Below are 57,671 nucleotides of genomic sequence, written 5' to 3' on the forward strand. Positions count from 1 at the left end.
TCTTTTTATGACAACACATTCTCACACTCAGGCAGTACTACTAAAGCAACTTGGCATAGTGCCATTGGCGGCTAGGCTTAAGTTTTTTGCGCCTTTATCTTCTGCCGATAACGCTCTACAAAGTGCTTCTACTACAAGCGCTGACTCTGTCGTTTGCAGCACCAGTGAGGGTAAGACTGAACTTGCGGAAAATCCACGATATCAGGCTATCCTTGCAACGCAATTAGCTGAAGATATTAATGCGCTTTTAACGCAGACTAGGTTGAGTGATTGGCAAATTGATAGTTTAGCCAAGGATTGTCAGCTCTGTGAGCAAGTACTGATAACGCCACCACTTCCTCAGTTGCAGCAAGTCGCCCTAAAACGCCAGCTTTGGCAATTATTATCTGAGCAATTGCATGATTAGCTTTCGTCCGCTAGTGCCCGCTGAAATAACGTCACTTGCTGCCATTGAGCAGGCTGCTAACCCTTATCCTTGGACTGAGGGGGTGTTTCGTTCCTGTTTTGGTAGCCAATATTTTAACTACGCTTTATTGTTGGATGATGTGCTGCAAGGCTTTTATTTCGGGCAGTTTTTAGGTGTTGAAAGCCAGCTCTTTAATATCTGTGTTGCGCCTCAAGCACAAGGTAAAGGTTTTGGTAAGATGTTACTGACGCACTTTGTCGAGCAAAGCCAATTGCGTAATGCCTTAGATGCTTGGTTGGAAGTGCGTGTAACGAATCAAAAGGCTATTCAGCTTTATGAGAAACTGGGTTTTATTGAAACTGGCAGACGTGCTAATTACTACACAAGTCCTCAAGGTCGGGAAGATGCTATTCTGATGTGCCTGCCATTAGCGCTATAAGTGTGAACTAATCACAGATCAGTAACAAAGGCGCTGTGACCCTGCGCTAGCTGCTGTTATAATAACCCCATTTATGATCGCGCCGGTACTCTTTACGTACGCGCCCAAATAATCTCGGAACCTATGACAACTCAAGCTTTTAATGCGGAAGTAAATAGCCGCCGTACCTTTGCTATTATCTCGCACCCCGATGCAGGTAAAACGACCATCACTGAAAAAGTGTTATTATTCGGACAGTTAATCCAAAAGGCCGGTACGGTAAAGGGTAAAAAGTCTGGCCAGTATGCTACCTCTGACTGGATGGAGATGGAGAAAGAGCGGGGCATCTCGGTAACCACCTCTGTGATGCAGTTCCCCTATAATGATTGCCTGGTTAATTTATTAGATACCCCAGGCCACGAAGACTTCTCAGAAGATACTTACCGAACCCTTACCGCGGTTGATTCGTGCTTAATGGTCATTGACGGCGCGAAAGGCGTAGAAGATCGTACCATTAAGCTGATGGAAGTGACGCGGCTGCGTGATACACCTATTATTACCTTTATGAATAAGATGGACCGGGACATCCGTGATCCGGTTGATTTATTAGATGAAGTGGAAAGTGTTTTAAAGATCGCGTGTGCGCCGATAACCTGGCCAATCGCTTCAGGTAAAGAGTTTAAGGGCGTTTATCATATTCTGCGTGATGAAGTGATTTTGTATAAATCCGGTATGGGGCACACCATTCAGGACGTTGATATTATTAAAGGGCTTAACAATCCTGAGCTTGATCAGCGTATTGGTTATTATGCCCAGCAACTACGCGATGAAATGGAATTGGTGCAAGGTGCCAGCCATGAATTTGATCGCGAGCTGTTTTTAAAAGGGGAATTAACCCCAGTATTTTTTGGTACTGCTTTAGGCAACTTTGGTGTGGACCATATGCTTAACGGTTTAACCGACTGGGCACCGGCCCCGCAAGCGCGGGCTACCGATACCCGTACCGTTGAACCAAGCGAAGCGAGTTTCAGTGGCTTTGTTTTTAAAATTCAGGCCAATATGGATCCTAAGCATCGTGACCGCGTTGCCTTTTTACGTATTGTTTCAGGCAAATATGAAAAGGGCATGAAAGTTCGTCATGTGCGTATTGGCAAAGATGTGCTTATTCCACAGGCGCTAACCTTTTTAGCCGGTGATCGTGAGCACTTAGAAGAAGCCTATGCTGGTGATATTATTGGTTTACATAACCATGGCACCATCAAAATTGGTGATACCTTTACTACCGGCGAGAATATGCAATTTACCGGTATTCCTAACTTCGCCCCAGAGCTATTCCGCCGTATTCGGTTACGCGATCCGTTAAAGCAAAAGCAATTACTAAAAGGCTTAGTGCAATTATCAGAAGAAGGTGCTGTACAGGTATTCCGGCCCTTAGATAATAACGATCTCATTGTCGGTGCGGTTGGGGTGCTACAGTTTGATGTAGTAGTGCACCGCTTAAAATCCGAATATAACGTGGATGCGCTGTACGAGAGCGTTAACGTTAGCACCGCTCGTTGGGTATATTCTGATGATGCTAAGGCCTTACAGGAATTCCAAAACAAAGCCAGTAACAACCTGGCGCTTGACGGCGGTGATAACCTTACCTATATAGCGCCCACCATGGTTAACCTTAACCTAGCAATGGAACGTTACCCGAAAATCAAATTCTTTAAAACCCGTGAGCACTAACAGGTTAGGTCAATGAATATTAAACAACTTTTAACAGAGAAAACCCTAGCTGCTTTTGCGCAGTTGGGCTTACCGGAAGGCACTAACCCAGCGGTAACGCAAAGCACTCGCGTAGAGTTTGGCGATTACCAAATTAACGGTGCCATGGGCGCAGCCAAGCAATTAAAAACCAATCCCCGCCAGTTAGCGCAGCAGTTGGTTGAACTGTTAGATCTTAACGAGCTGGCCGACAAGGTCGAAATTGCTGGCCCGGGTTTTATTAATGTCACCTTAAAAGCCGACTGGCTAGCCAAACAGCTTAGTGTTGCCGCCACCGATGCTCGCTTAGGCGTAAGTCAGAATCCGGCACCGCAAACCGTTGTTGTGGACTATTCAGCGCCTAATCTAGCGAAAGAAATGCACGTTGGTCATTTACGCTCAACCATTATTGGTGATGCCGTGGTGCGCAGCTTGGAATTCTGGGGCGATAAAGTGATTCGGCAGAATCATATGGGCGACTGGGGGACCCAGTTTGGTATGCTGATTGCCCATTTAGAAGATAAGCTGGCCGAGGGCGTAGACTTAGAAAGCGTTGCGCTGGCTGACTTGGAAGATTTTTATCGCGCTGCGAAAAAACGCTTTGATGATGAAGCAGGCTTTGCTGATAAATCGCGGGACTATGTGGTCAAGCTACAAAGCGGCGATGCACATTGTCAAAAACTCTGGCAGCTGTTTATTGATACCTCGGTAAAACACAGTAATGAGGTTTATCAAAAGCTTAACGTGACGCTGACCGATAACGATATCAAGCCAGAAAGTGCCTATAACAGCATGTTACAGCCGATAGTGGATCAATTGCTTGCGCAAGAGATCGCGGTAGAAGATCAAGGCGCTTTAGTGGTGTTTTTGCAGGAACTAGCCGATAAAGAAGGTAATCCTTCGCCTTTTATTATCCAGAAAACCGGCGGTGGCTTTTTGTATGCCACTACCGATTTAGCGGCTTGTAAATACCGCAGTATTGAATTGAATGCTGATCGCATTGTCATTTTTACCGATGCGCGGCAGGCACTGCACTTTAAACAAATAGAAATTACCGCCCGTAAAGCGGGTTTATTAGCGGATAACACCCGCTATGATCATTGCCCCTTTGGCACCATGATGGGCGAAGATGGTAAGCCGTTTAAAACCCGTACTGGTGGCACGGTTAAGCTGGCCGAATTACTGGAAGAAGCGGTAGTGCGCGCTGAAGCGGTGGTAAAAGAAAAAGCGACTGATTTATCGGATACGGAAATTGCCGAAATTGCCCGTAAGGTCGGTATTGGCGCTGTGAAGTTTGCCGATTTATCAAAAAACCGTACCAGCGATTATATCTTTAGCTGGGATGCCATGCTAAGTTTTGAAGGCGCAACCGCCCCTTATTTACAGTATGCTTATACCCGGGTACGCAGTATTTTACGTAAAGCTGAAGTGGCTGACGACTTTAACGCGGCTATTGTTATTAGTGCCGAGCAGGAAAAGCAATTAGCGGTAAAACTACTGCGCTTTGAAGAAACTCTGCAACAGGTGATTAGAGATGCGCAGCCAAACTTGCTCTGTAATTATTTATACGAGCTGGCCAGTTTATTTATGACCTTTTACGAAGCCTGTCCAATCTTAAAAGAAGGGGTTGAACCAGCCGAGCGTAACAGCCGTTTAATGCTAAGTATTTTAAGCGCTAAGCTCTTAGCACAAGGCCTGGATTTACTGGGTATTGAAGTAATGGAACGGATGTAACATGAAAATAGACGCAATTCGCCGCAGTTATACCAAAGATAAACTGGATTTGGATAAACTTAATGCTGATCCGATAGCGCAGTTTGAGCTATGGCTAAAAGATGCCATAGCCGCTGAGCTACCCGATCCCACGGCGATGTGCGTTGCTACCGTCGATAGCAGCGGCCAGCCGTCACAGCGCCTGGTATTGCTAAAAGACGTAACTAGTGAAGGCTTCACTTTTTACACGAACCTTGGTAGCCGTAAAGCGTCTGAGCTGTCGGAAAATCCAAAAGTCAGTTTGCATTTCCCCTGGCATCCGTTGGAGCGGCAAGTGATTGTTTATGGCACGGCTGAGCGGGTATCCAATACGCAGGTGATGAAGTACTTTTTATCACGCCCCAAAGAGAGCCAATTAGCTGCCTGGGCCTCTGAGCAAAGCCGGCCCATCTCAACCCGGCAAGCACTGATGCAAAAATTTGCCGAGATTAAGCACAAGTTTGAACATGGCGAAGTACCACTGCCTTCATTTTGGGGCGGTTTTTTAATACGCCCGCAGCAAATTGAATTCTGGCAAGGTGGGGAACATCGCTTACATGATCGCTTTATGTATAAAAAAAGCGAAAGTGGCTGGCAGATTGAACGCCTCTGCCCCTAAGTCTTGCCTTTAAGTAAGAATGAACACGCCGATAAACACTAGTACTTCACGGCAGGCTGTTAGCAATGACAACCTGTGTCTTTTTGATACGCACTGTCACCTTAACTTAGCGCCACTTGCGACAGAACCTTTCGTTTACTTTCAGCAGGCAGTAGACGTGGGCGTTAATGCCTTGCTGATCCCTGCAGTAGAACAGGCCAATTGGCAACGTTTACTAGTGTGGCGGCAACAGCAAGCTAATTGGCATATTGCACTAGGGGTACATCCTTGGTGGGCGGACGCTGAGCCTTTGACTGTGCTAACTGAACTCGAACGTCTGCTACAAACGCAGACAGAGCAGATTGCTGCCGTAGGTGAAATTGGGCTGGATTTTGCACTTGCAGAAGAGACCTTCGCTAAACAACAACAATTTTTTAGTGCTCAGCTCGCATTAGCCAAGCAATATCGCAAACCGGTGATTTTGCATCATCGTAAAAGCCAGCCAGCCTTGCTGGCCGAGCTAAAACGGCAGCAGTTTACTGAAGGCGGCATTTTGCATGCTTTCTCTGGCAGTCAGCAACAGGCAATGGCTTTTATTGATTTGGGTTTCAAGCTTGGGATTGGCGGTACTATCACGTACCCGAGATCTGAGAAAACCCGCAACGCAGTAACTAAGCTGCCGTTAAGTGCACTGGTATTAGAGACCGATGCACCAGCTATGCCGCTTAATGGCTTTCAGGGACAGGCAAACACCCCGGCGCAGTTGCTGGCGGTATTTAATGCTTTGTCTGAGTTAAGAGTCGAGCCAGCTGCACAGCTCGCAGCGGCTCTATGGCAGAATAGCCATACCGTACTGCGGTTATAGGGCGCAGTCGCTTACATGTTCCCCACCAAAATTCATATCTGGTCGTATCTTTATGCGTAGCCCGCAGCGTAATAAAAATTAGCTGAGTTACAAGCAATATCAGGCTGGAGGTGGTAACCGTCTATAGCGCTGATTAAGCCGGTAAAAGCTGCGCTTTAATAGCATAGTGACTGCGCCAGCTAACAACAAAAGCCCCAACATTTGCTGCATAAGTTGTTGCCAGTAACTATAGCCAGGAAATAAGCTTTGGTCATGCAATAAGCTTATTTTCATATAGCCTAGTAGCTGCTCGTTTACCCGAATCTCCTGCACCATCGGGATCAGTGGCAGTTGTTGATCTGGTCGATACAACAAGCGCGCCGCGGTATTCGCTTCTGACCAGCTAAGGCGCACACCATTGGCATCATACACTACCACATCATGTAAGAATGGGTTCTCGGCGATATGCTGGGTTAACTGGCTTAAGCCTTCAAGTTGGTCATTTTCCAGTAAGTAACCTGCAGTGTGTGACAAGGCTGTAAGGGTTTCACGCATCAGCAGTTGGTTCTGCTGCTGTAACACCCTTTGTCCTTCTGCTCTGGCATCAACCCAACTATGCAGGATAAACCAGATCCCCAATACCGCTATTGCCAGCTGTAATAAGGTAATAAAACTTGAATATCGATGACCAGATACGCTATGGTGCTGCATATTTTAAACCATAAAATGAATACTGGCAGGCAAGTGCTGCAAAGGGTATAGCATGCCATGCTCATTCAGTTAAGTATAGGGTAGACCATCTTGATCGCTAATCCACAATCGCCGCGGGCAATAGAGTCTTTTACTATAACGCCATTATCTCTGCTAAAACAACAGAGTGGTGAGTTGCTTCTTAACTGGCAACAACAGCAAGCAGTAGACTTGAGTGCCAGTAAGCAATGGCAGGCCACTGCGCCAAGTCTGGTTTGCTTTGGTGGTGACTTTAGTTGGCACAAGCTAGAGCAAATACTAAAACAATTGGCAGTTAAGGATGGTGAGGTGTTGTTACGGTTGTGGCAGCCTTTAGCCGAATTGCCGGCAGCTATTGCTATTCAAACTGCGGGATTATCTGCACCGGCACAGCCTATATTAACAGCGCTTGCTGCGGAACTGGATTGTCAGCTTGTGTATTTAGCTCAGCCTCCCACCTTGGTTACTCCCGGTTTATTGGTTATGGATATGGACTCTACCGCTATTCAGATTGAATGTATTGATGAAATAGCCAAGCTAGCGGGGGTTGGTGAACAAGTCGCGGCGGTTACCGCCCGGGCAATGAATGGCGAATTAGATTTTGCACAGAGCTTACGCCAGCGAGTTGCCGCTCTGGCTGGTGCACCGGAATCTGTGCTTGCTGAAGTATTAGCAACCTTACCCTTAATGCCAGGCTTGGAAGCGCTTGTCGCTTATTTACAACAGCATGGCTGGCGTATTGCGATTGCCTCTGGTGGTTTTACTTATTTTACTGCCGCGTTGCAGCAGCAACTGAAGTTAGATGCTACTTTTGCCAATCAGTTGGAGATTGTTGATGGCAAGCTAACCGGGCAGGTATTAGGTGACATTGTGGACGCTAATCGTAAAGCTCAAGTGGTCGAGGAGTTGGCGGAACGTTATCAAATAGCAAGATCGCAAACTGTAGCGATTGGTGATGGTGCGAATGACTTGCCCATGTTGGCCCGAGCTACCTTAGGGGTAGCTTTTCATGCCAAGCCTAAAGTACAGGCAGCTGCAAAAGCCGCTATTACCCAAGGTAGTTTGTTGCAATTACTGTATTTGGTATCACCTACGTGAAACATCAGCAACATTCGTTGTTTGTTGATTTACAGGCTTATCAGCTGCATGTAAGGCAACTTACGCCCTTGCAGCCTGCAATTGCCCCTGTACTGTATTTGCATGGTGCTGTAGAGAACGGCCGAATTTTTTACAGTTACACTGGCAAAGGCTTGGCGGGTTACTTAGCCGATCAAGGCTTTGTTGGCTATGCAGCAGATTTTGCCGGGCGCGGCATGTCACAGCCATCACTTGATACTGGCCTACAGCAAAGCCAACAGCAGCTGATTTGTCAGGATATTCCAGCCTTAATTGAGTATGTTTATGCGCAGCATCAACAGCCAATTATTATCGTTTGTCATTCTTGGGGAGGTGTGGTGGCAGCTGCTAGCCTGGCGCGTTTTCCTCATTTATTGGACAAGGTGAAAGCGAAAATTTGTTTCGGTACCAAGAGAGTGATTAAGGGGCGCTCGTTGGAGCGTCTGCTAAAAATTAATTTAATCTGGAACAAATTGGCCCCTTGGTTAGGGCAGCGTTTGGGGTATGTGCCGGCAAAGCGCTGGCGCTTTGGTGCCGACAATGAACCTTTACAGTTTTTGCGTGACACCATTGCCTGGATTAACGGTGCCCCCTTTGTGGATTGTTGTGATAATTTTGATTACCAACAGGCCTGTTTAGCGGCATCTTGGCCTGCTATTTGGCATTTTGCAGCAAAGAAGGATAGGGTGCTAGGGCATCCTGATGATGTGTTAGCCTTTATCAACGAAGCGAGCCAGCAACAAGCCCGTTTTAGTCTACTGGGTAAGCAATATGGTTACTCGCAAGATTATGATCATATATCAATGCTCACCCACCCAGCCGCTAACAAAGAGCACTTTAGCGATTTAGTTCAGTGGCTTAAAAATTTGTATCAACGCAACCTTTGATAATTTACATGCTTAGCAAGTTATTGCTCGCGGGATAGTACGTTTAAACGCGCCTGCTGCTGCTGTTCACTGGCTTGAACATCGAAACGGGCAACTACTTCGGCAGAGGTCTCGACGCCATCAGCAACACCTTCAACATGCCATAGTTCTTCTTCAAGAGATTTAGCTTTGTGAATGGCGTAGACGCTGATGTAACCTATTTCTTTTGCGATATATTCCGAATCTAATTTACCTGTACGTGAAACGAAAAGCCGGAAACTGAATAACGTGTGATGGGCTATCGCATCCTGTATGAAGGTTTTTAGTTCCTCTGCGGAATTAAATTCAAAATCATAATGACTACTGAATGTTAAATTAGCTTGCTCATCTGTTGACACTTTAATGTAAAGTTCATTGCCCTTAGCTGCATCTTGACGTTTCATTTGTTTCAGCTGATTGGCGACTTCTTGGCTGAGCAGATGATTCTTGCTAACTAACGTGAGATCTAAGGTATTTTGTCGTGTTTGGGCTAGCTGTAGCAATTTGTGTAGCGCATTAATTTGCGTACCCCGACCAAGCACAGTGATATCGTGTCTTAGCCCATACCGGTGAATAAAAACAGCAAAGTTATTTAATGCTTTCAGATACATGTTACGTAAAGCGTCAGATAAGCCAGGGTATTTTGGCGTTTCTTCTGCAATAGTTAGTTTGTTTCTGTTGCTTTGAATGAGTTGTAGAAAAAATTGCTTACCGACATGGGCTTCAGCTTTAGCTATTTTTAAATTCATAATGGTACGATTCTTACTTACTGCCATCACTTCATAAGGTAGGTTGCTTAGCTGATGTTTCGCTGTTATTTTTTGTAAGTCAGGTAATTCTAACAGCAATATATCGCCCTTTTTGAAATCGACAGGCGTTACACATTCTAGTTGTAAACCGCCTGACGAAAAATCTCTGCTAAAAGCTTGCCAGGCTTCTTGTTCTGCCTTCTGGCGAACCAGCACGGTGGTTTTGTATAAATAGCGAGATTCAGAACGCAAATTGACGTAGTGGATTGGTATAGCTTCGCAAGCATTAGGTTGTTCTGTTTTACTTAAACCGAATTGGTTTAAGGCAGGTAATTTGCTTGAGTCATATTGATGTTTACTGTAATAACTACGATGTTCAGGTGCACTTATTTCTGTTAACGCTACGATATAGTGCATGTCTTGCAGCATACTTTGGATAAGCGGAGATATTTGCTGCTCTGAGGTTGCCCCAGGTATAACAAAATCATTTTTGCTTTGTTTAACATTAGTCTTCAGTAAATTTAAATGGAAGATTTTCCAGCTAGGCTTACCAGCACCGAAACCAAAGAACATTTCGCGCAAAGCGGATGACGTAGCTAATTCAAACGCCGTTGCTGCATAAAAATAAAGCTTACCTTTGGCGGCATGTGTAAAGCTATAGAGTATACAAGAACGTTCCGCATTTTTTATGTTTAGCAGGTACTTTAACCGAGGTACAGACAACACATGGCTGATTACCGAGCGTTGTTGTTCATCTAAAAAATAATGCCAAACATTTTTATTGTAGTCGCTGGTTAGACAAAAACGGCAGTTTACTGCACCATCTGAGACGCTTAAGAACACGGGTAAGGTATTAATTCGTGGTAAGTAATACTGTTCATAACCTTTAGTTATTACGGCGTCGGTAGTGTTGTCTAAATTTACTTTATAGCGGCGTTTATTGCCGTTGATATAGCTTTGGAGAAATTGATTAAACTGAGGTTCCTGTTCTGGTGCAAGCCGTTTTAAGCGTAAATATGCATGTTTATCTTGTTCATCAATTTCCAATACCTGGTAATTTAAACCATTGGGTAAATTTAAGGCGAACTCTTTTTCTAACCCTTTTAGTGAGAGGTTAACATTGTCACCTGCGTCTATACCATGCAAAGCGCTGACTTTAAGCTTACAACCAGAGACAGATAAATCGCTGGTCATAGCAGTAAAGCGTTGTTCGCCGTGGCGAACTTCAACTTCGATACCAAAATTCATTCGCTCTTCACATCTTTTGATGTATAACCCAAATTGTACAAGTTTGTTGGGTTTGGGAGCTTCCTCTTGGGGGATCGTCTTTTCTGCAATGGCGGCATTGTCCGGGATCAGTGGACCTTTACGCAAATTATCCAGTGTATTCTTTACCCGCTCTTCTGTTTCCTTGCGATGCCTGACCCGATAATTATTATCGGCGTTCATCACTTCCTCATAGACTCCCAGTGTGTATTCACCGTAGTCGCGGATGCCATCCTCAAAAATTTGCTGAGCGTTTTCGTCGAGATAATGTGTTTTTTCCATGTATCGATAGGGTTTAACATCACCATCAACATGGCCTCGTAAATCAATAAAATAGCTACAGGGCTGAGCTAAGCGCTTCAATTCCATCTTCAGCAGAAATTGCTTTGATTTAGGCAAACTTACCGTCAGACTAGCAAAAGTCTGTTCAAACTCAGGTGAGTTTAATAGGCCTTTCATACGCGATATGATGCCTGAGTAAGCTTTAAGATCGGTTGAAGTCATCGTCTACTGATTCAATTGCCAAAAAAATGGCAGCGTCCGGTTATAATTAGATTAAGCTACGTTGTTCTTTTTTGAAAAGCAATATCTGTGCCTTTCATGCAAAGCAGGAATATTTATGGTTAAAGCAAAAACGGCCTATGTGTGTAACGAATGTGGAGCCGACTTTATACGCTGGCAAGGGCAATGCACTGAATGTGGTGCCTGGAACAGTGTAACGGAAGTGCGACTAGGGGCAGTGAAAAGTAAAAATGCCCGCTTTGAAGGCTATGCGGGCGCTGCGGTAGCCAAAGTAATGCGGCTAAATGAGGTTGATTTACAAGAGGTTCCGCGTTTTAGCTCTGGCTTTACCGAATTTGATCGGGTACTGGGTGGTGGTATTGTGCCCGGCTCGGCCATTTTGATTGGTGGTCATCCCGGAGCCGGTAAGAGTACCTTGTTACTGCAAGTTATGTGTGGTTTAGCCCAGCAAGGCGGCGCATTGTATGTCACGGGTGAGGAATCTTTACAGCAGGTGGCCATGCGGGCACAGCGCTTGGGCTTGCCTATGAGCGAGCTGAAGATGCTGGCAGAGACCAATGTGGAAACTATTTGCCAGTTGGCGCAGCAAGAAAAACCACGCATTATGGTTATTGATTCGATTCAGGTGATGCACTTAGCTGATATCCAGTCGGCCCCTGGCAGCGTCTCGCAGGTAAGAGAAAGCGCCGCTTTTTTAACCCGCTTCGCCAAGCAATATCATATTGCGATCATTATGGTAGGTCACGTTACTAAAGATGGTTCGCTGGCGGGGCCTAAAGTACTGGAGCATTGTATCGATTGTTCCGTAATGCTGGATGGTGATGCCGATAGTCGCTACCGTACTATGCGCGGGCATAAAAATCGCTTTGGTCCGGTAAATGAGCTAGGAGTATTTGCGATGACCGGTCAGGGGATGAAAGAGGTGAAAAACCCCTCAGCAATTTTTTTAACCCGTGGTAAAGAAGATCAATCGGGTAGTATTGTAATGGTGTTGTGGGAAGGTACCCGGCCATTGTTGGTTGAAATTCAAGGTCTAGTCGATTATTCACCATTAAATAATCCGCGGCGGGTGACTCTGGGCATGGAGCAAAACCGTATTTCAATGCTATTGGCTGTAATGCACCGGCATGCCGGCATTCAAATGGCTGATCAGGATGTCTTTGTGAATGTCGTGGGGGGCGTAAAGGTCAATGAAACCAGTGCTGATTTAGCCACGCTACTCGCCTTGGTATCGAGTTTTCGGGATAAGCCCTTGCCAAATGATCTAGTGGTATTTGGTGAAGTAGGCTTAGCAGGTGAGATTAGGCCTGTACCCAGTGGGCAAGAGCGTTTACGTGAGGCGGCTAAACATGGTTTTCGCCGGGCAATAGTGCCGCTTGGCAATAAACCCAAAGACTCCATTGATGGCATGGAAGTAATAGGTGTTGCTAAATTGGCTGATGCGTTAGAGGCTATTTAGATCTATCCCCCTCCGCGTTACGGAAGGGGGTTATCGTCGTATTAGCGAAAGCGACTGTTTTGCGGGAAGTTTAATTGTAGTACCTGTAACGTATCGCTTTTTAGTTTATCCAGGCCAAGTTTGTCATAACTCTCGACCATAATTTCCAAGGCTTGCTCTATAAGAGGCGAATCGCGATAAAACTCAACAACATATTTGCCACGATTAGCTGCTGCTAAAAAAGCACCGCGGCGTAAGTAATAATCAGCCACCAGCAATTCATGCCGTGCCAGTGTATCTTTTATCATTACCATGCGTTGCTTAGCATCAGCTGCGTACTTACTCTCTGGGTAGCTATTTAACAGTATTTTAAAATCATCAAATGCTTGTCGCGTGCTGCTCAGATCGCGGTCAGCGCGGTCAATACCAAAAAACTCCTGAAAAGCATTTTCATCCGCTTTTAGGTTAGTTAAACCGCGCATATAGTATACGTAGTCCAGATCGGGTTGATTCGGATTTAATCGAATAAAACGATCAATACTGGCCAAGGCCTGCGGCAAATCGCCAGCCTGATGATAAGCGTAAATTAAATCTAACTGAACCTGTCTTGCTAAAGGACCAAATGGAAAACGACTTTCCACGGCCTTTAGTAATTCGATGGCTCTGTTGTATAAGCCAGCATCTAGCACATCTTTGGCTTGTTGATATTGGCCTTGTGCTGTTTGTGTAGGGTTCACTTGCTCTGGTTTTGGCTTGCCAGCGCAGGCACTCAGAGTGATTGACATCAAAATAATCAGGATAAATTTCAATTTCATGTAAAAATCCGTTACTACTTAAGCTAAATGGCTGTCTAGTCCAGCGTAAAATCGTTAAAATACGTTCTATTGCGATTCTACCCCAGATAACGAGGGGTTGCACACAGGATAACTGCTTCCGTCATGACAAAACAGATAAAACTTTCACAAATCGTTCCTGATCATCTTTATGGTAAGCGCTTAGATCAGGTTTTAGCTGAAATGTTCCCTGATTATTCGCGTTCGCGGATAAAAGATTGGATTTTGGCCGACGCCGTCTTGGTAAATAAACAGCTTTGTAATACGCCGCGGCATAAAATGCTTGGTGGTGAACAAATAGATATTACTGCGGATTTGCCAGAAGACGAGCGTTTTGAAGCTGAGCCTATTGATCTGGACATTATATTTGAAGATGAACATATTCTGGTGATCAACAAACCAGCAGGTTTAGTAGTGCACCCCGGCGCAGGTAACAGTGATGGGACCTTGCTAAATGCTCTGTTGCACCATTGCCCTGGTATTGCTGAAGTGCCGCGCGCGGGTATAGTGCATCGATTGGATAAAGATACCACTGGTTTGATGGTGATAGCCAAAACCATACCGGCGCAGACCCATTTAGTTGAGGCGATGCAAGCCCGCGAAATCACTCGTGAATATGAAGCCGTTTGTTATGGTGCAATGACAGGTGGTGGCTCTGTGAATCGACCACTGGGCCGCCATCCTACGAAAAGAACGCATATGGCGGTGATTGAAAATGGTAAGCCTGCGGTAACCCATTATCGGGTAATGGAAAAATATCGCGCCCATACCAGATTACGCTTGCGGCTCGAAACTGGTAGAACCCACCAAATCCGCGTACATATGACTTTTATCAGTCATCCGCTGATTGGCGATCCGGTTTATGGCGGCAGGCCAAGACCACCACGTCAGGCTGATGAGAATTTATTAGTTATGATGCGGAATTTTAAACGTCAGGCACTACACGCTATTATGCTGAAGCTGGCTCACCCTATTACCGGACAGCTACTGGAGTGGCATGCGCCTTTACCCGATGATATGGTGGCTTTGAACGCGGCGCTAAGGGCTGATACTCAAAAGCATGGTATGGATTTTGTGTAACTTGATGTAAAAAGTTGAAGGTTTGCCAATGAGCATAGTGTCACTAGCTGATAATCTGTTGCTACCCAACTGGCCTGCGCCGGAAAACGTGCGTGCAGTTAGTTCCAAACGGTGTGGGGGGTACTCAACAGGTTCATTTCAAGGTCTAAACCTTGGGGATCATGTGGGTGACGTCCCTTCACTGGTGGCTCAAAACCGACAACATTTCAAAACACAGGCCTGCATGCCGACAGAACCTCTTTGGTTACAGCAGGTACATGGTATTGTGGTAGCCAGACCTGATTTAGCAAAGGTGGCTGCAGCAACGGCAGTGGTTGCCGATGCGGCCTACAGTTGCGCCAGAGAAAAAGTTTGCGTGGTAATGACTGCAGACTGTTTACCTTTATTGGTTTGTGATAAAGCCGGACGCGAAGTTGCGGCAATTCACGCTGGTTGGCGTGGTTTAGCTGCTGGCGTCATTGAGCAAACAATAATGCATTTTAAGGCTAAGCCTGCAGATATCATGGTGTGGCTCGGCCCAGCTATTGGCCCGCAATCTTTTGAAGTTGGTGCAGAAGTGCGTGCTGCTTTTGTTAGTAGACATCCTGCTACAGCTGCCGCTTTTAAAGTACAAGCCAATGGAAAATATCTGGCAGATATTTATCTGCTTGCTCGGCTGCGTTTGGCTGTTCAGGGAATTACCGCAATTTACGGCGGTAATTATTGTACTTATCAACAAGCTGAACACTTTTTTTCTTACCGGCGTGATGGTCAAACCGGCCGGATGGCCAGCGCTATTTGGTTAGATTAGTATCTTTAAGATGACCCAAGTCAATTTTTTGACGTTCTCTGCTTGAAAAATCCACAATAGTGCCCAATCTTACAGAGCATCAACGCTTAATGATGCTTGTAGGAGCCCTATCATGCGATTAGACAAATTTACCAGTAAGTTCCAGGAAGCCATAGCCGATGCACAATCATTGGCTTTGGGTAGGGATCAACAATTTATTGAACCTGTGCATATTATGTTTGCCTTGCTTAATCAGGAAGGCGGCACCGTGCGTGAGCTATTAAACAAGTTGGCAATTAACTTTAATGAGTTGCGTTCAAAGGTCAGCCAGGTGATTGAGCGCTTGCCACGGGTAGAAGGCGAGGGCGCCAACCTGCAACTTGCTGCCAGCACTGCTCATCTATTACAGCAATGCGATAAGTTGGCGCAAAAGCGTAAAGATCAGTTTATTTCCAGTGAGTTATTTGTTCTGGCTGCAGCGGATGATAAATCAGAGCTGGGTCGCATTTTGCAGTTGTTGGGAGTGACTGCTGACAAGGTCAACACGGCGATAGAGCAGTTGCGTGGTGGTCAAAAAGTAGACGATGCCAATGCAGAAGATACCCGGCAGGCACTGACGAAATATACTATTGATTTAACTGCACGAGCTGAAGCGGGTAAGTTAGATCCGGTGATTGGCCGGGATGAAGAGATTCGACGTTGTATTCAGGTATTGCAGCGGCGAACCAAAAATAACCCAGTGTTAATTGGTGAGCCCGGCGTGGGTAAAACCGCCATTGTAGAGGGATTAGCTCAGCGCATTATTAACAAAGAAGTACCCGAAGGCCTAAAAGATAAACGGGTGTTATCACTGGATATGGGCTCTCTGCTGGCGGGGGCTAAGTACCGTGGTGAGTTTGAAGAGCGCCTGAAAGCCGTTCTTAGTGATGTGGCCAAAGAAGAAGGTCAGATTATTCTCTTCATTGATGAAATTCATACTATGGTTGGCGCCGGTAAAGCTGATGGCGCTATGGATGCGGGCAATATGTTAAAGCCTGCGTTAGCGCGCGGTGAATTACACTGTCTGGGGGCCACGACGCTGGATGAATACCGCAAATATATTGAAAAAGACGCCGCATTAGAGCGCCGTTTTCAAAAGGTGTTGGTAGAAGAACCCACGGTGGAAGATACCATTGCGATTTTACGTGGGCTAAAAGAGCGTTATGAGCTGCACCATGCGGTAGAGATCACTGATCCCGCTATTGTGGCGGCGGCAACTTTATCACATCGTTATGTCAGTGATCGGCAGTTACCCGATAAAGCCATTGATTTAATTGATGAAGCCGCATCCAGTATCCGGATGCAGATGGATTCCAAGCCCGAAGAGTTAGATCGGTTAGAGCGGCGTATTATCCAGTTAAAACTGGAAGATAATGCCTTGGCCAAAGAAACGGACGAAGCCAGTAAAAAACGCCGAGACTTTATCCAGGAGCAAATTCAGGAGCTGGACAGTCGCTACAACGAACTGGATGAGGTATGGGAGTCAGAAAAAGCGGCTTTACAAGGCACGCAAAATATTAAGGCTGAGTTGGAACAAGCCCGGCTAGATTTAGAAGTGGCAAGACGCGCCAGTGATTTACAGCGCATGTCGGAATTACAATATGGCCGTATTCCTGAGCTGGAGAAAAAACTTGATTTAGCCTCTCAAGCCGAAATGCAGGAAATGACTCTATTGCGGCATAAAGTGACCGAGCAGGAAATTGCTGATGTGTTGTCAAAAGCAACGGGTATTCCGGTCAGTAAAATGCTGGAAGGCGAGCGCGACAAATTGTTGCGAATGGAAGAGGCTCTTCATCATAAAGTGGTAGGGCAGCATGAAGCTGTTGCCGCGGTATCTAATGCCATCCGTCGCTCAAGAGCGGGTTTGGCCGATCCGAATAAGCCTATTGGCTCTTTCTTATTTCTGGGGCCAACTGGGGTCGGTAAAACTGAGCTGACCAAATCTTTAGCGCAGTTTTTATTTGATAGCCCCGATGCTATGGTACGGATTGATATGTCGGAGTTTATGGAGAAACATGCGGTATCAAGGCTAGTGGGTGCACCGCCAGGTTATGTTGGCTACGAAGAAGGGGGCTATTTAACTGAAGCTGTAAGGCGTAAACCTTACTCCGTTATTTTACTGGATGAAGTAGAAAAAGCGCACCCGGATGTGTTTAATATTCTACTGCAGGTCTTGGATGATGGTCGCTTAACTGACGGTCAGGGACGCACGGTCGATTTTAAAAACACCGTGATCATTATGACCTCGAACTTGGGATCGGATCTGATCCAGGAGCATTATCAAGAGTACAGTTATACTCAGATGAAAGAAATGTTGATGGGGGTGTTGGCGAAGCAATTCAGACCAGAGTTTTTAAACCGTTTGGACGAAGCTGTCGTGTTCCATCCACTGGATAGCAGCCAGATTAAACAAATTGCCCGTATCCAGCTTTCACGTTTAGAGCAGCGGCTGCAGCAACGCGATTACCAGTTACAGGTTAGCGATGCCGCACTGGATAAATTGGCGGCGGTAGGGTTTGACCCGCTGTTCGGCGCCCGGCCTTTAAAACGGGCGATTCAGCAGCATCTGGAGAACTCTTTAGCGCAATCGTTGTTACAAGGCGACATTTTACCTGGTAGCACTATTGTGATTGACCATAATGGTGAGCGTTTCGTTATTGGCAGCCACGCGACTGGCTAGCGGATTAAACCAATAATGAAAATCCATTAAGGCGTTGCAGGGCAACGCCTTTTTATTTCAAGGTTCGCCAGTAACTTCTGTTGCTCCCGTTCATCAGCAGTTACCAAACGTAATTCGGTATCGGCACCATCGCGGGTGAACAGTTCCTGCTCGCTATTTAACAATGTTAATTGCTCTTTTGCTTCTAAGCACAATGTTGCATCAAGTTCATTACTACTATTCTCCGTGGGCTTAACCGGTGTCGAAGAAGGGATGTTACTTCTGATGGTGATAACTTGATATTGACCTTTTGCAGGAGGCTGCTGGCTATAGTGGGTAATACCTTTCTCGTCCTGCCAACTATAAACCGCTTGCGCCAGCAGCGAAGTGTTATAGCTTAAGCAAGTGATGCATATAAAAAGAAGACGCGCTTTTGCCATGGTTCTATCCATGCTATGTTATGTTCCTTATAATCAGTGTAACCTTTTTTTCAGAAGTTGCTTTATGACAGAATTAAAAAATAATGACAATGGTCCGCGTAAAGGGATCTATTTGTTACCCAATCTATTAACTACCGCCGGTTTGTTCTCTGGTTTTTTTGCGATTGTCTCATCAATGAACGGCCGCTTTGAAGCCGCGGCTGTAGCCATTTTTATCGCAATGATTTTTGATGGTTTAGACGGCCGGGTCGCGCGTTTAACCAATACCCAAAGTGAGTTTGGTGCCCAGTATGACAGCATGTCGGACTTACTCGCTTTTGGTGTGGCTCCCGCATTAGTAGCTTACAACTGGGCTTTGGCCGACTTAGGCAAATTTGGTTGGTTAGCCGCTTTTATCTACGTAGCTTGTGCTGCACTGCGTTTAGCACGTTTCAACGCTAATTTAGGGGTAACAGATGGCCGCTTCTTCCAGGGGTTAGCTAGTCCGGCCGCAGCTGCTTTAGTTGCAGGTATGGTTTGGAATGGTGCCAGTTACCAGATAGATGGCGACAAATATGGCTACATCGTTGGCTTGATTACTATAGCGGCCGGTTTTTTAATGGTCAGTAATTTCCGCTACAATTCCTTTAAAAATCTTAACTGGCGTGATCGCGTGTCCTTTTTAACCATATTATTAGTGGTGCTGGTTTTCGTGGTTATTGCAGCCAAACCCGCGCAGATGCTATTTATCATCTTCTTGGCTTATGCTTGCTCCGGTCCAATAACGACGTTTAGAAGTGTCAGGAAATTAAAGCTGGAACATGTGGTGGGAGACTCGGATGATGCAGACTTTTTGGATGAACAGACCACAACCCATGAAAAAAAACCTGATATGGATGCTAAGCCGTAATAGGTTCCGACGTTAGTACCTGATTATTGCGAGCCTAAGTTTGCATACCCTTGTTGAAAATTGTGTTTTATCCCCCATTTGATGGGGGATATTTAGTTAATTAAGGAATTACCTTGGCTTCCAGCATTTTGCAACGCCTGACTGCCCTGCAACAAAATGGGCAAACACAATCGATAGTTGGCATTAAACGAGGTATTGAGCGCGAGACGCTAAGGGTAAATGCCGATGGTACGCTAGCGCAAAGTGCCCATCCGCTGGCGCTGGGCTCAGCCTTAACCCATCCTTGGATCACCACTGATTTTTCTGAATCCTTACTTGAATTCATTACACCGGCAAGTGCCGATATTGACACCACACTCAAGCAGCTAGCGGATGTGCACCGTTTTACTAGCAGGCAGCTGGCAGACGAGCGCTTATGGCCTGCTAGTATGCCTTGTTATATTACTGATCAACAGCAAATTCCGTTAGCCTACTACGGCAAATCAAATGTAGGCCGCATGAAAACCCTGTATCGGCAAGGCTTAAAAAACCGCTATGGCAGTATGATGCAAGCAATTAGCGGGGTGCATTTTAATTTTTCATTGCCGCAGAGTTTCTGGCAAACGTATCAGGCACAATTATCAGTGCAGGGCGATTTGCAGGAGTTTATTTCCGATCAGTATTTATCCCTTATCCGCAATTATAAGCGCTATGCCTGGTTAATTGTGTATTTGTTTGGCGCGTCGCCGGCAATGTGCCAGTCTTTCTTGGAAGGACGGCAATCACGCTATGCGTTCCAATCACTGGGTAAAGGCTCGCTCTATTTACCCTATGCTACCTCGTTGCGGATGAGTGATTTAGGCTATACCAACAGTGCGCAGTCTAGCTTGAATATTACCTACAATAACTTACCAGAATATATCGCCGGGTTGCATGCAGCGGTTAGCCAGCCTTCAGCGGAGTATCAAAATATCGGTACCAAGGTTGCTGGGGTTTATCAGCAGCTCAATGCCAATGTGCTGCAAATTGAAAACGAGTTTTATTCTACTATTCGTCCGAAACGCACCACAGAGTCAGGTGAGCGGCCAACGTGTGCGCTGGCCAAGCGCGGTGTGGAATATATTGAAGTCAGAGCTTTGGACGTCAATCCTTTCTCTGCTATCGGCATTACAGCAGAGCAAATGCATTTCCTTGATATCTTCTTGGTGTATTGTTTGCTGGAGCAAAGCCCGGCGCTGTCTGCTGCTGAGCAAAGTATTACTGAGCAGAATCTAAAGAAGGTGGTTACTGATGGTCGCCGAAGTAATTTAGAGTTACTGCAGGATGGACAGCCACGGTTAATGCAAGATTGGGCGGAGCAACTCTTTGCCGATATGATGCCTGTAGCAAACTATCTGGACCAGGCTTATGGTACAGAGCGCTATCAGGGGGCGTTAAAACACTATTATTTATCGCTGTTAGATCCGTCACAAACCCTCTCAGGCAAGGTGCTAAATCATTTAGTGAGCGCGCGCAAAGATAATGGTAGCTATATGCGGGAGCTAGCTGAACAGTACCGGCAGCAATTGTTACAAGAGCCGTATCAGTTTTATACAGAGCAGGATTTTGCTGCGGCGGTGAGCGAATCACTGCAGCGCCAGGCGGAAATAGAAGCCAGTGATACGTTAAGCTTTGATGAGTATATCGAGCAGTATTTTGCTGAAGTTCCGGCCTGTGAGCAAAATGCCAGCGTTTGAACCCGCTTTAGGATAACAACCTATGTTACTAGGGTGGAATTGAAGTAAAAAAAACGGCTACCAGAGGTAGCCGTGAAGGAGAATCCAGGGAAAACAAAAACTTGGTTGAATCCATTCATACTGTTAGAATCACTGTTATGCAGATAGTTCAAAAATCCCCAAAAAAAAATAAATTATTTATTTTAATTGGTATCAGCCTGTTACTCAGTGGCTGTGCTACCCCACCGCCACAAGATACCTCGAATATTTGTGAGATCTTTCGAGAGCACCGCTCCTGGTATCATGCTACAGCCAAAGCCAGTGAAAAGTGGGGCATGCCGATCGCTGTGCCTATTAGCTTTATGTATCAGGAAAGCAGCTTCCGGCATAACGCTAAGCCCCCAATGCGCTATTTTTTAGGCTTTATTCCTTATGGTCGGGGTAGCTCGGCGTACGGCTATTCTCAGGCGCAAACGCCAGCCTGGAATGACTATGTAAAAGATACCAATCGCTATTTTGCCAGTCGCAGTAATTTTGCTGACGCGGTAGATTTTATTGGCTGGTATATCGATAAAACCCATCAGGTGAATAAAATTGCCAAGCATGATGCTTATCGATTGTATTTAAATTATCACGAGGGGTGGGGCGGCTATCGTCGCGGCACTTACCGTAATAAAGGCTGGTTGCAAACGACCGCGCGTAGAGTGAACGATCGTGCCAAGATGTATGAGCAACAGCTAAAAGGCTGTGAGAAGGAGTTTAAGCGAGGCTGGCTGGGGCGTTTATTCTTAGGCTAAGCGGCATAGAGGGAGAGGGCCGCTCAGCCAATACAAAAAAGTGCTTTACCTTTTTAACTGCAAGCGGACGGTTTTTATCATATTATCCTGCACATCGATAATCTCAATTGGATACCCCGCGAGTTTAACACTGAGACTACCTTGTGGGATCTCTTCTAAGTATTCCAGTAATAGACCGTTAAGTGTTTTAGGGCCATCAGTTGGAAATTCTAACTGCATTTGCCGGTTCAGATCGCGTAAATTGATACTGCCATCGATCAGATAAGAGCCATCTGGTTGCTGGACTATTTCTTCATGGCTATCTTCAATCACATCAGTAGTAAATTCGCCTACCACTTCTTCCAAAATATCTTCTAAAGTCACTAAGCCCTGAATATCACCGTACTCATCAACAACTAAACCAATCCGCTCTTTGGTGCTTTGAAATTTTAATAGCTGAGTGTTTAAGGCTGTACCCTCAGGAATATAGTAAATTTCGTGTACAGAACGCAGTAGGGTTGCTTTACTAAACTGTTCTTTTAATAACAGCCGAACTAAATCTCTTGGGTGAATAAAGCCTAAAGCATCGTCGATGCTGTCACGATAAAGCAACACCCGGCTGTGCTGAGCGTTAGCTAGCTGGCGCACGATGTCTTTCCATTCATCGTTGATATCGATGCCCACAATCTCGTTGCGAGGGGTCATAATATCTTCTACGGTAACATTTTCCAGGTCTAATACACCAAACAACATGCTCTGGTGCTGCTCTGGGATTAACGCGCCTGCTTCATGCACTACAGTGCGCAACTCTTCGGCGCTTAAACTATTACCGCGATGCTTTTCTGGGCTTACTCCTAGCAAGGCTAATAACCCGTTTGTTACTTTGTTCAGCAAATAAACAAAAGGGTAAAAAATCTTAAGTAAAATCTTTAGTATCACGGATGCTGGAAAGGCCACTCGTTCGGGGTAGAGTGCGGCTAAAGTTTTTGGAGTTACTTCTGCGAAAATAAGTACCACTAAGGTCAGTGCTATTGGCGCTATAGCTAAACCCAAATCGCCATAGAGTCGTTGACCAATTAAAGTGGTTACCGTAGCCGCGGCAATATTAACCAAATTATTGCCGATGAGAATTAAACCTATTAGGCGGTCGGGCCGCTTTAAGAGTGCGCTGACTCGTTTAGCCCCCTTATTGTTCTCATTTTCCAGGTGCTTTAAACGATAAGGATTTACCGACATCATGCCGGTTTCTGAACCGGAGAAAAAAGCGGAGAGTACAAGTAACACACCTAGAATAATAAAAAGTGTGCTAGTAGAAATAGCGTCCAAGAATCAGTTACCTATGTTGCCAAACATAAAGAAGTTTTTAGAAACGTCCTAACAAGACCTCTTTGACAAAACGACTGCCAAAATAAGCCAAGGTTAGCAATAATGTTCCTGTTAAGGTCAGCGAAATTGCTGTTTTACCACGCCAGCCTAGACGGGCATGCCCCCAACACAATACCACAAATATCCCAAGGGCTAATGAACTTAACAGACTTTTGTGTTCTAGCCAATTAGTTGTAAACGGAATTCCACTTAACAGTGCAATACTCAGCATCAGGGTGCCAGCAGCTAACAAACGAAACTGTAACTTTTCTGCCTGCATCAATGGCGGTAAAAAGCGGCTAACCCCAGAGAAGTCCTTATGCTTTAATTTATAGCTTATATAAGCTACTTGAATTGAATAAAGTGTCGCCATTAATAAGATAACGTAAGCACTAAAGGCCAGAGCAATATGAGCAATCAACCCCGGGCTGTGTTCTAAATGTTGTATTTGTGCCGAGTTTGGTAGTAATAAAGTGGCCAGCAACAACAGCGCGGCAAAGCCATAGACCAGAGGTAGCAACAAAATAGCTGGGGTGCGCAATGAGACAAGGGTAATTGATAGGGTAATTAGCCAGCAGACCAGAGAGCTGACATTTTGCAAACTAAAGTTCTGTCCATCGACGGTAAAGATAGCGCCCGCTACTGACAACATATGCAACACCACGGCGGCTGTCGCTGCGGTAAACACCAACTTGAAGTTTGGCCCCGCCGGGTGAAATAAGCGCAGCACTATCGCGAAAGTCGCGACCAGATAAGCAAGCAGCGCCAGCGCAGGAAACAACGTAGGCATTCTTAACACTCCATTGATGCAATAAGTTTGCTATTGTATACCCAAACAACTTCAAGATGCGAGCTTCAGCGTTGCCAGGCACTTGCGATGCAAACACCTTAAGTGGCTGACGAAAGAGTGGTAAAAGGTTATAATCGGGGCAATTTATGGATACGGGTAACTGTTATGTTTGAAAACCTGTCAGATCGTTTAAGCCGTACGCTAAAAAATATCAGCGGTCGTGGCCGTCTTACCGAAGACAATATTAAAGAAACCTTGCGCGAAGTACGGATGGCGCTGCTAGAAGCTGATGTTGCCTTGCCCGTGGTACGTGACTTTATCAATCAGATAAAAGAGCGTTCTGTTGGCTTGGAGGTCAGCAAGAGTTTAACGCCTGGGCAAGAGTTCCTAAAAATTGTTCGCAAAGCGCTGGAAGAGGCGATGGGCGAAGCGAATCAGGAGTTGGCATTAAACACCCAGCCACCTGCAGTTATCTTAATGGCCGGTTTACAGGGGGCTGGTAAAACGACCTCTGTTGGTAAACTGGCTAAATTTTTAACAGAACGCAAAAAGAAAAAAGTATTGGTAGTGTCCGCTGACGTTTACCGCCCCGCAGCGATAAAGCAGCTTGAAACCCTGGCAAAAGATATTGGTGTCGAGTTTTTCCCAAGCGATATTTCGCAGGCACCGGTCGCTATTGTCAATGCCGCCATCACCCATGCCAAAACTCGCATGTTTGACGTGCTTTTGGTCGATACCGCAGGCCGCCTGCATGTTGACAGTGAGATGATGGATGAAATCAAAGCGCTGCACGCTGCGGTAAATCCCATCGAGACCTTATTCGTCGTTGATGCTATGACAGGCCAGGATGCGGCGAACACGGCTAAAGCCTTCAACGAAGCCTTGCCGCTTACCGGTGTGATTCTGACCAAGGCCGATGGTGACGCTCGCGGTGGTGCAGCATTATCTATCCGCCATATTACGGGTAAACCTATTAAGTTTATCGGTACCGGTGAAAAAACCGATGCCTTAGAACCCTTCCATCCAGACCGGATTGCTTCGCGCATTTTGGGTATGGGGGATGTGCTTAGCCTGATTGAAGAGCTTGAGCAAAAGGTCGATAAAGAAAAAACCGCGAAAATGGCGCAAAAGATGATGAAAGGCAAAGGCTTTTCATTAGAAGATTTTCGCGATCAGCTAGTGCAGATGCGCAGCATGGGCGGCATGATGTCGTTAATGGATAAGCTGCCAGGGATGAAGAACCTGCCAGCAGGCGCCGCCAGCCAGTTAGACGAAAAGCAATTTGTGAAAATGGAGGCTATTATTAACTCCATGACGCCAAAGGAGCGCGAGTTTCCCGATTTGCTGAAGGGTTCACGTAAAAAACGTATTGCAGCAGGCTCTGGTACAGAAGTACAAGATATTAATAAGCTGCTGAAGCAGTTTACCCAAATGCAGAAGATGATGAAGCAAATGTCGGGTAAAGGCGGTTTGATGAAGATGATGCGTGGCATGGGCGGTAAGTTACCGCCAGGTTTGCTGCCACCCCGTTAAACACTGTGGCAAATAGGGCAAGCCGCCATGGTTTGTCAGCAGCACGTTTTGGCGTTACGGGTTGCTAAGCCGCGAAATGCCTTGCATTCGTGGTAAAAATCCGTACAATGCAGCAGCCTCCAGCCCGTCTGGGGGCTTTGTTATTTTTTAAAACCTGAACGATTAAAATTAGAGGACGGTATGGTAACTATTCGTTTACAACGTGGTGGCGCGAAAAAGCGTCCATTTTACCAAGTTGTGGTAGCGGACAGCCGTTTTGCTCGTGATGGCCGTTTTATTGAGCGTGTGGGTTTCTTTAACCCAATCGCCAGCGGTACTGAAGAGAAACTGCGTCTGGACCTGGATCGCGTTGAACACTGGGTAGCACAAGGTGCTGCATTAAGTGATCGCGTAGCCAATCTGGTAAAAAATGCTAAGAAAGCAGCTGCTTAATTAGCGAAGCGTGTGGAGTTGTCACTGTTGAGTGAAAAAGATTTTATTGTGCTCGGTAAGTTTGGTGCTGTTTACGGTATCAATGGCTGGCTAAAAATTAACTCCTACACGGATATCCCGGAAGGGATTTTTGATTACACACCCTGGCAAGTTAAATTTCAGGGTAATTGGCAGCCAATGCAAGTCAGTAGCTGGAAACGGCATAGTAATAGCTTAATTGCGAAACTTACTGGCGTTAATGATCGTGATTTAGCGCAGCAATATGTCAATGCTGATATCGCTGTACCGGCCACTGCCTTACCGGCATTGGACGAGGGCGATTTCTACTGGAAAGATCTGATGGGTCTGACAGTAGTAACCGAGCAGGGCTATAATCTGGGCGAAGTGACGGATTTGATGGAAACCGGCTCTAACGATGTGTTAGTGGTGAAAGCCAACCGGACCGATGCATTTGGCAAGAGTGAGCGGTTAATTCCTTATCTTAACGATACTGTTGTCAAACAGGTGGATTTAGCAGCAAAGCAAATCTTAGTAGATTGGGACCCCGCGTTTTAATGCAGGAACAGCAAAGGTGGGTGGGCGTTGTCTCACTGTTTCCGGAAATGTTTCAGGCAATAACGCAATACGGTGTCACGGGTCGTGCTGTAAAGCAAGGTTTGATACAGCTACAGTGTTGGAATCCGCGGGATTATACTTCGGATAAGCACCGTACTGTAGATGATCGGCCTTATGGTGGTGGCCCTGGTATGCTAATGATGGTTCAGCCTCTGACCGATGCTATTCGCGCAGCAAAACAGGCTGCCGGTGGCAAGGTGCATACGGTTTACTTATCGCCGCAAGGTCGTAAGTTAGACCAGCAAGGGGTCGCTGAACTGGCACAACACTCTAAGCTACTCTTGGTAGCTGGCCGTTACGAAGGAATTGACGAGCGCGTAATCGAAACCGAAATTGATGCTGAATGGTCAATTGGTGATTATGTATTAAGTGGTGGCGAATTGCCGGCGATGGTATTAATTGATGCCGTATCGCGACTGGTACCTGGTGTACTGGGGCATGATTTATCCGCAGAGCAGGATTCGTTTGCAACTGGTTTGTTGGATTGCCCACACTATACGCGCCCTGAGGTGTTAGCAGACAAACAGGTACCGGCAGTATTACTGAGCGGGCACCATGAAGAAATTAGACGCTGGCGTCTGAAGCAGGCTCTTGGTAGAACCTGGTTAAGACGACCGGATATGTTAAATTCCCTGGCTCTGACTAAGGAGCAGCGCACATTACTGGCCGAATTCCAACAGGAATACCAGGCGTTGCAGCTACAACAAGATAGTTAATTCCAGGTAAAGTGAGATTGTTATGAGCAAAGTTAGCCAAAACATCATCAAACAACTTGAACAGGAACAAATGAAGCAAGACGTTCCTGCATTCGCTCCAGGTGATACTGTAGTGGTTCAAGTTAAAGTTAAAGAAGGCGACAAAAGCCGTCTGCAGGCCTACGAAGGCGTAGTTATCGCTAAGCGTAACCGTGGTCTGCACTCAGCCTTCACCGTCCGCAAAATCTCTAATGGCGAAGGTGTTGAGCGTGTATTCCAGACGCACAGCCCAATGATTGACAGTATTACTGTTAAGCGCCGTGGTGCGGTTCGCCGTGCTAAGCTTTACTACTTACGCGATCGTTCAGGTAAATCAGCGCGTATCCGCGAAAAGCTTAACTAAGCACTGTGAGGCCGGCAACTTTGCCGGCCTTGTTTTTATGCAAGAAAGTTTAACCACTGCTCCTCCTCTCAACACCCAAGCGCTTGAACAGCTGGAACTACAGCTGGAAACACTGCTGTTACGCCGTTATGGCGAGATCACAGAGCAACAACTGCTAAGTCTGTTACAAATAAAACCTCTCAGTGGCTTTACTGACAGTCAGCTCGCGTTATTTCAGCTGCATTTTGTGTTGTATCATTTGTTGTATCGTATTGCGGAGCGCTGGATGCAAACCGAAACAGCCTATTTGGAAATCGGCTTAGCTCGGGTAAAGATTGCCCCCTGGCAAAATACTGTGCCGCAGCTGACCGACAGCAAAGGCGCTTATTACGCAGATTGGCGTAACTACTGGCGGATGACGCCGCTAGCACTGAGTGAACGTTTAACGCAGTTCTGGCAATTTTATCAAAAGCGTTATGGCAGCGTCAGTGCAATTAGCTTATCTGACGATGAAGCACTCTGTTTGTTACAGCTTGATTGGCCTTGTTCTTTAGTGGAACTTAAAAAAGCTTTTCGAAAGCAATCCTTAAAACATCATCCCGACCGTGGCGGCGATAAACAAAACTTTGTTCGCTTGTCACTTGCCTATAAAAAAGTATTACAACGTTTCTAACCCCCATTAGTTGCTACTGGCAAAACGGCGTATTTGTCGCACTGCCCAATTTTTGATGCTACTTTTTGTTGCTGACAGTGAGGCTATCAGGCCTATGCTTTTTGGCTCTCCTTAGTTTCGTAATTAAATGTGTACAAAATTAATTTTGATAAAATCCTGAGGAATCCTTTATTTTATTGGCTTACATGGTTGACGTCTTGCCTGTTAATCCTTAGACTGCTGCTAAATGTAATTTAATTAATACGTGCTGTAATTATAAGTGTACACTTGACTTGGCTGTTAAGCCAATTCGGTAAACAGATAGGCACAGCACAGTAACTGGAGTGGGTTAAATGAGTATGATCGTTGATGACTTGCGCATAGTGGCGCAAAAACCTTTAAGTTCACCAGCGGTATTAAAGAAAGTATTGCCGTTGTCAGAGCAGGGATCGGAGTTTGTGGCGAAAGCGCGCTTAGACATTGCGAATATCATTCATGGTATTGATAAGCGTTTATTAGTGGTAACGGGACCCTGCTCTATTCATGATCCGGTAGCGGCTATTGAGTATGCTAAAAAATTAAAAGCATTACAGCTGGCATACAGTGATAGCTTGTACATTGTGATGCGGGTGTACTTTGAAAAGCCGCGTACTACTGTGGGGTGGAAAGGGTTTATTAATGATCCGCATTTAGACGATTCCTTTGATTTGGAAACTGGCTTAACCTGGGGGCGGGAATTGCTGCTGAAAATGGTTGAGCTGGAGCTGCCAGTAGCAACGGAAGCCTTGGATCCGATAAGCCCACAATATATGTCTGATTTAATCAGCTGGGCGGCGATTGGCGCCCGTACCGTTGAATCCCAAACACACCGTGAAATGGCCAGTGGCCTTTCTATGCCGGTAGGTTTTAAAAATGGCACTGATGGTAGTCTGAGCGTAGCGCTTAACGCATTACAATCGGCAGCCAGTGGCCATACGTTTTTTGGTATCAATCAAAAAGGCGAAGTTAGCTTGGTGCAAACTGCTGGTAACCCTGATGGCCACATTATTTTGCGTGGTGGCGTTAAGCCTAATTACGATGCAGGCAGTATCAAAGCGGCGTTAGAGCAACTGGACAAGCTAAAATTACCGCGCGGTATAGTGGTCGATTGTAGCCATGGCAATTCGAGTAAAGATCATAATCGTCAGCCCGCTGTTGCTGAAGACGTTCTGGCGCAGCGTTTAGCAGGTAATGAGGCTATCATCGGTATTATGCTTGAGAGTCACTTAAATGCAGGTAACCAAAAGTTGATTAATGGTAAAGCCGAGCATTATGGCGTCTCGATCACAGATGCTTGCATCGACTGGCAGACTACGGCGACGTTGTTGGCCCGTTTACATCAGCAAATGTTGCCTCTGCAAGCGGTGGCCTAACAAGATGACAGTAGAGAGTGCACAGCAGGCGTTACAGCCTTTACGGGAACAGATTGACGCTATTGACAGCGAACTGGTTAAGCTTTTAGCTGCGCGCGCCAAAGTAACGGCTCAGGTGGGGCAAGTTAAACAACAATTTGCCTTACCCGTCTATGTGCCAGAGCGTGAACAAGCGCTATTGCACGCCAGGCAGCAGCAAGCAGAGCAGGCCGGTGTATCGCCGGCACTGGTAGAGGATATTCTGCGGCGGATTATGCGCGAGTCTTATGCTACCCAGGATAATCATTTTGTTTGTTGTCGCCCGGCGGGCGGTAAAGTGGTCGTGGTGGGTGGCGCAGGTGCCTTAGGCGCACGTTTTGTCAGTTTATTGCAGCGTTCTGGTTATCAGGTGGCTATTCTGGAACAACACGATTGGCCTAATGCCGCTATGCTTTGTCAGGATGCGGTATTGGTATTGCTGGCAGTGCCTATTACCTTAACTGAGCAGGTGATCGCGCAGCTACCCCCGCTGCCCGTGAACTGTGTACTGGCCGATCTTACCAGTATTAAAGCCAGACCGTTACAGGCGATGCTGACAAAACATCCTGGCCCGGTGCTTGGTTTGCATCCGATGTTTGGCCCGGACATCAACAATTTGATTAAACAGGTGGTGGTAGCCTGCCATGGTCGCGGCGAAGGGGACTATCAGTGGCTGTTAAAGCAATTAGTTATTTGGGGCGCAGAAATTACCTTTAAAGGTGCCAATGAACACGATCATGCCATGCAGCTTATTCAGGCAATGCGGCATTTTTCGTCATTGGTGTATGGTGTGCATTTAGCAGAAGAAAAAGCAGATCTGTCGGAGTTACTGGCTCTCAGCTCGCCAATATACCGCCTGGAATTGGCTATGGTGGGCCGTTTGTTTGCGCAAAATGCTGAACTTTATGCTGATATTATGTTGTCATCCGGTGGGGTAGCGGCTTTGCTAGCACGGTATCAGCAGCGTTTCTCACAACTGCTGAGCTTGTTACAAACGCAGGACAAAGCCGGTTTGATGGCAGAGTTCGCTAAAGGCCAGCAATTTTTTGGTGATTTGGCGGGCGAGTTTTTGCAAGAAAGTAAGCAGTTACTACAAAAAGCGGCAGATGGGCGCAGTTAGCGCCCTTCGTTTTTCGTCAATGTTAGGCTGTGGCAGTAAACAATTTAGTTGCTCGTGGCACCTAACTGATAAAAATCATAAATAATCTGCCAGGCTTGTTCCGGTGTATCGACATATTGGATGAGCTCCAGATCCTGTGGGCTGATCAGTCCCTCTTCTGAAAGCATGTCAAAGTTAATCAACTTTTGCCAAAATGCCTTATCGTACAAAATGACCGGTACGCGCTCGGCCTTGCGGGTTTGAATCAGGGTGAGTGTTTCAAAGAGTTCGTCTAGCGTACCAAAGCCGCCGGGGAAGGCTACCAAAGCCCGGGCCCGTTGTAAAAAGTGCATTTTACGAATAGCAAAGTAGTGAAACTGAAAACAAAATTCCGGTGTGATATACGGGTTGGGGTTTTGCTCTTTGGGTAGCACGATATTTAAACCAATGCTCTTACCATTAGCGTCCATGGCGCCGCGATTGGCCGCTTCCATAATGCCTGGACCGCCGCCACTGATAATCATTAAGGCAGATCCCGGATGCTGGCAACTATGCGCTGTGACCAACCGGGCAAAGGTTTGTGATGCAATATAATACTGGCTATTGCGTAAGTCGCGCTGGGCTTTTTGTAAAGCGCTAATTGCATTTGGGTTATCTGGCTCAGCCGCATAATGTTGTTGTACTTGTTCCAGTTGCTGCTCTGCTTGTTCAGGTGATAAAAAGCGAGCGCTACCGAATACCACCACTGTAGCATTAATATTATTTTGTTCCAGTACCAGTTGTGGCTTTAAATATTCCAGTTGCAGACGCACATGTCGTAGCTCATCTTGCATTAGAAAGCCGTTATCAGCAAAAGCCAGTTTATAGGAATCGTGGTCTTGCAGCCGGGTAATGGCCTCCAGAGATTCTTGTGCGGTAGTAAAATGGCGCTTGTAAAGCGTATTACATTCAGACATAAATAAAGCTCCTTGCAGAAAACTTTCTGCGCGGTTATTTGACACAGCGCAGGCAACATATTGTAGAGTTGGGTTATAACAGATATACCCAAAACAGCTCAAGCAACGGATGTCAGTAACTGCAGCGGTTTTGGCTACTGAATAACAAAAGGACAGGTATGTGGTCTGATATTTTAATGGGGTTAGGGGCACTTGGCCTAATTTTGCTTGGCATGGATTGGTTGAGTAAGGGGTTAAAAACTGCAGCTGGCCCGGCACTTATGCAGTTTTTACAACGCTGGACTTCGCGGCCCTGGCAAGGTGTACTTTTTGGCACAGCGGCAACGGTTGCGGTGCAATCCTCCACAGTTTTAACCGTTACTACCATCGGCTTTGTGAATGCCGGCGTATTGTCGCTACAAAACGCGGCCTTTGTGATCTACGGCAGCAACGTCGGTACTTCTTTAACCGGCTGGTTTGTGGCGTTAGTGGGTTTGCAATTTAAAATTGATGCCTTGGCGTTACCCATGATCGGGGTTGGTGCTATTTTAAAATTGTTTGCCAAAAAAAGTCGTGCTCAGGGTATCGGTGAGGCGTTAATTGGCTTTGGCATATTTTTCTTAGGCTTGGCTTATCTAAAAGACAGCTTTGATGCGGTTTTTGTGGATATTGAGTTTGCGGCGTTAAGTCAGTTGGGATTTTGGGGCATTCTGCTTGGCGTCTTGCTGGGTACACTACTCAGTGTGGTGATGCAGGCGTCTATTGCCGTCATCGCGCTGGTCATTACTGCAGTATCAGCTGGTGTACTGCCCCTGCCACTAGCCGCTGCCTTTGTGATTGGGGCTAATCTTGGGACTACCTCTACCGCCATTATCTCCACCTTAGCGGCGACAGCTAAAGCTAAACGTTTAGCCATGCTGCATGTGATCTTTAATATTATTACCGGCGTGGCCGCTATGCTGATTTTAAGCCCATTGTTGTGGCTGATTGGCGTACTACAAGATGCGTTGTTTCAAGATCCCAATCCGGCAATTAGCTTGGCGCTATTTCATACCTTATTCAATTTGTTAGGGGTGATTTTAATGTGGCCGTTAACGGGCCGTTTGGTGCTATTTTTAAATGGTCGTTTTCGATCTCAAACAATTGGTCAGCTGCGTGTCCTGGATGCGTCGAGTTTAAGTATTCCTGCTGTGGCCATTAGAACATTAAGTATCGAAAGTTTGCGGGTTGCCCAGCTGATAAGTGGTCAGGCGTTAGCGCTTAGTCAGGGCAAGGAATTAAATGGCGAAATGCAGGAACATATCCGGCAATTGCAAAACGAAATTAACCATTATTTGTTGCAACTTGGCAAAAATCCGTTAGCAGAACGCGAGGCAAAGGCGTTAAACGAGTTGGTAAAAAACTTACTTCGCTTAGAGATGACGTTGCAATTGTTGCCAGAGCTAGCGGCACAGGTACAGCGTGATCCTCAGGCCTTTGTCCCTGAGCAGGTTTTTTGGCAGCAGTTGGTTGCGGCGCACTGGCCTGCCGATGCGCAAGCGGTACGCAGCAGCTATCGGGAACTCATGCGGCAACGACAGAAGCTTAAAGATCAGCTTTACTTACTGGTCTTAACCGAACGGGTTAGTAACGACTCAGGTGGTGATCAATTACTCCGCTATGCCGAATTACGCCGTTTTAATCAGCAGTTGACTCGCGCTATGTTGGCATTAGCGAATTTACAGGGTCAGTCTGATAACCCAGATACTAAACCCAGCAATGAGGATGTTCAGGATGCCAGTTAATGCCAGTTTAACCTTTATTGGGGCGGCCCAGCAGGTCACCGGTTCTTGCTATTTGTTGCAATTAAACCAGCAACAATTTTTATTAGACTGCGGCATGGTGCAGGGTGCTGATCAGGTACGGGAGTGGCACAAATTCCGTTTCCCTTTTAAACCCAAAGAGATCGATGCTGTGGTGCTATCGCATGCCCATATCGATCATAGTGGTCTACTACCCTTGTTAGTGGCAAAAGGTTTTAAAGGTAAGATCTATTGCACCCCCGGCACCGCCGAGCTGTTACCCGTGTTACTAAAAGACTCAGTAAACTTATATTTAAAAGATTTAGAGTGGCAAAATAAAAAAGCGGCCCGCGCGGGTAAGAAAATACAGGAACCCGTGATGGCAGTAAAAGACGCCGAGCGGGTGTCTGAACTGGTGCAAACGCTGAGTTATAATAAACGCGGTTTTCCACTGCCGGGTGTCGAATTGGAGTTTGCTGACGCTGGCCATATTCTGGGCTCAGCCATAGTGCAGCTTTGGTTAAAAGGTAAGCAGGCTATGCGTAAGCTGGTGTTCTCCGGCGATTTGGGCAATCCTGCTACGGTGTTGCTGCCGGCGGCAACCGAGATCCCACAAGCGGATATCGTCTTGATGGAAAGTACCTATGGTAACCGCGATCATCAGCCCTTAGCCAATACCATTGAAGAATTTGCCACTGCCTTGTCAGAAGCTTATGACGCTGGCGGCAATGTGTTTATTCCGGCTTTTGCCTTAGGTCGCTCACAAGAGATTTTATATTATCTCGCTTTGTTATATCGTCAGGGCCGCTTGAAGCAGCGCTTAGTGTTTCTTGATAGCCCGATGGCGATTAGTATTACCAAAATTTATGACGATTATCTGCACCGGCTGGATCAAGTCGACTTGGATCGCATTGGCTATAAAAAAGGCATGACCTTAGAGCAGTTGCTACCGATGCTAAAATTATCAGAAAGCATTGAAGATTCGATGGCCATTAACCGGGTAACGCACGGTGCCATTATTATTGCCGGCAGCGGTATGTGTAATGGTGGCCGCATAGTGCATCATTTAAAACATAATCTGTGGAAGAACACCAACCATCTTATTTTTGTTGGCTTTCAGGCGCGTGGCACCCTAGGACGGCGGCTGGTGGATGGCGAAAAACGGGTGAAAATGTTTGGTCAGGATATCGTGGTAAAAGCCAGAGTGCACACCATTGGAGGGTTCTCAGCGCATGCCGGGCAGGCAGAGCTATTGCAATGGGCCAAAGCCATTGCCGGTGAACCTGCTTTTTATCTGGTACATGGTGAGCCTGAAGCGCAATTAGTATTACAACAGAAGCTCGCTGAGATAGGAATTACTGCTCAAATCCCGGTGAAAGGTGAGGTGTTAAGGTTTTAACCGCCAGCTAAGATAATAAGCGCCAATCTGACGGATGATTGGCGCTAATTGCGTACTAGCTTTGCGGCTGGGTAGGCGTAATATCATCACTGGGATAGCAGCCCAACACTTTGACAAACTTAGTAATATTATTAAGCTCTTCCAGTGCCCGCGTCATTGCATAGTCACTGAGATTCGCCGCTACATCGACATAAAACATTTCTTCCCACGGGTTGCCAGGAATAGGCCGTGATTCCAGCTTGCTCATGCTGATACCATGCTGTTTTAGCACCAACAAGGCCTCTACCAAGGCACCGGGTTGCTGCCCGGTATACATAATAAAGGTGGTTTTCGCCGGTATGGCTTTAGCAACATTGACGGCTTTACGCGCCACTACGATAAAGCGGCTGACATTGTCTTTTTGATTGGCTAATTGCCGGGTCAGTACTTCTAATCCATATAATTTGCCACCCTCTTCGCCACCAATGGCAATAATAGTTGGGTCCTGCAGTTCTTTAACTTTGGCAAAAGCCGCCGACGAGCTATCGCAGTAATCAATTTTGACATTGGTTAACCCCAGCAAAAACTGGCTACACTGGGCAATAACCTGCGGGTGTGAACAGACTTGACGGATTTTAGACAGATCGGTACCAGGTAACCCTAATAAGCAGTGTTCAATTGGATGCGTTAGTTCCCCGACTATCGATAAGCGGGTGTGCTGCAAAATATCGTACACTTCGTTAATGGAACCGGACGAGGTATTTTCAATAGGTAATAGCGCATAATCGGCATGACCGGTTTCAACCGCGTTGACAATTTCATTAAAACTATCACAGCCTAGTTCAATAATTTGCTCGGCACGACGGGTAAAGTACTTCTGCGTTGCCCAGTAACTGTATGAACCCTGACCACCCAAGAAAGCCACTCTCACAGCTTGTGAGTTATCACCATTTAACTGCCCTTGCACCTTGGCTTGTTGTTGTAATACCGAGTCTTCAATAATCACATGGAAGATACGGGTAACGTATTGGGCATCTAGCCCTTGCAGTTTGCCTTTTTCAATTAAAGACAGCAGCAATTCCTGCTCCCGTTTGGTATCGCGTATCGGTTTATTTTGTGACAGCTTAGCCTCAGCCACCGCCAGTGCTAAACCGCGGCGCTTAGCCAATAAGCCAAGTAACTGCTGATCTGTATCACTAATCGCTTGCCGGATGTCGTGTAATTCCATGTTATGCCTCATGCTCATAAAGCGGGTAAAATTGCCAAAAAAAAACCTCCCAGTTTGGGAGGTTTTTAGCTTTTCGTGCGCGCACGGTCAGCTACCCCCCAGAACAGGTGGTAAAGCTAAAAAAACCGAGTGCGAAAATAATCGTGTGCATGCTGACACCATAATCCGTCTGGATGGCTAAAGTCAAGGGGCAGGCAACAACTGTTGTTGATATTTTTTCGGGCCGGGTAAAAAGGGTAGCGCAACTGCGGCTTGCCAGTAAGGATGATCGGCGCGATAAAAAGGGGATAACGGGTGACCAGATTGCCCGGCAGGGATCACTAAAATACCTTGTTGTTCGTGCCCGGGCGCAACCACCATCCGCTGCGATTGCCCAAATGCCGGATGTTGCACTCGCGGCATATGGCTATCGCCAGCGAGTGGGCTAGCTGGCATGTTAAGCCAGTGACCGAAATAGGGAATAGCAGCGCTAAGAGGGTGTTCAATTCTTGCAGTATTACGATTGCCCCAGTTTGCATTGGCTAGGCTGCCATACTGTGCCAGCAAATCGTTCTGAGTGATTTGCGCGGCGCTCAATAGCAGTTCTGACCAACTAGCATAAGCGGTGGGCACGGTATCGGGACGCTCTTGCTCTAGCATCAACCACAGGGGTGTTTCTAACGAATATTTTAAATCTGCGCTGCGGGCACCTGCCTGCTCTAATAACGCGGAGAGGGGCGTAAACGCCAGTTCCAACACTTTCAACCGAAATTGCCGCAATAAGGTATAGCCTATATCATCGGGGCTAGCATGTAAGGTCGATGCCATAACATATTGTCTGAACTCACTAAGTTGCAACGACACCGCGACAGCTTCGGTCAGATGATCCAGTAATAATTTTTGCCAGCGCGCCAACAGTAGTGCTCGATGATCTAATTGGATCTGATGTAATGCCAGTTCATCAGCTTGTTCTAGTGAGGCAAGAGACTCTGCAATCTGCATACCTCTGGCCCCCAGATCATAACCACCATTACCGAGTAGTGCGTAGTGCTCGTTACCAACTGTGCGGGCATTAGCAGACCAAAGTCTGTCGTTTGTGGGATTATAAAGTTTGGGATAATCCGTGATGTTTACTTGGCTGCCCCAGCTATTCTCACCGTTGCTCCAATCCTGAGCGGTGTCCCAATGGGCTAACTGCCGTTGAGGAATAGGTCCAAAAATGGTCCAGCCTATGTTGCCGTTGCTGTCTGCTACCAGCATGTTCTGTGCCGGAATACCCACCAGTGCAGCATAGGATAGCGCCTGCTCAGCTGATTCTGCGTGCTCCAGATAACGTAAATTTAGATTAACGGCATTATCGTCATGTGCCACCCAGCGTAATGCATATTTTTGCTGGTCTGGAAAGGACAGGACCGGTCCCCATTGCGTTTCTTGCAGTGTTAATGTGTAGGGCTCAGCATCGCGGACCTTGACATATTCAGTTACCGTGTCAAAAGGTTGCCAACCTGTTTTAGTTAGGTACTGTTTTTTGTCTGTCGATAACTGCAGCTTAATGAGATCGTGCCAATCTGCGGTACTATTGGTAAAGCCCCAGGCTATATGACCATTGCTACCAACGACGATCGCAGGAGTGCCAGGTAAGCTTAAGCCAGTGACTTGCTTTTTCTCATGTTGTTCGTGCCAGTTCAGTTGGGTTTTATACCAAATTGCCGGTACGCGCAAAGACAGGTGCATGTCATCTGCTAAAATGGCGGCACCATGGCTGCTAAGTTGGCCTGAGACGGCAAAATTATTACTGCCCAAATCAACGGCATCGGCTGGGTTACAATGTTGGCAACTAAGGTATTGTTGCAGCACAGCGGGATAAGGCGTGGCGGGCATCGGTATATTGGTCACTTTACTCTGGTCAATGGCCGCTTGCCAATCCGCGCTATGTTGTTGTAAAAATTGGTACCAGTCCAAAGGCAGAGCATCTTTCAGCTTCGTCATCGCATACTCGTCACGGCCAAGTTTACCCTGTAAGTCAAAGTACATACTGTAAATGACTAACAAGGTATCGCTTTCTAACCAGGGCTTGGGCGAGGTGCGCAATAACGTATACTCGAATGGCTGGCTACGCAGGCTGGTTAAGCCGTCATTGACCCCTCTGCTGTAGGCTGTCAACAGCTGTAGATCTGTGGCGCTCATTCGGGTCAGTTGTTGTTCAGCTCGTAGTCTAAATCGATGGTGTCGATGTTTAATATCCGCCTCTAGTGCTCTTTGACCAAATAACTCAGCCAACTCACCAGCAGCGCTGCGTCGGGTTAAATCCATTTGAAAAAAGCGATCTTGAGCATGTGCAAAGCCCATTCCATAGGCCGCATCGGAACGATCTTGCGCCTGAACCGTCAGATAACCCAGCTGGTCACGTTCCAAGTAAACGGGATTGGCAACTGCACCCTGATATTTGCCATTATAATCGGCTAAACTAGCGCTCAGCCAAAGGTAGATACTAAGGGCACACAATAGCAGCAGCGCTAGCAGCGTAGCGATTAGCCAGCTTATTATTTTCATTTGTCAATCTCGCTGGTATAAAATCAAAAGGTTAGCACAGTAAAAGGAAAGCTCAATGTCAGTAAAAGTACAAGTTTGGGATTTGGCAGTACGGGTGTTTCATTGGTCACAAGTATTGCTGTTGGTCGGACTCTGGTACACCGGCAATGAAGGATTAATGGCGCAGCACCAGTTAATGGCGTATACCTTGGCGGCATTACTGATTGCGCGCCTTAGTTGGGGGATTTATGGTAGCGCTACGGCTCGTTTTAGTCATTTTGCGGCGTCACCGCTTGCTGCTTTACGTTATTTGCGCCGGCCTAAGCCTGTATTAGGTCACAATCCTGCTGGCTCATATATGATATTTTTTCTGATTTTTTTGGTTTCTTTACAATTGCTTACAGGGCTTGCAACCTTTGACAATAGCTATATTAGTGATGGCCCGTTTGTGCGTTACTTATCAGCAGACTGGGTTTCTTTGGCTTCAAAAATCCATAAGCTCAATATTGATCTTATTATTATTTGTGTGGCTATTCATATATCAGCGGCTTTATGGCACAGCTGGCGTCACGATAACGTGATCTTAACTTTGATAACGGGTAAGGCAAAGGGTGCAGATGGCACAGCACCAAATTTAACTAAACATAGCTGGAGCTATTTTGTGGTAACAGCCCTGTTGTTAGCGTTATTTTATGTCTGGCAAGGTGAGATGTTGTTGAAGTTTATTTAAGAAAAGCTGCGCGTTGTATTTTGGCAACGCGCATTATGATATCGCTCTTAATCCGCTTTATATTTGTCATGACAGGCTTTGCAGTTGCGAGCAAAGTCAGCAAAAGCCTTGCGAATTTCAGCTTGTTCAGCTGTTCTCGCTGCAACTAACAGTGCCGCCGCATCAGCGGCCATTTTCTCACCACGCTCCTGAACTTCTGGCAAGTTATCCCAAATAGCTGGTTTTACTTTACCGCCAGCTTCTTTGGTACCTTCTACAGTAAAGCTTTCCCATGGAAGTTGGCTCAGTAGTGCCAAGGCTTCGGCGCGGCGCTGCACCCGCTCAGCATCAAAAGCAACATTGCCACGAATCATATCTTGAATATCGCCCATATTGTGGCGGATTAGCTGAAAGCTAGCTTGGCGGTATGAAACAGCGTCTTTACCATCGGTAAAAGCAGTAGCTGCTATAGCAGGCATGCATAAGACGGTGCTTAATAATGTGGCGAATAAGGCTTTTTTCATTTGCTTAGTCTCTTCTGGTCGATTACGTTAATATAGTGATAGAGTATTTGAATTATTATTTGTGTACCTCGTGAGGGCACTATTTGTTTACTATAACAGTTGCGAGCGGTATTCGTGAAGGATCTTAACAGCAATAACGCCAAAGGAATCAATTCTCTGGGGCTGAAATTTTCAGTACTGGTGTTTCTGGCCATTTTAATTGCGGGTCTAACGGTAACGCTAACCTTGCTGCAACAACAGCAAAAATCGATGTTGCAGCAAGAGCAACAATTGCTTACTAATAATGCTGAATTACTCTATAAACAATTTGAACGTTCTTTATCCGAGCTAGAAACCAAAGCGTTACGTGCTCATCAGCTTATTGTGCGACAACTAGCCACCCGTAATATGAATCAAACAGGTTTGATTGAGCTTAAACCTTTAGCAGATGGTACCCGTAGACAACTTGATGAATACTCTGGTTTATTTATAGCTCCCTCAGCATCGGTAGCGACAAAAGACGCTGTATTGCAGCACACCGCTGAAATATGGCAGCAGATAGTGCCTTTACTACAACAAGATTTTTTTAGTATTCTTTTTATTTCTGAACAAAATTATGTCAGGGCAGCACCTGCCGACTGGGTTACTCAGTTGAGTAGCGATATTGCGCTAATTGATAACCCTATTTATCAGCAAGCCACACCGGAGCACAATAAACAGCGCCTTATGCAGTGGTCGCCTATTTACTATGACAGCATTTGGCGGCAGTGGTTGGTAGCTATTGTTCTGCCGGTTTATCAGCAAGACCAATTTATCGGTTCTGTCATTTTTAATCTTAAGCTGAATGATATCATTGTACACCTCTTACCCCAGTTTGCTAAACATCGACAAGCTAAGATGTTGATTCTTAATGATGATGATTTGCTTGTACAAATGAACAGTGATGCGGCAGCGGGGACTTTGGCCATGTTCTCCCGTTATGTTGGTGATGAAATTACTCCTGCATTTTTAAAGAGTTCAGTAGCGCAGCAAAGTCTCCAGCAATTTACTGATGAAGCCTTTTCCTCATATTTGCTCGCCCTAACGCCTGAAAGTCGCTTGGGATGGCGTTTTGTTTTATTTCAAACAAAAGCAGAATTGTTGCAGCAACAACAAGGTTCCCGAGCGCCCTTGTTACTGACCGTACTGCTTGCATTTATTATCACGCTGCTGCTGTATTTTTTTATTAATCAGATTTTACTTAAACGATTAAAAAAGCTTGCTATAGCAGTGAATAAAGTTGGGCGTGGAGTGCAGCCAACATTGCAACTGGATAATCAGTCTGATGAACTTGGTCAGCTCAATCGGGCATTTACCGCTATGTTCGAAGAGATCAATCAATTGGTTAGTGGCTTAGATAGCCGTATTGCCGAAAAGGAGCAGGCCGAATTATTGGCAAGAAAGTTAAGCAAGGCCGTGGCGTTTTCAAGCTCCGGAATTATTATTACCAATCATCAGCTTGAGATTGAATACCTTAATCCATTTTTAACTGATTTATTGGGATTGGAGCTGACTCAGATTTATGGCAAGCCGCTGACACAGTTGTTTTCTGAGGATATGCAGCAGTTAAGTGCGGAGATGATACATACACTCAAAGAGCGGCAGCATTGGCGGGGAGATGTCTTATTACAGCAAGATTTGGCGAAATCGGTTGTACAGCTTTGGGTGACTTTGACTATAGCACCTATAAGAGACGAAAAGGGAGAGCTTTCTCATTATGTTGGCGCTTTGCAGGACATTTCATTTATTAAGCAAAGCCAAAAACAGATGGAGCAATTAGCGTATTTTGATCCTTTAACGGGGCTGGCAAACCGCAGCTATTTTAGGAATCAACTACGTAAAGCGCTTGCCATGGCGCAACGAGGCTATTATAGCTTTGCCTTGTTATATTTTGATTTAGACGAATTTAAATTGATTAATGACACTTTGGGACATGACGCGGGTGATGAGCTGCTGGTTGAAGTCGCGAAGCGTCTGACCACTAGATTACGTGACGATGACACTATTGCCAGGCTTGGCGGTGACGAATTTGCCGTTATCCTGAGTGATATCAAAGATAAAATGCACACGGCACAGATAGCAGCCAGTTTACAGGAAGCTTTTCAAGAGCCTGTGCAGCTAGGCACGCATACCGTTGCTATTAGCGCTTCGATAGGTATTACCATAGCACCAGAGGATGCGGTGGATGAGGAATTACTGTTAAAGCATGCTGATTTGGCTATGTATGAAGCCAAAGCACGCGGTAAAAACACCTATCGCTTTTTCTCTCAAGAGCTTAACGATGCAGCAAACGAAAGGCTGCTTATTGAAAGTCAACTACGTGAAGCGATTAGAGAGCAGCAATTTATCCTATTTTATCAGCCTAAGATCGATTTACGCACAGAAACGCTGGTGGGTTACGAAGCGCTTATCAGGTGGTTGAGGCCAGATAACACTTTAATCCCACCTGCACGCTTTATTGCGGTAGCTGAGAGCACCGGGTTGATTGTGCAAATAGGTGAGTGGATCATCTTAGAAGCTTGCCGGTTTTTAGCCAGACAGGTGAGCCGCGGTTATGCGGTTACTGTGTCAATTAATCTCTCGGCACGTCAATTTCATGATAATAATTTACCTGGCATGATTGAGCGAATTATCAAGCGCACAGGGGTAGCGCCAACGGCTTTGGTATTTGAAATAACCGAAAGTATGCTAATGGGAGATACAGATGCGGCTATTAAACAGCTAAATCAGTTAAAGCGTCTCGGTGTCTCTTTATCTATTGATGACTTTGGTACAGGCTATTCATCGTTAAGTTACTTAAAGCGTTTCCCGGTAGATGAACTTAAAATCGACCGTTCTTTTGTTAAAGATATTCCAGATGATCAGAATGATATGGATATAGTGGCAGCTATTATCGCCATGGCGCAAAAGATGCAGCTGCGAGTAGTGGCTGAAGGGGTAGAATCTGCAGCTCAGGCAAATTTTTTAAAGCAAAATGCTTGCTACCTGGTACAGGGGTATTACTTCAGTATGCCATTGGCAGAGCAGGAATTAAGCCATTTAACATTTACTATAAAAACCTAAGGGTTTAAACAAAAGCCGTTGTGCAGGCCGCGATAAAGCGGCGGTTTTGTTAAAGCTTTTGTGAAAAACTCAACACCATTCAGGAAAACGTAATTTATGATATCAGCTCGTCTGTCTTTGCTGAGCTTAGCAATACTCGGCACAACCAGTGCTGTCAGTTATGCGGCTCAGACTACACCGGAGTTGGGGATCCGGGACAAAACCCCTAATCTGGTGGCCTTAACCAATGCCACTGTTATGACTGAACCAGGTAAGACGGTGAACAGCGCTACAGTGCTAATCCGAGATGGTAAAATTGAGGCAGTGCGGACAAACGCCACTGTACCTGCAGGTTATCAAACGATTGATTTAAAGGGCTACCATATCTATCCGGGTTTTATTGATCCCTACACCCAATATGGCGTGCCAGCAGCAGCCGAAAGTGAGAGCTTTAGCTTTGGTCGTCGTCCGGTATATGAAAATGAACGCCGTGGCGGCAACGCGGCCAACGATGCTATTCATGCGCAACAGCGTTGGGTTACTCAGTTTAAACCCGATACTAAAGCTGCCGCTGAGTTGTTAAAGTCAGGTTTTACTACGGTACAAAGCGCGCGTCAGGACGGTATTTTTCGTGGTTCGGCCTTTGTTGCCTCGTTAGCCGACGGCTTGCCCAATGATCTGATCATTAAAGCCGATGCCCAGCATTTTTTATCTTTTAGCAAAGGCAGCTCGAAGCAGAGTTACCCTTCTTCATTAATGGGTTCAGTTGCGCTAATCCGCCAAACCTTGTCTGACGCCAATTGGTATCAGGCAGCAACAGCCAGCCCGAATTTGCAACTTGATGGTAAACCCATTGAATTTAACGCTGCTCTGGCGGCACTGAGCTCCCTGGCGCAGCAAGGGGTGTTATTTGAAACGAGTGACGAGCGTTCTTTATTAAGAGCCAGCCGTTTGTTAGCAGAGTTTAATATTAAAAACGCCTTGTTACTGGGCTCTGGCTATGAATACAGCCGCCTAGAACAAGTAAAAGCGACGGGTCAGCCGTTATTGTTACCGCTTAATTTTCCGGCAGCACCTAATGTTACGACCGCAGAGCAGCGCTTAGATGTTAACCTGGCCGATTTAAGGCATTGGGAACGGGCACCGGCGAACCCTGCAGTGTTGGCGCAAGCGGGTATTCCTTTTGCGCTGACCAGCCATGGGTTAGAGAAAAAGTCCGATTTTTTACCGAATTTACGGAAAGCTATTCAGCATGGTTTAAAACCAGAGCAGGCCTTAGCGGCGTTAACGACAGTACCGGCAAGCCTTTTAGGGCTAGATAGCACCTTAGGTAAAGTTGCGGCGGGTTATCAGGCTGATCTGGTGATTAGCCGGGGTGATGTGTTCGTCGATGGTGAAATTGTTGCAACCTGGTTACGTGGTCAAGAGAAACGTTTTGGACCGGTACAACCCGCTCAGTTTACCGGTGAGTACTCACTTAGCTTTCAGGGTGAAATCTATAGCATTAAATTAACTGGAACCTTACCGAAACTTAGTGGTGAGGCCTCCTTAGGTGAGAAAAAAACCAAACTTGAAAATATTGTTGTGCAAGATGCACGATTGCAGTTCAGTCTACCTTTAGCTGCCTTAAACGAGCAAACGACAGTCTTGCAGTTCAATGGGGTCTTAACCGGCAACCACTTAACAGGTTACTGGCTTGATGCGTCCGGTACCCAAATAGCTGTCAGTGCAGTGCAGCAGGCGGCAGCACCCGTAACAGCTAAAGCCGCTGCTGCGCCCGCTCCAATGTTGTCGCAATTAACTTTCCCAAACCGGGCTTTTGGTTTGGCTACTTTGCCCGAGCAACAAAACCTGCATATTAAAAATGCTACTGTTTGGACAGCCGCAGAGCAGGGGGTGCTACCAAGCACCGATGTGTTGGTTCGTAATGGCAAGTTTGAAAAGGTTGGCCAAAATTTGGCAACACCGCGCGGTTATACCGTCATTGATGCCGCCGGTATGCACCTAACACCAGGTATTATTGACGAGCACTCGCATATTGCTACCGAGCAAGGGGTTAACGAGGGCTCGCACGCCAACACGGCAGAGGTGCACTTGGGCGATGTCACTAATCCGGATGATATTAATATCTACCGTGCGTTAGCCGGTGGTGTTACTGCGGTGCAAGTGTTGCACGGTAGTGCCAACCCTATAGGTGGGCAAGCACAAATCTTAAGCTTGCGCTGGGGAGCTGATGCAGAGGGATTAAAATTTAAAGATGCTCCTCCCAGCATTAAATTTGCCTTGGGTGAAAACGTTAAGCAATCGAACTGGGGCACGGAGTTCAATAGCCGTTACCCGCAAAGCCGGATTGGGGTGGAAACCTTTATCCGCGATCAATTCCAGGCTGCGAAGGAATATCAAGCTGCCTGGCAAGCGTATAATAAACTATCAAAACGTGAGCAAGGTCGTGTGGCGCCACCACGCCGTGATTATCAGCTAGATACTTTAGTAGAGATTCTGGAGGGTAAGCGGCATATCCACACTCATTCTTATGTTGCATCTGAAATTTTGATGTTAATGCAGGTTGCTGATGAAATGGGCTTTAAGGTGAATACCTATACCCACATTTTAGAAGGCTACAAGGTCGCCAGTGAGATGAAAGCGCATGGTGCCAGCGTTTCAACTTTTGCTGACTGGTGGGGGTTTAAAATGGAGGTGAATGACGCCATCCCAACGAACACCTGTTTAATGCATGAACAAGGTTTGTTAGTGAGTGTTAACTCTGACGATCCTGGTCTATTGCGGCGTTTAAACCAGGAGGCGGCTAAATCGACCATGTACTGTGATATGGACGAGCACGAAGCCTTAAAAATGGTCACGATTAACCCGGCGAAACAGCTGAAAATAGCTGATAAAGTCGGATCCATTGAAGTCGGTAAACAAGCAGATTTTGTGCTGTGGGATGCAGAGCCTTTGTCGGTTTATGCCATGGTACAGCAAACCTGGATTAATGGTGCCCGCTATTTTGACCGTCAGCAAGATCTTGCTCTGCGTCAGGACATTGAACAGGAGCGGCAGTTGCTGATTCAAAAAGTACTGACCGCGGGTGAGTCTGCTCGCCAGGGTAGCACTACTGTGTATAAACAAGACGATCCCATCTGGCACTGTGATGATAATGACGATTGGCTAAAACTGCGGTTTGGCTTTGGTAAACATCTACACAGTCACGGTCATAGTCATGGGGAGCAACACTAATGAAGCTGTTAACAACCTTATTTGCTGCTGCCGTGACTTTGGTCAGCAGCAATGTGCTGGCGGTAAATCCGGTACCAGCACCGAAACAGAGCGTGCCACTGTTGTTAAAAAACGCCACTGTGCATAGTGTGGTTAATGCCCCTGCAGTGCAGGATGTATTGCTGGTTGATGGCAAAATAGCGGCGGTAGGGCTAAATTTAGCTGCCCCCGCTGGCGCTGAAGTCAAGGATCTGACCGGCAAGCACCTTTATCCGGGGCTAATTGCCTTGATAAATCAGCTGGGTTTAATTGAAGTTGAAGCAGTACGGGCCACCCGGGATGATCGTGAAGTTACTGCGACTAATCCTGATTTACAGGTGCAGGTGGCTTTTAATGCGGATTCGGTGGTTATTCCCACTATTCGCAGCAATGGTTTTAGCCATAGCTTAATTTATCCCTCTGGTAGCCTCATTACCGGGCGCTCGGCGCTAATGCAATTGGATGGTTGGAACTGGCAGGATGCGCTGGTGCAGGCAGATGTTGGTTTACATTTAAGCTGGCCGCGGATGAGTTTACAAACTGGCTGGTGGGTACGCGATAGCGTAGAGCAGCAACAAAAGCGGCAAGCCGAGCAATTGGACCAGCTACATGGTTTTTTCCAGCAGGCACAGGCTTATTATCTCGCTGAGCAAGCGGGATTAAACCGAGGTAAAGATTCACGCTGGCATGCCATGCTCGCCTTCTTTGACAAAAAGTTGCCATTGTTTGTGCATGCCGATGATCCGCGGCAAATTCGCCAAGCGATGCTATTGGCGCAGCAGTATCAGATAAAACTGGTCATTGTAGGCGGTCGGGATAGCTGGCGCATGGCTGAGGAGCTGGCTGCCAATAAGGTGGATGTGATTTATACCGCGCCTTATGGTCTGCCAACTCGCACTGATGAAGCTTATGATCAGGCCTTTAGCGCGCCAGGTATTTTACAGCAGGCCGGCGTACGTATTGCGCTATCGCTGGACGGTTTCTGGGATACCCGTAATTTGGTATTTGCTGCTGGGCATGTCACCCGTTACGGTTTAGATCCTGCTTCGGCGCTACGCGCTTTAACACTGGATGCCGCTGCAATTGCCGGAGTGGCTGATCGACTGGGCTCTATCGAAGTAGGTAAGAGCGCCAGTTTAGTGTTGTCTGATGGCGACATCTTCGACTATCGTGGTCACAAAGTTGAACAATTGTGGATAGACGGCCGCAGTGTTGATCTGGATAACAGACACAAACAACTGCATCGTCGTTATCAGCAGCGTTATCAGGCAGCAAAGTAATTTAACAGCTGCTGCTTATTATCAAGTGCCAGTTAGCTGGCACTTTTTTATTGTTTAAGGACCTTGTTCGCATGTTTAAAAATTCTTTTTTAATGCTCGCTGTAGCGGCGTTAACCATAGTGGCTTGTGCTTCGGCACCACAACAGCCCGCACCGCGTGCCAGTGCCAGTGTGATCGAAAGCCATCTTACCTTTTTAGCTGACGATTTATTGGAAGGGCGTGATACCGGCAGTCGTGGTCACGAAATAGCTTCACGTTATATCGCCCAACAGCTCCAAGCGTTAGGCTTACAAGGTGGCGCCGCAGACGGTAGTTTTTATCAGCGGGTACCAATGCGCAAAGCGCAATTGGTGCCTGGCAGTGCCAGTTTACGCTTTAGCCTGGCAGATGAAACGGTGTCATTGAGTTATCCGCAGCAGTTTTTTACCGGCCCTAATCTGCAGCAGACTGATTTGGCACTACAGGGAAAAATGGTGTTTGTCGGCTATGGCCTGGTGTCTGACACCTTTGGCTTAAACGACTATGCCAAGCTAGATGTAGAGGGTAAAGTGGTAGTAATGTTAGCGGGCTTACCGGCCTTTTTACCTAGCGAAGAGCGGGCGTATTTGGGCAGTATGAAAACGGAATTTGCTGCCGAGCGTGGCGCTATCGGTATTTTAACGCTGCATACGCCAGAGCAGGAAAAAACGCGGCCTTATGCCAATAGTTTGTTATTTTTAAATACCCCGGCAATGGGCTGGTTGGATGAAGCGGGTAATATTGGCAGGGGCTTTCCACAGATTAAAGGGAGCGCTTACTTACACCCAGACGCGGCGAAAAGCCTGTTTAACAATGCTGAGCAATCGCTGGAGACAATCTTTGCCGCGCTTGCCGAAGATAAAATCCCAAGCGGTTTCGCATTACCGGGCACTATACAGCTAACTAGCAAAACCCAGCATCAGGCTATCGACAGCCCAAATGTACTGGCGGTATTGCCGGGTTCAGATCCGCAATTAAAGCACGAATATGTAGTATTAACGGCACACTCAGATCATATTGGTTTATCAAATGATCTCCGTACCGACGATAAGGTAAATAACGGTGCCATGGATAACGCCGCAGGTGTGGCAATTTTACTGGAAACGGCCCGCTTGTTTGCAGCCTTACCAACCGCACCGAAACGTTCTATTTTGTTCGCTGCGGTAACTGGTGAAGAAAAAGGCTTACTGGGTGCTGATTATTTTGCGAAACAGCCGCCAGTTCCGGTAACGCAGTTAGTGGCTAATGTGAATTTGGATATGCCAGTGCTACTATACCCCTTTGCAGATTTAATTGCCTTTGGTGCCAATCATTCGACTTTGGGTGATGTGGTGGCGCGTGCTGCAGCCAAAGAGGGAATAGCGTTAAGTGCGGATCCTATGCCTGAACAGGCTATTTTTACCCGCTCAGATCATTATCGTTTAGTGCAGCAAGGGGTACCAGCGGTGTTTTTAATGACCGGCTTTACCTCTAAAGATCCTGCGCAAGATGGCGGTAAAATTTGGGGCAGCTTTTTTGCTAAGCATTATCATAAACCTTCGGATGATATTGCCAGTCTAACCAAAGAATACGGCGCTATTCGCTATGATGCCGGCGCAGTATTTACCGATATTAATTTTAATATTGCGTTGGATGTAGCCAATAGCCCGCAAAAGCCACTATGGCGTGAAGATAGCTTCTTTAAACAGGTATTTGGCCGTGAAGATAATTCGGAGTCTGCCGTTAAGTAAAAGTAGTTCGGGCGTGCCTTAGAGCACCATAAAGTCAGCACGCTTACATAATAACGACTAAGCCGGAGTTAACCTCCGGCTTGTTTTACCTTATAGCCTTTTTGTTGTAATAGTTCTGCGACAAACTCCCGTTTATCTGCTTGTATTTCAATCACGCCATCTTTTACCGCACCGCCACAGGCACACTTCTTTTTTAATTCAGTGCAAAGGGTGGTTAACTCTGCGGTGGTACCCGTTAGCCCTGTGATGGTGAGGACAGTTTTACCACCACGGCCTTTAGTTTCCCGTTTGATGCGTAAGGCACCGTCGGCATAGCGCTCGCCCTGCAATGATTCGCTTTGTTCCGCTTTGATGCGGCCGCCTGCCGTGGAATAAACCAGATCAGCCTGCGCTGTTTTAGCAGGTTGGTTAGCCATGCTATGCTCTGTGGCCGCAGAGCCGGCGAGTTGTTGTTGCCAATCGGCCAGTGAAATTTTTTTACTCATAATAGCGGGTGTTTAATGAATGTAGTGCTGAATATCGGCAAGCTTACTTAGCCTTGCTGCAGCCAGCAAGTTTTTCTGGCATTGGCTTGGTTTTTTAATGGTATCTGGTAAAATGCTACCTATGTTTTTAGAAATCTGGATGGCTATATCTTGATTGATGCAGTTAATAACACCTTAAATGTGACAGAAGCGGTACAAATGTACTTAGAGACAAGTGGTCTGTTGAGTCAGTTAACTGTGCCATTGGCAAACTTTACTGCCCTTACCGAAGGTTACTTACAGCAACTCGCTGCCACTTTGACCGCCGATACCAAGCAAGAAGCACAATGGCACTATGCTGTGCCAGAATTAGGCGAGGGCGGTGCCTGCTCCTTATTTGGTGTACTAGCGGATGCGCCGTACGATTTAACCGCTATTCTGGGGGGGCAAACCGCAGCAAACCAGCTGGCGCTTGGCAAGCTTAGTCAGATCACAGATTTTTATCAGCAACAGGCAAAAGTGGCTTGGTTTGGTATTTATCAGGCTAGAGACAATGTTGCTGGCGAGCCGGTATTAGTTAAGTTGAGTTATTTTGGTGCGCCTTCCAGAGCAGAATTTCCGTTAACGGTAGAGTTTGCCAAAATCAGTAATAACAGTGCTGTTGGTTTAAGCGGTAAGGCGCGGGTAATTAATGATGTCGCGGCTTATTTACAACAGGGTGGCGAATACTACACGTGCGATCCGAAAGTTCTGGCCGAAGCCTGTTTGCCACTGTTTGACCAATCAGGCAGAATAGTGGGTATTGTTGATGCTGAAGATTTTACTAAAGACGTTTTTACAGCCGAGGCTATGGCCTTGCTGGTAGCGGTATGCTTAATTATACCCAGGTTTTTACCGGCCACAGCATAATGCGGCCAACCCCTTAATAACCATAAATCAGGTAGAACATTATGTTTGCTCAGTTAAAGCCAGTGGCTACCGACCCTATTTTGGGGTTGATGGCTGCGTATCGTGAAGATCCAAATCCGCAAAAAGTTGATCTAGGTGTCGGTGTTTACAAAGACGAGCAAGGCCACACGGCCGTGCTGAAATGCGTAAAAGAAGCCGAAGCATTGCGTTTAAAGCAAGAAGATAGCAAAACCTACATCGGCATGGCCGGTGATCTTGGCTTTAACAGCCATATTGAAAAGTTAGCCTTTGGGGCAGCGCATCAGGTGTTGTTGGCAAATCGCGTGACGACTGCCCATACCCCTGGTGGTACGGGCGCACTGCGCGTAGCAGCCGAATTCATTAAGCGGGCTAACCCCAATGCGACCATTTGGGTTACCACGCCTACCTGGGCAAATCATATTTCGTTATTTCAGGCAGCGGGTTTGAACGTAAAAGAATATGCCTATTACGATTATCAAACCAAAGGCTTGCAGGTTGAGGAAATGTTTGCCGATCTGGCAAAAGTCCCAGCGGGCGATGTGGTGCTGGTGCATGCCTGCTGCCACAACCCTAGTGGTATGGATCTTAATTTTGAGCAATGGCAACGTTTTACTGCCATTGCTAAAGAACGGGGTTTTACCCCTTTAGTTGACATGGCCTATCAGGGCTTTGGTGTTGGCTTAGATGAAGATGCCGCCGGTTTACGCTATTTAGCCGATCAGGTTCCAGAGCTGATTTTATGTAGCTCTTGCTCCAAAAATTTTGGCCTGTACCGTGAGCGGATTGGAGCGGTTAGCATAGTATCTGCTGATAGCAAAATTATGGATATCGCCCGAGTGAATTTACTCAGTGTCGTGCGTAGCATTTATTCTATGCCACCGGCACATGGTGCTATTATTGTTGGCCATATTCTGGACAGTGCTGAACTTACGGCCCTGTGGTACCATGAGCTGGCTGAAATGCGCGATCGTATCAACAGTTACCGGCAGCTGATTATTGATAAATTTGCTGCAGAAGGTATTACGCAAGATTTTAGCTTTATTACCCGTCAGCATGGTATGTTCAGTTTCTTAGGCATTAGCAAAGAACAAATTGACCGGTTAAAGGCAGAGTTTAGTATTTATATGGTGGGCTCTAGCCGGGTAAGTATTGCCGGGTTAAATCACAGCAATATTGACTACTTTGCCAAAGCAGTGGCAACAGTGCTTAAAGGCTAAGCTTGTTTTCTACACCACCGCAACACGTGGTGGTGTACGATTCGCTGTTTTAGTTATGAATGGTAAGTATGTCACTACCGGTAATCGTATTATTACCGGTGTGTTGATGATTAAAAGCATTTGCGATACAACTGGCATTTGCGTTCTCTGCATTATTCTTCCTCAGCTTGCGGGCTTTCTTCAGCCTGAACTTTATCAGCGACGGCCTGTGCATTGCTGCTTAACTGCGCTGGCGTAGCAGCTGTTAAGCTAAATTGTTCTGCTAGTTGTTTTGCAGTGCTTTCAATAGCTTGCTTAGTTTGATTTTTAATTGACTCTTGTAGCTCAGTCAGTTGCTTAGTTAATACCTCTGTGGTCAGGTCACTTAACGTATTAGCACTCGCTGGGATTAGCAGGCTTAGACCGAACAGGCTGGCAAGGATGGTGTTAGTTACAGTTTTCATATTAAGGCTCACTTAGTTAAGGGTTAGTAGGTTACTACCCCCTTACTATTACAAGTGCTGTGCCAGCTTTTATATTAATTCAAGCTATTGATTTTATTGTTTTAATTTTTGTGTTTGCATTTTTTTAGTTTTTCAAAAAAAGTAAAAAACTAAAAAGTGACTAATTTCACTATTTATTGGTTAATTTTTTATTTTACGGTCGTCACGTTGAGGCGTTAAGCTTGTGCATCGGTAAATATGCTATCAATACGTCTTTCGGTAGGTATTTATGCTTTTATTGTGATTTTTTATTCCTTTTATTCTTTTGCTGAATACCTTTTGCGTTGACTTCTATACGTCTAGACATCATGATTGCCGCTATCTATTGTTATCCAACAGAAAGATCCCATGACCTATATCCATGACACCATTGTTCGTTTACAACAAAGCAGCCCGGCACAGGCAGAATTTTATCAAGCCGTAGAAGAAGTGCTGGAGTCACTTACTCCAATTTTAGAGCATAATCCTAAGTACCGGCAGCAAGCTATTATTGAACGGATGATTGAGCCCGAGCGGCAGATTATGTTTCGGGTACCTTGGGTGGATGATCAGGGTAATATTCAAGTGAATAAAGGGTATCGGGTTGAGTTTAACTCTGCGCTTGGCCCCTACAAAGGTGGCCTGCGTTTTCATCCGTCGGTGAATGCCAGCATTATAAAATTCTTAGGCTTTGAGCAGATTTTTAAAAATGCGCTCACCGGTTTACCTATTGGTGGCGGTAAAGGCGGGGCGAATTTTGATCCCAAAGGTAAATCAGATGGCGAGATTATGCGCTTTTGCCAGTCTTTTATGAATGAGCTTTATCGGCATATTGGCCCGACTACTGATGTGCCAGCTGGCGACATTGGCGTTGGTGCCCGTGAGATAGGCTATATGTTTGGCCAGTATAAAAAGCTGGTTAATAGCTTTGACGGCGTGTTTACCGGTAAAAGCTTGTTATGGGGCGGTTCCCTGGGCCGTAAAGAAGCGACAGGTTATGGTTGTGTTTACTTTGCGCAGTATATGCTGGCTGATCTTGGGCATGAACTGGCGGGTAAAACCTGCCTGGTGTCGGGTGCGGGTAATGTAGCTATCTATACTATTGAAAAACTGCAGCAATTGGGTGCTCAAGTGGTTAGTTGTTCTGATTCAGCCGGTACCCTATACCATGCCAGTGGTATTGAGTTGGCTGCTTTAAAACAGATTAAAGAAGTAGAGCAAGGTCGGTTAACTGACTATGTTAAACACTATCCAGAGGCAGAGTATATTGCTAAAGCCGACTATCCTGCTGATGGCCATGCGGTATGGCGCCTAAAAGCGGATCTCGCCTTTCCTTGTGCTACCCAAAACGAGCTTACCGCTGCCGATGCTAAAGCATTAGTTGCGCAAGGGTGTATAGCGGTATCTGAGGGCGCTAATATGCCTTCTACACCAGAAGCGGTGGAAATCTTTCTACAAAGTGGTATCGCTTATGGTCCGGGAAAAGCGGCAAATGCAGGTGGTGTGGCAACCAGTCAATTAGAAATGGCCCAAAACGCCAGTATGCAGCGTTGGTCTTTTGCTGAGGTAGACGAAAAACTGAAAGTGATTATGCATAATATCTATCTGCGCGCCCGTGATACCGCTGAGCAGTTTGGCCAGCCGGGGAATTTGGTCCTGGGAGCCAACATTGCCGGCTTTAAACGGGTTGCCGATGCGATGATCGAGCAAGGTGTGGTCTAGGGCGTCAACAGGCCCTAATCTAAATTCAGCCCTAGCGTTCTGGCGACAGATACTCGTTATCGTAAAAGGTTCTCAGCCACTCTGGCCGGTACACGGCCATTAGTGTGATTGCCATACCATTTAACAGAGCTTCGCCAAACCAAATTAATAAGGCTAATTGTGTATAGTTCTGGTAGATGGTGTGCCAGTTATGCGCCTCTTGTAGATAAAACCAGCCTGAAGTCAGTAGGATCTTTAACACTATGGTAAAAGCCGAGTTAATAAAACCCGCGACAAAAATATAAATAAACAGATGGCGGCTTAAATAATGATAAGACCAGCTAAATACCGCATAACTAAATAGCGCGGGTAAGATAAAGGTCGTTAAGGCAAAAGCGCCACCGTCCGCTGGTGTTACTGTGCCAAATAGTATTAATAACAGTAGCGGTACACAGCAAATCCAGATAGCAATATGCCAACCATGGCAGAGTACCAAAGTGGTTACGCCTAAAAAGAATAAGTCTAAGCCCGGTACTATGCCCGCCCGGACAGACCATAGTAGGGTTAGGAAAACGGCAGAGGCAAAGACCAAATGCTGATAGCCAGCAACCTTCAGTAAGCGCGGGATAAACTCTTTTGGGAAAAAGCCCAGCAAAATAACGACAGCACCAAGCCAGGTAATCAGTTGCCAACTGCTCATAACAAGGGATCAGAGTAAGATGGGAATAACGGGATTTTAGCGCAGAAGCCCTAATGAGAGCCAGCACAGCTTGAGCTGTGCTGGTATAAAACGCTTATTTAGTCAGCTTTTTCGCTAACTGCAGGTAATATTCGCCATTATTACGCACCCGCTCAGCATCCATCGTTTCTGAGCCCAGATGAACCTCTTCCAGCACTTCTTTAATTTCATCATCTGCGGCTGGAATTAACGCCAGGGCATTTTCCAGCGTGTAAGTCAGTTGATGCACCTCAGTCATGGTAGTAGGGTTAAGCTCGCCAGCAAGGATAGTGGTTAGTTTAGCATTAGCGTCTGCCAGTGTAACTAGCGCCTGTTGGGTGTTGGCAATAGCTTCACCTTTAAAGTGTGCGGGGCGATCGCTGGCAAAAGTGGTTTGGCTGCTTAACGTAAAAATACCAACAACAGTAGCAAGTATCAGCGCTTTCATAATGAAGTCCCTTAGATAGTAATGATTCTCAGTTACTTTATCAGTTTTTGGCTATTTTGCAACTAACAAAACGCCTGCACAGGGCAGGCGTTAGTTGTGTTAACTTTGAAAGACGATTAAATCTTTTTGTATTTAATCCGATGTGGCTCTAATGCTGCTGCACCATAGGTTTGTTTTACCCAGGCTTCATAATCGGAATAGTTACCTTCGAAGAAGTTTATTTTCCCTTCGTCACGGTAATCCAGAATATGCGTAGCGATACGGTCTAAGAACCAGCGATCGTGCGAGATCACCATCGCGCAGCCAGGGAAATCCAATATCGCGTTTTCCAGAGCACGCAGGGTTTCTACGTCCAGATCGTTGGTCGGTTCATCCAGCAGTAGCATATTACCACCGGCTTTTAACAGCGCAGCAAGGTGGACTCTGTTGCGCTCACCACCGGATAGCTCGCCAATAAACTTTTGCTGATCGTTGCCTTTAAAATTAAAACGACCGACATAAGCGCGGCTTGGAATTTGGAAATTGCCTATTTGCAACATATCCTGGCCGTTTGAAATCTCTTGCCACACGGTATTTTTCGGGTTCATGCTATCGCGGAACTGCTCAACGCTAGCTACCTGTACCGTATCGCCTAACGAGATGCTGCCGCTATCGGGCTGTTCGCTACCGGTAATCATTCTGAATAAGGTTGATTTACCGGCGCCGTTCGGCCCGATAATACCGACGATGGCGCCTTTAGGGACATTAAAGCTTAAGTCATCAATCAGCACCCGATCGCCAAAGGATTTACGCAGGTTGTTAACTTCCAGCACCTTGTCACCCAAGCGCGGTCCAGGCGGAATAAACAGCTCGTTAGTTTCGTTACGTTTTTGGAATTCCTGGCTTTGCAGCTCTTCAAAGCGCGCCATCCGGGCTTTGCTCTTGGCATGGCGGCCTTTCGGGTTAGTGCGCACCCACTCTAATTCTTGTTTGATAGAGCGCTGGCGGGCATTTTCGGTTTTTTCCTCTTGTTGCAAACGGGCATCTTTTTGCTCTAACCAAGAAGAATAGTTGCCTTCCCAAGGAATACCTTCACCGCGGTCAAGCTCCAGGATCCAGCCTGCTACATTGTCTAAGAAGTATCTATCGTGCGTGATAGCCACTACAGTACCTGGGTAATCATGTAAGAAACGCTCTAACCAAGCTACTGATTCGGCATCTAAGTGGTTGGTTGGCTCATCGAGCAACAACATATCTGGCCGTTCTAACAGCAGGCGGCAAATGGCCACCCGGCGGCGCTCACCACCTGATAAATGCTGGATGCTGGCATCCCATGGCGGTAAACGCAGTGCATCGGCGGCGCGTTCCAGCGTGTTTTCCAGGTTGTGGCCATCTTTGGCTTGAATAAGTGCTTCTAACTCACCCTGTTCACGTGCCAGGGCATCAAAGTCCGCATTTTCATCGGCGTAGGCTGCATAAACAGCATCCAGGCGGCTAAAGGCATCTTTAACATCTGCTACGGCTTCTTCCACAATTTCGCGCACTGTTTTGCTGGTATCCAGTTGCGGTTCTTGTGGCAAGTAGCCAATCTTAGTGCCTGCCAGTGGCCGTGCTTCACCTTCAAATTCGGTATCAACACCAGCCATAATACGCAGCAGGGTTGATTTACCCGCGCCGTTTAAACCCAGCACGCCAATTTTGGCGCCGGGGAAAAACGATAATGAGATATCTTTTAAAATAGTACGTTTCGGGGGAACGACCTTCGACACCCGGTACATGGAGTAAATATATTGAGCCATTCTTATGCTTCCGTCCGTTAAGAGCTGTCAGACCAGCGCAAATTGTACGTCATTTTCGGTCAAGGGGGAAAGTGAATGCCGTTACAACTGAATAAAGTTGGCTTTTCAGGGCTGATCTCTGTTTTAATAGCAGCCGGTAGATAATTTTTTAGCAGGTTTATTATGGCTGAGTTTGCACACGATCCTAGTTTTCAACGTTTTATTGAAGAAGCTAAAACCCATGGTGTGGTTTGGACCCTGGCAGATGGTGAAGATTTACTGGTTGTTGAATCAGTAGAATTTGAAGAAACGGATGTTATGCCATTTTGGTCTAATAAGGCTGACGCCCAGGCGCATTGCTCTGATGAATGGGCGGGTTATAAGCCTGAAGCTATTCCATTGGATGTATTTTGCGAAGGCTGGCTAAAAGAAATGTATGACGACGGTGTATTAATTGGTACTAACTGGGACGAGTCATTAAACGGCCCTGAAGTCGAGCCACGCGAATTGCTAGAAGCCTTAGCACTGGTGCAGTAATACGCCTTGCTGTTGATCTTAGAGCCCGGCTTAGCTGGGCTTTCGCTATTTAAGGGTGTAAAATAGCAAAATTGTGACGCGCTCGCTAAACTGCCTAGTCAAGCCTAGCGTATAAGCGATATCTCAGTCAGGTTTTGGAAGCATTATGTTATCAGAAGAAGCGATGTTAGTGCGCAGTGTGCTCGAGGCTAAAGGTCTGGAGACGCCGATGCGTGACAACGGTTTGTCCCGTGATCAGAAGTATCAGAAGATCAGTCAGTTGATGACTGAGGTAGTAAATACCTTGGGTCTGGATTTGGCAGATGATAGCTTAAGTGAGACGCCGCATCGTATTGCGAAGATGTATGTTGATGAAGTTTTTGGTG

At 46.3% G+C, this 57,671-nt stretch carries 50 protein-coding genes (1 of these 50 running past the window's edge); 35 read left to right on the forward strand and 15 right to left on the reverse strand.

Features of this window, described 5'->3' with window-relative positions; translation table 11 throughout:
• The 6 genes from IE163_RS09075 to IE163_RS09100 form a co-directional block, all read left to right on the forward strand.
• Positions 1-406: hypothetical protein (locus IE163_RS09075; RefSeq protein ID WP_229833504.1), on the forward strand; the 406-nt coding region annotated here is incomplete at its 5' end.
• Entirely contained in the window at positions 399-845 is a 447-nt protein-coding gene (rimI, locus tag IE163_RS09080; RefSeq protein ID WP_189432445.1) for a ribosomal protein S18-alanine N-acetyltransferase, read from the forward strand. The genes IE163_RS09075 and rimI, both read left to right, overlap by 8 nt.
• A 123-nt stretch (positions 846-968) precedes the next feature.
• Positions 969-2,555: a peptide chain release factor 3 gene (gene prfC, locus IE163_RS09085; RefSeq protein ID WP_189432447.1), complete on the forward strand. Its 1,587-nt coding sequence runs from the start codon at positions 969-971 to the stop codon at positions 2,553-2,555.
• 12 nt (positions 2,556-2,567) lie between these two features.
• On the forward strand, positions 2,568-4,307 hold the full coding sequence (argS, locus tag IE163_RS09090) for an arginine--tRNA ligase (RefSeq protein WP_189432449.1): 1,740 nt from the start codon (positions 2,568-2,570) through the stop codon (positions 4,305-4,307).
• Between the two features lies 1 nt (position 4,308).
• Positions 4,309-4,944 carry a pyridoxamine 5'-phosphate oxidase gene (gene pdxH / locus IE163_RS09095; protein ID WP_189432451.1) on the forward strand — a complete coding sequence of 212 codons (636 nt, stop codon included), beginning with the start codon at positions 4,309-4,311 and terminating at the stop codon, positions 4,942-4,944.
• A 19-nt stretch (positions 4,945-4,963) separates the two neighbouring features.
• Positions 4,964-5,788 carry a TatD family hydrolase gene (locus IE163_RS09100; RefSeq protein ID WP_189432452.1) on the forward strand — a complete coding sequence of 275 codons (825 nt, stop codon included), beginning with the start codon at positions 4,964-4,966 and terminating at the stop codon, positions 5,786-5,788.
• A gap of 99 nt (positions 5,789-5,887) precedes the next feature.
• Here the strand turns inward: IE163_RS09100 and IE163_RS09105 are convergent, their stop codons facing one another.
• The gene (locus IE163_RS09105; protein ID WP_189432454.1) at positions 5,888-6,478 is read right to left on the reverse strand and encodes an AhpA/YtjB family protein; all 591 of its coding nucleotides are present in this window, start codon (positions 6,476-6,478) and stop codon (positions 5,888-5,890) included.
• Positions 6,479-6,568: 90 nt separating this feature from the next.
• Between IE163_RS09105 and serB the strand changes: the two genes are divergently transcribed.
• Both serB and IE163_RS09115 read left to right on the forward strand, forming a co-directional pair.
• Complete coding sequence (serB, locus tag IE163_RS09110) at positions 6,569-7,594, forward strand: phosphoserine phosphatase SerB (RefSeq protein WP_229833505.1); 1,026 nt, start codon at positions 6,569-6,571, stop codon at positions 7,592-7,594.
• Entirely contained in the window at positions 7,591-8,499 is a 909-nt protein-coding gene (locus IE163_RS09115) for an alpha/beta fold hydrolase (RefSeq protein WP_189432456.1), read from the forward strand. Before serB ends, IE163_RS09115 begins: the two co-directional genes overlap by 4 nt.
• A gap of 20 nt (positions 8,500-8,519) precedes the next feature.
• Here the strand turns inward: IE163_RS09115 and IE163_RS09120 are convergent, their stop codons facing one another.
• The gene (locus tag IE163_RS09120; RefSeq protein WP_229833506.1) at positions 8,520-10,991 is read right to left on the reverse strand and encodes a PilZ domain-containing protein; all 2,472 of its coding nucleotides are present in this window, start codon (positions 10,989-10,991) and stop codon (positions 8,520-8,522) included.
• Between the two features lie 160 nt (positions 10,992-11,151).
• Between IE163_RS09120 and radA the strand changes: the two genes are divergently transcribed.
• Positions 11,152-12,513: a DNA repair protein RadA gene (gene radA, locus IE163_RS09125; protein WP_189432460.1), complete on the forward strand. Its 1,362-nt coding sequence runs from the start codon at positions 11,152-11,154 to the stop codon at positions 12,511-12,513.
• 41 nt (positions 12,514-12,554) lie between these two features.
• On the opposite strand, the gene IE163_RS09130 is transcribed toward radA, so the two are convergent.
• On the reverse strand, positions 12,555-13,307 hold the full coding sequence (locus IE163_RS09130; RefSeq protein ID WP_189432462.1) for an outer membrane protein assembly factor BamD: 753 nt from the start codon (positions 13,305-13,307) through the stop codon (positions 12,555-12,557).
• Between the two features lie 123 nt (positions 13,308-13,430).
• Here IE163_RS09130 and rluD point away from each other — a divergent pair, with 123 nt between their 5' ends.
• From rluD to clpB, 3 genes are all read left to right on the forward strand, one after another.
• On the forward strand, positions 13,431-14,405 hold the full coding sequence (gene rluD / locus IE163_RS09135) for a 23S rRNA pseudouridine(1911/1915/1917) synthase RluD (RefSeq protein WP_189432464.1): 975 nt from the start codon (positions 13,431-13,433) through the stop codon (positions 14,403-14,405).
• Between the two features lie 28 nt (positions 14,406-14,433).
• Entirely contained in the window at positions 14,434-15,195 is a 762-nt protein-coding gene (pgeF, locus tag IE163_RS09140) for a peptidoglycan editing factor PgeF (protein ID WP_189432466.1), read from the forward strand.
• Positions 15,196-15,307: 112 nt separating this feature from the next.
• A complete protein-coding gene (gene clpB / locus IE163_RS09145) occupies positions 15,308-17,893 on the forward strand; it encodes an ATP-dependent chaperone ClpB (protein WP_189432468.1) in 2,586 nt (861 codons plus the stop codon).
• Positions 17,894-17,919: 26 nt separating this feature from the next.
• Here the strand turns inward: clpB and IE163_RS09150 are convergent, their stop codons facing one another.
• Complete coding sequence (locus IE163_RS09150) at positions 17,920-18,312, reverse strand: DUF4124 domain-containing protein (RefSeq protein ID WP_189432470.1); 393 nt, start codon at positions 18,310-18,312, stop codon at positions 17,920-17,922.
• A 64-nt stretch (positions 18,313-18,376) separates the two neighbouring features.
• On the opposite strand from IE163_RS09150, the gene pssA reads away from it, so the two are divergent.
• From pssA to IE163_RS09165, 3 genes are all read left to right on the forward strand, one after another.
• Positions 18,377-19,201, forward strand: a complete 825-nt coding sequence (gene pssA, locus IE163_RS09155) for a CDP-diacylglycerol--serine O-phosphatidyltransferase (protein WP_189432472.1) — start codon at positions 18,377-18,379, stop codon at positions 19,199-19,201.
• 113 nt (positions 19,202-19,314) lie between these two features.
• A complete protein-coding gene (gene gshA, locus IE163_RS09160; protein ID WP_189432473.1) occupies positions 19,315-20,916 on the forward strand; it encodes a glutamate--cysteine ligase in 1,602 nt (533 codons plus the stop codon).
• Between the two features lie 137 nt (positions 20,917-21,053).
• The gene (locus tag IE163_RS09165; protein ID WP_189432475.1) at positions 21,054-21,692 is read left to right on the forward strand and encodes a transglycosylase SLT domain-containing protein; all 639 of its coding nucleotides are present in this window, start codon (positions 21,054-21,056) and stop codon (positions 21,690-21,692) included.
• A gap of 45 nt (positions 21,693-21,737) precedes the next feature.
• Here the strand turns inward: IE163_RS09165 and IE163_RS09170 are convergent, their stop codons facing one another.
• Together IE163_RS09170 and IE163_RS09175 are read right to left on the reverse strand one after the other, a co-directional pair.
• Positions 21,738-22,997 (reverse strand): HlyC/CorC family transporter, encoded by a 1,260-nt coding sequence (locus IE163_RS09170; protein ID WP_189432477.1) that lies wholly within the window; start codon positions 22,995-22,997, stop codon positions 21,738-21,740.
• Positions 22,998-23,034: 37 nt separating this feature from the next.
• Entirely contained in the window at positions 23,035-23,826 is a 792-nt protein-coding gene (locus tag IE163_RS09175; protein ID WP_189432479.1) for a cytochrome C assembly family protein, read from the reverse strand.
• Positions 23,827-23,991: 165 nt separating this feature from the next.
• On the opposite strand from IE163_RS09175, the gene ffh reads away from it, so the two are divergent.
• The 8 genes from ffh (at position 23,992) to tyrA (ending at position 30,685) form a co-directional block, all read left to right on the forward strand.
• Complete coding sequence (gene ffh, locus IE163_RS09180; RefSeq protein ID WP_189432482.1) at positions 23,992-25,359, forward strand: signal recognition particle protein; 1,368 nt, start codon at positions 23,992-23,994, stop codon at positions 25,357-25,359.
• 180 nt (positions 25,360-25,539) lie between these two features.
• The gene (rpsP, locus tag IE163_RS09185) at positions 25,540-25,791 is read left to right on the forward strand and encodes a 30S ribosomal protein S16 (RefSeq protein WP_189432484.1); all 252 of its coding nucleotides are present in this window, start codon (positions 25,540-25,542) and stop codon (positions 25,789-25,791) included.
• 18 nt (positions 25,792-25,809) lie between these two features.
• The gene (gene rimM / locus IE163_RS09190; RefSeq protein ID WP_189432993.1) at positions 25,810-26,346 is read left to right on the forward strand and encodes a ribosome maturation factor RimM; all 537 of its coding nucleotides are present in this window, start codon (positions 25,810-25,812) and stop codon (positions 26,344-26,346) included.
• Positions 26,346-27,122 carry a tRNA (guanosine(37)-N1)-methyltransferase TrmD gene (trmD, locus tag IE163_RS09195; RefSeq protein ID WP_189432486.1) on the forward strand — a complete coding sequence of 259 codons (777 nt, stop codon included), beginning with the start codon at positions 26,346-26,348 and terminating at the stop codon, positions 27,120-27,122. Before rimM ends, trmD begins: the two co-directional genes overlap by 1 nt.
• 22 nt (positions 27,123-27,144) lie before the next feature.
• Positions 27,145-27,504, forward strand: a complete 360-nt coding sequence (rplS, locus tag IE163_RS09200; protein ID WP_189432488.1) for a 50S ribosomal protein L19 — start codon at positions 27,145-27,147, stop codon at positions 27,502-27,504.
• A gap of 37 nt (positions 27,505-27,541) precedes the next feature.
• Positions 27,542-28,156, forward strand: a complete 615-nt coding sequence (locus tag IE163_RS09205) for a DNA-J related domain-containing protein (protein WP_189432489.1) — start codon at positions 27,542-27,544, stop codon at positions 28,154-28,156.
• Positions 28,157-28,494: 338 nt separating this feature from the next.
• A complete protein-coding gene (locus tag IE163_RS09210) occupies positions 28,495-29,547 on the forward strand; it encodes a 3-deoxy-7-phosphoheptulonate synthase (RefSeq protein ID WP_308430899.1) in 1,053 nt (350 codons plus the stop codon).
• 4 nt (positions 29,548-29,551) lie between these two features.
• Positions 29,552-30,685, forward strand: a complete 1,134-nt coding sequence (gene tyrA, locus IE163_RS09215) for a bifunctional chorismate mutase/prephenate dehydrogenase (RefSeq protein ID WP_189432494.1) — start codon at positions 29,552-29,554, stop codon at positions 30,683-30,685.
• 44 nt (positions 30,686-30,729) lie between these two features.
• On the opposite strand, the gene IE163_RS09220 is transcribed toward tyrA, so the two are convergent.
• Positions 30,730-31,620 (reverse strand): LOG family protein, encoded by an 891-nt coding sequence (locus IE163_RS09220; protein WP_189432496.1) that lies wholly within the window; start codon positions 31,618-31,620, stop codon positions 30,730-30,732.
• A 158-nt stretch (positions 31,621-31,778) separates the two neighbouring features.
• On the opposite strand from IE163_RS09220, the gene IE163_RS09225 reads away from it, so the two are divergent.
• Together IE163_RS09225 and IE163_RS09230 are read left to right on the forward strand one after the other, a co-directional pair.
• Positions 31,779-33,383, forward strand: a complete 1,605-nt coding sequence (locus IE163_RS09225) for a Na/Pi cotransporter family protein (RefSeq protein WP_189432498.1) — start codon at positions 31,779-31,781, stop codon at positions 33,381-33,383.
• On the forward strand, positions 33,373-34,779 hold the full coding sequence (locus IE163_RS09230) for an MBL fold metallo-hydrolase RNA specificity domain-containing protein (protein WP_189432501.1): 1,407 nt from the start codon (positions 33,373-33,375) through the stop codon (positions 34,777-34,779). The genes IE163_RS09225 and IE163_RS09230 overlap by 11 nt, the downstream gene beginning before the upstream one ends.
• A gap of 55 nt (positions 34,780-34,834) precedes the next feature.
• Here IE163_RS09230 and IE163_RS09235 read toward each other — a convergent pair whose 3' ends face one another.
• Together IE163_RS09235 and IE163_RS09240 are read right to left on the reverse strand one after the other, a co-directional pair.
• Positions 34,835-35,986 (reverse strand): chorismate mutase, encoded by a 1,152-nt coding sequence (locus IE163_RS09235; protein ID WP_189432503.1) that lies wholly within the window; start codon positions 35,984-35,986, stop codon positions 34,835-34,837.
• A gap of 183 nt (positions 35,987-36,169) precedes the next feature.
• Positions 36,170-38,518 carry a penicillin acylase family protein gene (locus IE163_RS09240; protein ID WP_189432505.1) on the reverse strand — a complete coding sequence of 783 codons (2,349 nt, stop codon included), beginning with the start codon at positions 38,516-38,518 and terminating at the stop codon, positions 36,170-36,172.
• A 55-nt stretch (positions 38,519-38,573) separates the two neighbouring features.
• On the opposite strand from IE163_RS09240, the gene IE163_RS09245 reads away from it, so the two are divergent.
• Entirely contained in the window at positions 38,574-39,227 is a 654-nt protein-coding gene (locus IE163_RS09245) for a cytochrome b/b6 domain-containing protein (RefSeq protein ID WP_189432507.1), read from the forward strand.
• A gap of 47 nt (positions 39,228-39,274) precedes the next feature.
• On the opposite strand, the gene IE163_RS09250 is transcribed toward IE163_RS09245, so the two are convergent.
• Entirely contained in the window at positions 39,275-39,730 is a 456-nt protein-coding gene (locus IE163_RS09250; protein WP_189432509.1) for a c-type cytochrome, read from the reverse strand.
• 114 nt (positions 39,731-39,844) lie between these two features.
• Here IE163_RS09250 and IE163_RS09255 point away from each other — a divergent pair, with 114 nt between their 5' ends.
• From IE163_RS09255 to IE163_RS09270, 4 genes are all read left to right on the forward strand, one after another.
• On the forward strand, positions 39,845-42,811 hold the full coding sequence (locus IE163_RS09255; RefSeq protein ID WP_189432511.1) for an EAL domain-containing protein: 2,967 nt from the start codon (positions 39,845-39,847) through the stop codon (positions 42,809-42,811).
• Between the two features lie 96 nt (positions 42,812-42,907).
• A complete protein-coding gene (locus IE163_RS09260; protein WP_189432513.1) occupies positions 42,908-46,027 on the forward strand; it encodes an amidohydrolase family protein in 3,120 nt (1,039 codons plus the stop codon).
• Positions 46,027-47,325, forward strand: coding sequence for an amidohydrolase family protein (locus IE163_RS09265; protein ID WP_189432515.1), 1,299 nt, complete (start codon positions 46,027-46,029; stop codon positions 47,323-47,325). The genes IE163_RS09260 and IE163_RS09265 overlap by 1 nt, the downstream gene beginning before the upstream one ends.
• 71 nt (positions 47,326-47,396) lie before the next feature.
• Positions 47,397-49,073: a M28 family metallopeptidase gene (locus IE163_RS09270; protein ID WP_189432517.1), complete on the forward strand. Its 1,677-nt coding sequence runs from the start codon at positions 47,397-47,399 to the stop codon at positions 49,071-49,073.
• A gap of 68 nt (positions 49,074-49,141) precedes the next feature.
• On the opposite strand, the gene IE163_RS09275 is transcribed toward IE163_RS09270, so the two are convergent.
• On the reverse strand, positions 49,142-49,558 hold the full coding sequence (locus IE163_RS09275; protein ID WP_189432519.1) for a translation initiation factor: 417 nt from the start codon (positions 49,556-49,558) through the stop codon (positions 49,142-49,144).
• Between the two features lie 150 nt (positions 49,559-49,708).
• Between IE163_RS09275 and IE163_RS09280 the strand changes: the two genes are divergently transcribed.
• Both IE163_RS09280 and IE163_RS09285 read left to right on the forward strand, forming a co-directional pair.
• A complete protein-coding gene (locus IE163_RS09280; protein WP_229833507.1) occupies positions 49,709-50,446 on the forward strand; it encodes a GAF domain-containing protein in 738 nt (245 codons plus the stop codon).
• A gap of 41 nt (positions 50,447-50,487) precedes the next feature.
• Positions 50,488-51,684: an amino acid aminotransferase gene (locus IE163_RS09285; protein ID WP_189432523.1), complete on the forward strand. Its 1,197-nt coding sequence runs from the start codon at positions 50,488-50,490 to the stop codon at positions 51,682-51,684.
• Between the two features lie 152 nt (positions 51,685-51,836).
• Here the strand turns inward: IE163_RS09285 and IE163_RS09290 are convergent, their stop codons facing one another.
• Positions 51,837-52,127, reverse strand: a complete 291-nt coding sequence (locus tag IE163_RS09290; RefSeq protein WP_189432524.1) for a hypothetical protein — start codon at positions 52,125-52,127, stop codon at positions 51,837-51,839.
• Positions 52,128-52,514: 387 nt separating this feature from the next.
• Here IE163_RS09290 and gdhA point away from each other — a divergent pair, with 387 nt between their 5' ends.
• The gene (gene gdhA, locus IE163_RS09295) at positions 52,515-53,867 is read left to right on the forward strand and encodes an NADP-specific glutamate dehydrogenase (RefSeq protein ID WP_189432525.1); all 1,353 of its coding nucleotides are present in this window, start codon (positions 52,515-52,517) and stop codon (positions 53,865-53,867) included.
• Positions 53,868-53,898: 31 nt separating this feature from the next.
• Here gdhA and IE163_RS09300 read toward each other — a convergent pair whose 3' ends face one another.
• From IE163_RS09300 to ettA, 3 genes are all read right to left on the reverse strand, one after another.
• The gene (locus IE163_RS09300; protein ID WP_189432526.1) at positions 53,899-54,546 is read right to left on the reverse strand and encodes an energy-coupling factor ABC transporter permease; all 648 of its coding nucleotides are present in this window, start codon (positions 54,544-54,546) and stop codon (positions 53,899-53,901) included.
• Positions 54,547-54,640: 94 nt separating this feature from the next.
• Entirely contained in the window at positions 54,641-55,012 is a 372-nt protein-coding gene (locus tag IE163_RS09305; protein ID WP_189432527.1) for a DUF6746 family protein, read from the reverse strand.
• 116 nt (positions 55,013-55,128) lie between these two features.
• On the reverse strand, positions 55,129-56,790 hold the full coding sequence (gene ettA, locus IE163_RS09310; RefSeq protein WP_189432528.1) for an energy-dependent translational throttle protein EttA: 1,662 nt from the start codon (positions 56,788-56,790) through the stop codon (positions 55,129-55,131).
• A 162-nt stretch (positions 56,791-56,952) separates the two neighbouring features.
• Here ettA and IE163_RS09315 point away from each other — a divergent pair, with 162 nt between their 5' ends.
• Both IE163_RS09315 and folE read left to right on the forward strand, forming a co-directional pair.
• A complete protein-coding gene (locus tag IE163_RS09315) occupies positions 56,953-57,306 on the forward strand; it encodes a DUF2750 domain-containing protein (protein ID WP_189432529.1) in 354 nt (117 codons plus the stop codon).
• A 145-nt stretch (positions 57,307-57,451) separates the two neighbouring features.
• Positions 57,452-57,671, forward strand: partial view of a GTP cyclohydrolase I FolE gene (gene folE / locus IE163_RS09320; protein WP_189432530.1) — the 5' end (the start) only. 422 nt of this gene lie beyond the right edge of the window; the window shows 220 of its 642 coding nt (coding positions 1-220); it begins with the start codon at positions 57,452-57,454; its stop codon lies beyond the right edge, outside the window.

Origin of the sequence: Alishewanella longhuensis (assembly GCF_014653435.1) — a bacterium.
Classification (GTDB): Bacteria; Pseudomonadota; Gammaproteobacteria; order Enterobacterales; family Alteromonadaceae; genus Alishewanella; species Alishewanella longhuensis.

Coding starts and splice junctions, on each gene's coding strand:
- IE163_RS09210 (WP_308430899.1), top strand. CDS start 28,495: ATGATCGTTGATGACTTGCGCATAGTGGCGCAAAAACCTTTAAGTTCA.
- IE163_RS09315 (WP_189432529.1), top strand. CDS start 56,953: ATGGCTGAGTTTGCACACGATCCTAGTTTTCAACGTTTTATTGAAGAA.
- pssA (WP_189432472.1), top strand. CDS start 18,377: ATGACAGAATTAAAAAATAATGACAATGGTCCGCGTAAAGGGATCTAT.
- IE163_RS09270 (WP_189432517.1), top strand. CDS start 47,397: ATGTTTAAAAATTCTTTTTTAATGCTCGCTGTAGCGGCGTTAACCATA.
- IE163_RS09265 (WP_189432515.1), top strand. CDS start 46,027: ATGAAGCTGTTAACAACCTTATTTGCTGCTGCCGTGACTTTGGTCAGC.
- pgeF (WP_189432466.1), top strand. CDS start 14,434: ATGAGCATAGTGTCACTAGCTGATAATCTGTTGCTACCCAACTGGCCT.
- IE163_RS09290 (WP_189432524.1), bottom strand. CDS start 52,127: ATGAAAACTGTAACTAACACCATCCTTGCCAGCCTGTTCGGTCTAAGC.
- clpB (WP_189432468.1), top strand. CDS start 15,308: ATGCGATTAGACAAATTTACCAGTAAGTTCCAGGAAGCCATAGCCGAT.
- IE163_RS09285 (WP_189432523.1), top strand. CDS start 50,488: ATGTTTGCTCAGTTAAAGCCAGTGGCTACCGACCCTATTTTGGGGTTG.
- prfC (WP_189432447.1), top strand. CDS start 969: ATGACAACTCAAGCTTTTAATGCGGAAGTAAATAGCCGCCGTACCTTT.
- IE163_RS09250 (WP_189432509.1), bottom strand. CDS start 39,730: ATGAAAAAAGCCTTATTCGCCACATTATTAAGCACCGTCTTATGCATG.
- IE163_RS09220 (WP_189432496.1), bottom strand. CDS start 31,620: ATGTCTGAATGTAATACGCTTTACAAGCGCCATTTTACTACCGCACAA.
- IE163_RS09225 (WP_189432498.1), top strand. CDS start 31,779: ATGTGGTCTGATATTTTAATGGGGTTAGGGGCACTTGGCCTAATTTTG.
- IE163_RS09130 (WP_189432462.1), bottom strand. CDS start 13,307: ATGAAATTGAAATTTATCCTGATTATTTTGATGTCAATCACTCTGAGT.
- IE163_RS09235 (WP_189432503.1), bottom strand. CDS start 35,986: ATGGAATTACACGACATCCGGCAAGCGATTAGTGATACAGATCAGCAG.
- argS (WP_189432449.1), top strand. CDS start 2,568: ATGAATATTAAACAACTTTTAACAGAGAAAACCCTAGCTGCTTTTGCG.
- gdhA (WP_189432525.1), top strand. CDS start 52,515: ATGACCTATATCCATGACACCATTGTTCGTTTACAACAAAGCAGCCCG.
- IE163_RS09105 (WP_189432454.1), bottom strand. CDS start 6,478: ATGCAGCACCATAGCGTATCTGGTCATCGATATTCAAGTTTTATTACC.
- ettA (WP_189432528.1), bottom strand. CDS start 56,790: ATGGCTCAATATATTTACTCCATGTACCGGGTGTCGAAGGTCGTTCCC.
- IE163_RS09165 (WP_189432475.1), top strand. CDS start 21,054: ATGCAGATAGTTCAAAAATCCCCAAAAAAAAATAAATTATTTATTTTA.
- IE163_RS09100 (WP_189432452.1), top strand. CDS start 4,964: ATGAACACGCCGATAAACACTAGTACTTCACGGCAGGCTGTTAGCAAT.
- IE163_RS09120 (WP_229833506.1), bottom strand. CDS start 10,991: ATGAAAGGCCTATTAAACTCACCTGAGTTTGAACAGACTTTTGCTAGT.
- trmD (WP_189432486.1), top strand. CDS start 26,346: ATGCAGGAACAGCAAAGGTGGGTGGGCGTTGTCTCACTGTTTCCGGAA.
- IE163_RS09175 (WP_189432479.1), bottom strand. CDS start 23,826: ATGCCTACGTTGTTTCCTGCGCTGGCGCTGCTTGCTTATCTGGTCGCG.
- IE163_RS09245 (WP_189432507.1), top strand. CDS start 38,574: ATGTCAGTAAAAGTACAAGTTTGGGATTTGGCAGTACGGGTGTTTCAT.
- rimI (WP_189432445.1), top strand. CDS start 399: ATGATTAGCTTTCGTCCGCTAGTGCCCGCTGAAATAACGTCACTTGCT.
- radA (WP_189432460.1), top strand. CDS start 11,152: ATGGTTAAAGCAAAAACGGCCTATGTGTGTAACGAATGTGGAGCCGAC.
- pdxH (WP_189432451.1), top strand. CDS start 4,309: ATGAAAATAGACGCAATTCGCCGCAGTTATACCAAAGATAAACTGGAT.
- rpsP (WP_189432484.1), top strand. CDS start 25,540: ATGGTAACTATTCGTTTACAACGTGGTGGCGCGAAAAAGCGTCCATTT.
- IE163_RS09305 (WP_189432527.1), bottom strand. CDS start 55,012: ATGAAAGCGCTGATACTTGCTACTGTTGTTGGTATTTTTACGTTAAGC.
- IE163_RS09275 (WP_189432519.1), bottom strand. CDS start 49,558: ATGAGTAAAAAAATTTCACTGGCCGATTGGCAACAACAACTCGCCGGC.
- IE163_RS09300 (WP_189432526.1), bottom strand. CDS start 54,546: ATGAGCAGTTGGCAACTGATTACCTGGCTTGGTGCTGTCGTTATTTTG.
- rluD (WP_189432464.1), top strand. CDS start 13,431: ATGACAAAACAGATAAAACTTTCACAAATCGTTCCTGATCATCTTTAT.
- IE163_RS09260 (WP_189432513.1), top strand. CDS start 42,908: ATGATATCAGCTCGTCTGTCTTTGCTGAGCTTAGCAATACTCGGCACA.
- IE163_RS09230 (WP_189432501.1), top strand. CDS start 33,373: ATGCCAGTTAATGCCAGTTTAACCTTTATTGGGGCGGCCCAGCAGGTC.
- IE163_RS09240 (WP_189432505.1), bottom strand. CDS start 38,518: ATGAAAATAATAAGCTGGCTAATCGCTACGCTGCTAGCGCTGCTGCTA.
- IE163_RS09205 (WP_189432489.1), top strand. CDS start 27,542: ATGCAAGAAAGTTTAACCACTGCTCCTCCTCTCAACACCCAAGCGCTT.
- ffh (WP_189432482.1), top strand. CDS start 23,992: ATGTTTGAAAACCTGTCAGATCGTTTAAGCCGTACGCTAAAAAATATC.
- IE163_RS09150 (WP_189432470.1), bottom strand. CDS start 18,312: ATGGCAAAAGCGCGTCTTCTTTTTATATGCATCACTTGCTTAAGCTAT.
- tyrA (WP_189432494.1), top strand. CDS start 29,552: ATGACAGTAGAGAGTGCACAGCAGGCGTTACAGCCTTTACGGGAACAG.
- rplS (WP_189432488.1), top strand. CDS start 27,145: ATGAGCAAAGTTAGCCAAAACATCATCAAACAACTTGAACAGGAACAA.